Raw genomic sequence first — 55,002 nt, 5'->3', positions numbered from 1 at the left:
CGCAGCGTGCGGGCGGCCAGGTTGGCCGTGGCGACGCCCGAGCCGACGTAGCCGCCGGCCCAGCCGAGGCCGGTGGAGCGGTCGAGGGTGACGGTGGCGCACCAGTCGCGGGGGACGCCGAGGACGCCGGACCAGGCGTGGGCGATGCCGGTGCCGGCGAGCTGGGGGAAGAAGCGGATGAGGATCTCGCGCAGGGCCTCGACGGTCGCGGGCTGGGTGCGTCCGTCGTTGTCGGTCCGGGAGCCGTAGCGGTAGGGGACGCCGCGGCCGCCGATGGCGATGCGGTCGTCGGCGGTGCGCTGGGCGTACATGTAGGCGTGGGCCATGTCGCCGAGTGTTTCGCGTCCCGCCCAGCCGATCTCGGACCAGACCTGCTCGGGCAGCGGGTCCGTGACGATCATCGAGGAGTTCATGGGGAGCCAGGTGCGGCGGTGTCCCTTGAGGGAGGCGGTGAAGCCCTCGGTGCAGCGCAGGACGTAGGGGGCGCGGACGGTGCCGTACGGGGTGACGGCGTGCTTGGGCCTGATCTCCGTGACGGGTGTCGACTCGTGGATGGTGACCCCGAGGGCTTCGACGGCGCCGGCGAGGCCCTTGGCGAGTTTGGCCGGGTGGAGGCGGGCGCCGTGCGGGGTCCAGCTGGAGGCGACGGCGCCGGTGACGCGGATGCGTTCGGCGGTCTCGCGGGCGCCGAGCAGGAGGCGGTCCTTCTCGCCGAAGGCGATGTCGACGGCGTGGAAGGCTTTGAGCCGGGCGAGTTGGGCGGGGGTGTGGGCGATCTCGAGGACGCCGCCCTTGTGGATGTCGGCGTCGATGCCTTCCTGGCCGGTGACGCGGATGACTTCGTCGACGGTGCCGTTCATGGCCTGCTGGAGGCGGACGGCGGCGTCGTGGCCGTGCAGGCGGGCGTAGCGGTCGCGTCCGGCGATGCCGTTGTAGAGCCAGCCTCCGTTGCGTCCGGAGGCGCCGTAGCCGCAGAACTTGGCTTCGAGGACGGTGATGTTGAGGAAGGGGACGGCCTTCTTGAGGTAGTAGGCGGTCCACAGGCCGGTGTATCCGCCGCCGACGATGCAGATGTCGGCGGTGGTGTCGCCGGGCAGGGGTTCGCGGGGGGCGGGGGTGCCGTCCTGTGCGTACCAGAACGATATGCCGCCGTTGACGGTGCTCATGTCGATTGCTGCTTCCCTGCCGGTGGACGCGTTCGTGTGGCGGGAATTTACTGCTCCGGGCGGGGTTTCGCGACGTGGGACCGCGGTGTGATCGACATTCCGGACGAGCTGGTCGCCTCGCTGCCGTCGTACGGATCCGCGGGAACGCGTGGACGGCGTGGACCAGGTGTTCATCGTTCGGATGTCGCTGGCACGGCAGGCGGCCGCCGGGGCAGGCTGTGCCCATGATTCGTACTGCTGTCCCCGACGACGTGCCCGTGATCCACCAGATGATCCGGGAGCTCGCGGAATACGAGAAGGCCCTGCACGAGGCGAGGGCGACCGAGGAGCAGTTGCGGGAGGCGCTGTTCGGGGAGCGTCCGGCCGCGTTCGCGCACATCGCGGAGACGGACGCGGGCGAGGTGGCCGGGTTCGCGCTGTGGTTCCTGAACTTCTCGACGTGGCGCGGGGTGCACGGGATCTATCTGGAGGACCTGTACGTGCGGCCGCAGTTGCGTGGCGGCGGTCATGGGAAGGCGTTGCTGACGGAGCTGGCGCGGATCTGTGTGGCGCGCGGCTACGAGCGCCTGGAGTGGTCGGTGCTGAACTGGAACGCCCCGTCCATCAGTTTCTACGAGTCGCTGGGTGCGAAGCCGCAGGACGAGTGGACGGTGTACCGGCTGACGGACGGGGCGCTCGCGAGTCTGGGGTCGTAGGGCGGGCCCGCCGGGTCACGGGACGAGGACGACCTTGCCGACGGTGCCGCGGGTTTCGAGGGCGCGGTGGGCGGCGGCGGCCTGGTCGAGGGGGAAGCGGGTGACGGCGGGCCGCAGCCGGCCGGCCGCGGCTTCGGCGAGGGCACGGGTCTCGAGTGCGCGCAGGCCGCCGGCCTTTTCGAGCATGGCGGGGCCGAGGACGCCCTCGGAGGTGATGCCGCGTGCGGCGAGTTCCTCGTCGGTGAAGAGGGGGGCGGCGTCGGCCGTGATGCCCTGGCTGGACCAGCCGAAGACGATGTGCCGTCCGCCCTTGCCGAGGAGGTCGGCCGCGGCGCGGGCGGTGTCCCCGCCGACGGAGTCGTAGAGGACGGTGGCGCGGCGGTCGCCGAGGTGGGCGCGGACGGTGTCGGGCCAGTCGGGGCGCAGGTAGTCGACGGCGAGGTCGGCACCGCTCGCGCGGACGCGTGCGGTCTTGTCGGGGCCGCCCGCGAGGCCGATGACGGTGGCGCCGGCGTTCTTGGCGTACTGGACGATCAGGGTGCCGATGCCGCCGGCAGCGGCGGGGACGACGACGGTGTCCGCGGGGCCGAGGTCGGTGAACTGGAGGATGCCGAGTGCGGTGCGGCCGGTGCCGATCATGGCGACGGCCTCGGCCTCGTCGAGGCCGTCGGGGATCTGGTGGAGGCGGTCGGCGTCGGTGACGGCGAGTTCGGCGTAGCCTCCGGGGTTCATGCCGAGGTGGGCGACGACGCGCTTGCCGAGCCAGGCGTCGTCGGTGCCGTCGCCGATTTGGTCGACGGTGCCGGCGACCTCGCGGCCGGGCACGGTGGGGAGCTCGATCGGGGCGGGGTAGGGGCCCTTCGCGCCCTGCCGCAGGGCCGCGTCGAGGAGGTGCACGCCGGCGGCCGCGACGGCGATCCGTACCTGGCCGGGGCCGGGTACGGGGTCGGCGACGGTTTCGTGGGTGAGGTTCTCGGCGGGGCCGAAGGCGTGGAGGCGTACGGCGTGCATGGTGGGCTCCCTCGTTGTCGGTTGCGGGACCCACTCTTCAACCTCAACTTTGCTTGAGGTCAAGGGGTGTCGGTGTCCCCGCGTACTTGCTGGCGCGCAGGGCGAGCGAAACCGCCTCGATCCCGCTGTTGAACGCCACTTCGCACAGGAGTCCGGGGGCGGCCACCTGGTCGCCGGCGAGGTAGACGCCGTCGCCGCGGTCGATGGCGGGCCGGTCGCGCCAGGTGGTGCCGGGCAGGTCCACGGCTCCGGTCCGGCCGTTGGCGAGCGCCTCGCGGCGCCACACGGTGCGCTCGCGCCAGCGGGGGAAGCCGAGGTCGAGGAGGGCTTCGGCGTGGGCGACGCCGTCGGCCCTGGAGTCCTCGGGGGCGATCGGGAGGTGGGCCTGGATGAGCGACTGCCCCTCGGGGGCGAGCGACGGGTCCTGGGCGGTGAAGCGTTCGAGCCAGCCGGGGGCGTCGAGGTCGGAGACGACGAACGGGTCGCCGCGCCGGGTGCGCAGCGCCAGGTCGACGAGGGTGGTGCGGCCACTGGTCCAGCGCAGGGTGTCGTCGCCGAGGAGCCGTCGCGCGGCGTCGAGGGAGGTGGCGACGATCACGGGGCCGTGGTTCTCGGGCAGGGCGTCGACGCGGGAGGTGGTCTCGATGCGTACGCCGAGGTCCCAGGCGCGCGCCGCCATGCGGTCGACGACCTGGCCCCAGCCGCCGCGCGGGTAGTGGGCCTCGGGCGGCAGGGCGGTGACGCGGCGGAGCCGTTCCTGGACGAAGGCGGCGGAGAGCGATCCCGGGTCGTGGTGGAAGAGGGCGACGCCCATGAAGTGGGCGGCGGCGCGGGCGCCGGCCTCGCCGGCGACGCCGGTGGCCCAGGTCGTGAAGTCGGTGTCCACCGGGGCGTCCTCGGAGGGGCGGCGGGCGATCCTGAGCAGGGCGAGCGGCGGGATCCTGCGGAGTGCGCCGTCGCGACGGAAACGGAAGCGGGCGCCTTCGAGGGGCGGGAGCGCGGCCATGGGGCCGAGCAGGCCGCGCTGCTTCAGCCAGGTCCAGTGGGGGCCCCGGTTGTAGAGGGCGTGCGGACCGTCGTTGGTGCGGTAGGGGCCCTCCGCGGTGCGGGCCCGGCCGCCGAGCGTGTGGTGCGCCTCGTACAGGGTCACGCGGGCACCGGACTCGGCGGCGGTGATGGCGGCGGTGAGGCCGGCGAATCCGCCGCCGACGACCGTGATCTCCTGCATTGCTGTCTCTCCCTGGGTGGCTCGGTCCGTTCTCACGGATGCGACGGATCCGGTGCCGCGATGTGTGACATCGCCGGGGCCCGAGGGCGTTGTCAGTGGCACACGTCACCATGGGGCCATGGCGAAGGCGCGTGGGACGAAGGTGGCGGCGGCTCGGGTGGCCGAGGTCCGGCTGCCGCCGCTGGAGAGGTTCGGGGGCGGTGCGCTGCAGCCGGACGGGGACTACGACGGGGTGGAGTTCGCCGGGCTGGATCTCGGCGGGCAGCGGGGTGCGGGGGCGCGGTTCATCGACTGTGCGCTGCGGCAGTGCGCGCTGGACGGCACGGAGCTTGCCGGGGCCCGTTTCGTGGACTGCGTGCTGGACGGCGTACGGGGCGTGGGGACGGAGCTGGCGGGGGCGTCGCTGCGGGATGTGGAAGTGAGGGACGCGCGGCTGGGAGGGGCGCAGCTGCACGGCGCGGTGCTGACGGGAGTGGTGGTGAGGGGAGGGAAGATCGACTTTTTGAATCTGCGGGAGGCGAAGCTGACGGACGTGGTGTTCGAGGGCTGTGTGCTGGTGGAGGCGGATTTCGCCGGGGCGCGGCTGGAGAGGGTGCAGTTCCGGGACTGCGCGCTGCGGCAGGCGGACTTCGGCGCGGTGATCATGAAGGACGTCGACCTGCGGGAGGCGGCGGAGCTGGACATCGCGCGGGGCGTGGAGCGGCTCGCGGGCGCGGTGATCAGCCCGGCGCAACTGCTGGAGCTGGCCCCGGCGTTTGCCGCGCAGGTCGGTGTGCGGGTGGCGTAGGCCGGGGTGGCGGCGCCGGGTCCGGAGGGGGGAAAGCGGTGGGCGCGGTCCGGGAGCGGCCCAGGGGGAAGCGGGCGGGAGCGGACAGGGGCTAGTGGGTGCGGGGGAAGCGGGACTGGAGGTCCCAGATCGCCGGGTTGTCGGCGAGGCCCTCGTGCATGTCCGTCAGGTCGGCGATCAGGTCGTGCAGGAAGTCGCGGGCCTCGCGGCGCAGTTCGGTGTGGCTGAAGGTGAGGGGCGGCTCGTCGCCGGGCATCCAGTCGGCCTCGACGTCGACCCAGCCGAAGCGCCGCTCGAAGAGCATGCGGTCGGTGGACTCGGTGAAGTCGAGCTCGGCGTGCTGGGGCCGTGCGGCGCGGCTGCCGAGCGGGTCGCGGTCGAGCTGCTCGACGATGTCGCACAGCGCCCACGCGAAGTCCAGCACGGGCACCCATCCCCAGGCTGTGGACACCTCCCGGTCCGTCTCGGTGTCGGCGAGGTAGACGTCGCCGCAGAACAGGTCGTGACGCAGCGCGTGGACGTCCGCGCGCCGGTAGTCGGTCTGCGGGGGGTCGGGGAAGCGGCGCGAGAGGGAGTAGCCGATGTCGAGCACGTAGGTGATGGTGTCATGCCCGCCGGCGGGCCCCGTCGGGGATCCGGCCCGACCCGACTGGCTCACGGCAGCAGCCGCTGCTCCTTCGCCACCGCCACCGCGCCCGCCCGCGTGTCGACGCCGAGTTTGGCGTAGATACGGCCCAGGTGGGTCTTCACCGTCGCCTCGCTGATGAACAGCGCGCGGGCGATCTCGCGGTTGCCGAGACCGCGGGCGAGCTGGCCGAGGATGTCCCGTTCCCGTTCCGTCAGGGTCGGTCCGGCCGCGCCCCGCATCCGGTCCATCACGCGGCCGGCGACCGGCGCCGACAGTGCGGTGCGGCCCTCGGCCGCCGCGCGGATCGCGGCGAACAGCTCCTCCGGCCGTTCCGCCTTGAGCAGATATCCGGTCGCCCCGGCTTCGATGGCGCGGGTGATGTCCGCGTCCGTGTCGTACGTCGTCAGCACCAGCACATGCACGTCGGGCGAGGCGATGCGCCGCGTCGCCTCCACGCCGTCGATGCCGGGGCCGAGCTGAAGATCCATCAGGACCACGTCCGGAGCCAGCTTGGCGGCCATCGCCACGGCCTCCTCGCCGCTGCCCGCCTCGCCGACGACCTCGATGTCGCCCTCGCTGCCGAGAAGGGCCAGCAGCCCCGCCCGTACGACGGCATGGTCGTCGCAGAGCAGGATCCGTACGGTCATGACACCTCCAGGGGAATCGCCGCCGAGAGCACCGTGCCCTCGCCCGGCGTGGACTCGACGGTCAGGGTGCCGCCGAGCTGCCGCACCCGTGCGCGTATCGCGGGCAGGCCGTGCCCTCGTACGCCGGAGGGCGCGTCGGCCGCGGCGCCGGACACGTCCCCCGGATCGAAGCCCCGGCCGTCGTCGGCGACGTCGAGGACGACCTGGTCGCCCAGGTACGTCAGCGTCACCGCGGCGGTGGAGGCGCCCGCGTGTTCGCGCACGTTCGCCAGCGCGCCCTGGGCGATGCGCACCAGCGCCGACTGGACCCGGTCCGGCAGCGCGACCGGTGCGCCGTCGACCCGGAAGCCGGCTGACTCGCGTGCCGCGACCGTGCGCAGCGCCTCCTCCAGGCTGCCGCCCTCGGCGAGGTCGGCGGGCGCCAGGTCGTGCACGAAGCGGCGGGCCTCGGCGAGATTGTGCTCGGCGATCGACGCCGCCGTACGGACATGGCGGCGCGCGGCCTGCGGGTCGGTGTCCCAGGTGCGGTCGGCGGCCTGGAGGAGCATCTGCTGGCTGGAGAGGCCCTGGGCGAGGGTGTCGTGGATCTCCATGGCCAGGCGCTGGCGTTCGGCGAGGGTGCCCTCGCGGCGTTCGGTGGCGGCCAGTTCGCGGCGGGTTCTGATCAGGTCGTCGATGAGGGCGCGCTGCCGGGTCACGAGCCGTTCGGCGTGAACGAAGACGGCGGTGGCGATCGCGGCGACGGCGGGCGGCGCGATGACCAGGTTGGGGTCGAACCCGCCGGACGAGAGCTGGACCTGTGCCGTGACGACGAAGACGGTGAGCAGCACCACGAGCACGAGCGCGGCCCGCATCGGCAGGATGCGCAGTCCCGTGTAGAACAGCGGCACCGCGCACCAGGCGAAGCTCGGCGCGAGCACCACGAGCACCATCCACACGGTGACGACCGTGAACAGCCACGGCCGCACGAAGCGGCGGGGTGTGGCGCGCGGCCCGAACACCGGCCCGAGGACGTACAGCAGCGTCAGCGCGGCCGACAGGCCGATGATCCAGGGGGAGCGGATCTCCCAGGGGTGGCGCAGCAGGTAGCGGGCGAGCGAGGCGCCGAGCAGCAGGAAGAACGCGGCGTGCATGACCCGCGCCAGCCACCGGGCGTCGGGGTCCTGCTCGTGCACGGCTTGCTCCTCGGGTCGCGCGCCGACCTGGTCGCGGCGCAGGTCGTAGGCATCCATCCTGACGCGGGCGGGCCAGGGCGGCATCAGCCGATCGGTCGACACGGCCGTCGTCCGTCACGGGTCACAGGGGCAGCCGGACCGTGGACCGTGCGGGGCCCGGGGCGGCCGGAGGATCGATGGCAGAGCGAAAACCCAGCCCCGTACCTTCCAAGGAGCCATCCCGTGAAGAAGATCCTCATCGGTGCCGCCACCGCCGCCGCCGTCGCCGCCGGTACGTTCGGCGCGGTCTCCGCCAGCGCGTCGGCGCCGGCCGCCGAGACCCGGGCCGCGGTCACGGCCGACGCCGCGGACCGCAACCTGCAGCAGTCCACGCACCTGACCGTCGAGGCCGCGACGAAGGCGGCGCAGGCGACGCTGCGGGCCGCGGAGAAGGAGAACCAGCGCGTCACGGTCGCCGTCGTCGACCGCAACGGCAACACGATCGTCACTCTGCGCGGCGACGGAGCGGGCCCGCAGTCGTACGAGTCCGCCGAGCGCAAGGCGTACACCGCGGTGTCGTGGAACGCGCCGACCTCCGAGCTGGCCAAGCGCCTGGAGCAGGCACCGAACCTGAAGGACATCCCGGGCACGCTCTTCCTCGCGGGCGGCGTCCCCGTCACGGCGGGCGGCGCCCCGGTCGCGGGCATCGGTGTGGCGGGTGCGCCGAGCGGCGCGCTGGACGAGAAGTTCGCGCAGGCGGGGGTGGCGGTGCTGGGGCGCTGACGCGCCGCCGCGGTGGGCTGGGTGTGGCCCCGGCGCTGGGAGCGCGCCGGGCCCGTCCGCGCGGTGTGGCTGTGCCTGTCCGGGCGGCGTCCTTGCCGGGGCGCTGCCCCGGGCCCCGCGCCTCGATCGACGGCGGGGCCGGGAATGCTCCCGTGCCCGCGCCTCGATCGCCGGCGGGGCTGGAAGTGCCCCAACCCGGCGGCGGGGCCGGGAACGTCCATGCCCCGCCTAGGATCAAGGTGTGGAACCGCGTGCTGCTGTCCGGACAGTCGTCGCCCTCGGTGTGCTCCTTCTCGCGGGCTGTACGGCCGGGTCCGCGGGGGTGCGAGGGGAGCCGGGGGCCGCGGGGGTGCGGGATCCGTACTTTCCGAGGCTCGGCAACGGCGGTTACGACGTCCAGCACTACGACCTGGCCCTCGACTACGACCCCGCCACCGGCCGCCTCGACGGCACCGCCGTGATCACCGCGCGGGCCACGCAGGACCTCAGCGCCTTCCACCTCGACCTGCACGGCCTGACCGTCGAGAGCGCCACCGTCGACGGGCGGCGCGCGGCGGCCAACCGGGCCGGGGACGAGCTGACCGTACGGCCGCCCCAGGACATCGACGACGGCTCCCGCTTCCGTACGGTCATCCGCTACTCCGGCGTCCCGCGGACCCTCACGGACTCCGACGACGCCCGCGAGGGCTGGCTCAGGTCACCGTCCGGGGCGCTCGCGGTCGGCGAGCCGTCCGGCTCGATGGCGTGGTTCCCCGGCAACCACCACCCGTCCGACAAGGCCGCCTACGACATCGCCGTCACCGTGCCCAAGGGCGTCCAGGCCGTCTCCAACGGAGAACGGGCCGGCGAACGCACCACCGGCAAACGCACCACCCACAGCTGGCACGCGGCCGAGCCGATGGCCAGTTACCTCGTGCTCCTCGCGGTCGGGGACCTGCGGGTGACGACGTCGCGCACCGCCTCCGGGCTGCCGGTCGTCACCGCCGTCGACCCGAAGGCCGCGAAGGCGAGCGCGGACCTGCTGGGTGAACTCCCCGACTACGTCGACTGGTGCGCCCGGCTCTTCGGCCCGTACCCCTTCGCGGCGGCCGGCGCGATCGTCGTGCCGAGCGAGCGGATCGGCTACGCGCTGGAGACACAGACCAGGCCCGTCTTCCCGCTGGACCAGTTCGACCGGACGACGCTCGTGCACGAGCTGGCGCATCAGTGGTTCGGCAACTCCGTCTCGCCCGAGTCCTGGCGGGACATCTGGCTCAACGAGAGCTTCGCCACGTACGCGGAGTGGATGTGGCGGGAGGACTTCGAGGACGTCCCGGTCGAGGACAGCTTCGAGGCGGCGTACGAGGACGACGAGAACTGGGCCTTCCCGCCCGCCGAACCGCCGGGCCCCGACGACCTGTTCGCGCCTGCGGTGTACGGCCGTGGCGCGATGGTCCTGCACCAGGTGCGCGAGGCGGTCGGTGACGAGGACTTCTTCCGGATCGTGCGCGGCTGGGCGGCGGAGCACCGCCACGGCAACGTCTCCACCGACGACTTCACCGCGTACGCCGAGGAGCGCTCGGGCAAGGACCTCACCGAGGTGTGGGACGTGTGGCTGTACGGGGACGGCCGGCCGGCCGGTCCGTGAGGCAGGTCCGTGAGGCCGGTCCGTAAAGCCGGTCCGTGGAAGGGCGTGGGCCCCGACCGCTCCGGTCGGGGCCCACGCCGGCCGGACGGCCGCGTCAGATGTTGACGCCGAAGTCGCGGGCGATGCCCTCGAGACCCGAGGCGTAACCCTGGCCGACCGCACGGAACTTCCACTCCGCGCCGTTGCGGTACAGCTCGCCGAAGACCATGGCGGTCTCGACGGCGGCGTCCTCGCTCAGGTCGTAGCGGGCGATCTCGGCGCCGCCGGCCTGGTTGACGATGCGGATGTAGGCGTTGCGCACCTGGCCGAAGTTCTGCGCGCGGGTGACCGCGTCGTAGATGGAGACCGGGAAGACGATCTTGTCGACGTCGGCCGGCAGGCCCGCCAGGTTGACGTTGATCTGCTCGTCGTCGCCGCCGCCCTCGCCGGTGCGGTTGTCACCGGTGTGGACGATGGTCTGGTCCGGCGTCGCCTTGTTGTTGAAGAAGACGAAGTGCGCGTCGGAGGCGACCTTCCCCGCGGCGTTGACCCCGATGGCGGAGGCGTCGAGGTCGAAGTCCGTGCCGGTGGTGGTGCGGACGTCCCAGCCGAGGCCGACCGTGACGGCGGTCAGGCCCGGCGCCTCCTTGGTGAGCGAGACGTTGCCGCCCTTGGACAGGCTTACTGCCATTGGGAAGTCCCCTTTGTTCGAGTGTGCGGGCTTCGGGTCCTTGCGAAGCTACCGTCATCCCTCATAACGCGGGCAGGGGACCGGCAGGTTCCGTCCGCCGGCGGAAATGCGGGGCAACGGCGGGAGCGGCGGGCAACGGCGGGAGCGGCGGGAACGCCGGGGAACGGCGAGGAACGCCGGGGAACGGCGAGGAACCCCGGGGAACGGCGAGGAACGCCGGCGAACAGCAGCAGGCGGGCGGGAAAAGCGGATGACGGGCTCCGCACGGCGCGGGACCATGGGTGTCATGTCCGGGCCCTACATCATCCGCGGTTCGGTCTCCCTCCCGGAGGCCGAGCTCCTGTGGCGTTTCTCGCGCTCCTCGGGGCCGGGCGGCCAGCACGTCAACACCAGTGACTCCCAGGTCGAGTTGCGTTTCGACCTGGCGGGCACACAGGCGCTTCCGCCGGTGTGGAAGGCGCGGGCGCTGGAGCGGCTCGCCGGCCGGCTGGTGGGCGGGGTGATCGCCGTGCGCGCTTCGGAGCACCGCTCCCAGTGGCGCAACCGGGAGGCGGCGGCCGTGCGGCTGGCGGCGCTCCTGGCGGAGGCGACGGCGCCGCCGCCGAGGCCGCGGCGGGCGACGAAGATCCCGCGGGGCATCAACGAGCGGCGGCTGCGGGAGAAGAAGCAGCGGGCGGAGACGAAGCGGGGGCGCTCGGGCCGCGACTGGTCGTGACCTGAGGCCGGGGGACGCCCGGTATCAGGCCAAGTGGCGGTAGCGGCCCTTGAAATACGTCAGCGGGCCGGTGCCCGGACCCTCCAGGCCCACCTTCAGGACGCGGCCGATCACCAGCGTGTGGTCGCCCGCCTCCACTCGCTGTTCCGTGCGGCATTCCAGCGTCGCGAGCGCTCCCGTGATCAGCGGCGCCCCGCACACCTCGCCCCGCTCATGGGCCAGGTCCTCGAACAGCAGCCGGTCGCTGACCCGGCCCTTCATCGCGAAGCGGCCCGCGACCTGGCGCTGGGTCTCGGCGAGCAGCGAGACGCCCCACAGGGGCTGTTCCGCCAGCAGGTCGTCCATGCGGGAGCCGGTGCGCAGGCTCACCATCACCAGGGGCGGGTCCAGGGAGACCGACAGGAACGCCGTCGCGGTCATGCCCACGTCCTCGCCGCGCGGGCCGTAGTCGGCGTCGTGGGCGGTGACCAGCACCACCCCGGCGGCCAGGCGGGACATGGCGGCGCGGAACTCCTCGTTGCTCACCCCCTCAGCATGGGGGATGGCGGCGGCAGCGGCGGAAGGGGTCGTCTGGAGCACACCCGGAACGCTAGTCTCGGCCCTCCCGTACCCGCATCGGGCCAGGGAACCAGCCGGGGCCTAGGACCATGGGCGCAGTCGCCGAGGCCGCCCCACAAATGGTTGTGCGTTCAAGAAAGCGAGGGTGTGCCCATGGCGGACCCGTCCGACCCTTCATCCTCTGATGTGACTTGAGTCACAGACACCGGTATTTGTTGACCCTCTGTACCGGCGGGGCAGCTCGCTGTGATTCAGTGGCTCGGATACCGCAACAAGTACGCCAATCAGAACCCTGGAGTTTTGCTGTCGAAGTCTCGGGGAGAGCGAGCGATGGAGACCGAGTCGGAGCCCTACGTCCGTCTTGCGACCCTGCGGCAGCTGCACCAGGTGGTCGCTGACCTCAACACGGCCCGCAGCCTGGCCGACACCCTGCAGACCGTCGCCGACGGCGTCGTGGCCGGACTCGGGTACGAGCTGGCGTGCGTCAATCTCGTACGCCCCGACGGCGATCTCGTCGTCGCCGCGTTCGCCGGCAGCGCCGCGGCCGAGGCCCTGATCACCGGCCGCGTCGGCTCCCGCGAGTCCTGGGAGCGGCGGCTGTCGATGGGCGAGGCGTGGGGCGAGCTCCGCTTCATCCCGCACACCGAGGGCTGGGTCCTGATCGAGGACGACGTCCCGCAGTGGCACACCGAGGGCCCCGAGCCCCGCTTCGAGGACGAGTGGCACCCCCAGGACCGGCTCTACGCGCCCATGTACGCGTCCGGCGGCGGGCGCGAGCTGCTCGGCGTGATCTCCGTGGATCGGCCCCGCAACGGGCGCAGGCCCGGCCCCTGGGGCCAGGAGGCCCTCCAGATGTACGCCTCACAGGCCGCGATCGCGATCAGCAACGCCCGGCTGCGCGCCAACATGCAGCGCGCCCTGGTCCGCCTGGAGCGCGAGCAGCAGGCACTGCGCGCCAGTGAGGAATCCTTCCGGCAGGCGTTCGAGTACGCGCCGAGCGGGATGGCCATCGCCGAGATGGGCGGCGACCAGCACGGGCGGCTGCTGCGGACCAACGACGCCCTGTGCCGGCTGCTGGGCCGGCCCGCCTCCGCGATGCGGCGCTACTCGTTCGCGGACCTCGTCCACCCCGAGGACGTCGGCACGCTGCTGCGGACCTCCGCCGAGGGCGGCCGCGCCGAGATCAGGCTGGGGCGCAGGGACGGCACGTATGTATGGGTGTCGCTGCGCAACTCGGTGGTCGCCGACACCGCCGACGGGCCGCGCTTCCTGCTCACCCACGTCGAGGACATCGAGGACCGCAAGCGCCACGAGCTCCAGCTCGCGCACCGGGCCTCGCACGACGCGCTCACCGGGCTGCCGAACAGCGCCGAGCTGCGGGCGCGCCTGAGCTCGCGGCTGTGCGAGCGGCCGTACGCGCCCTACGCGAGCGACATCCAGTCGCTGGACGCGGCGTACGAGGGCGACGGCGGCTTCGGCGCGGACGGCTTCGACTTCGGCGCGGTCGGCGGCCGGGCGTACGACCACCATGTGCACACCGTCGCCCCGGACGACGAGATCGACGACGGCACGAAGGGCCTGGCGGTGCTCTTCTGCGACCTGGACGGCTTCAAGTCGATCAACGACCGGTTCGGGCACCAGACCGGGGACGCGGTGCTGGTCGAGGTCGCGCGCCGGCTCACCACCGGCGTACGGGACGGGGACACGGTCGCGCGGCTCGGCGGTGACGAGTTCGTCGTGCTCGCCGACGGCCTCGGCGCGGCGGACGCCGCGGATCTGGCGGTACGGCTGCGGAACGCGATCATCCTGCCGATCAGGGTCGGCGGCCGCGGGGTGCGGGTCGGGGCCAGCTTCGGAATCGGCTGGGCGAGCTGCGGGATGTCCGTCGAGGAGGTCCTGCAGTCCGCAGACCAGCGGATGTACGTCGAGAAGCGGTCACGCGCCAAGGTGCACCGACGGGCCGGATGAGGCACAGGCCACCCCTTGGGGCCATGGCGACCGGGTAGGCTCGCCGCGTCGGCGATGTGCTGACGAGATGGTGAGGAGTGACCGGTATGACGGCCGCGAACAACGGCGCGAGCACGCCCGAGGACGACGACCCGTTCGGCTACCTGTACGAGGACGGGCAGGCCGCGGGCGCCACCCCGCCGGGGCAGGGCCGCGGCTACGGCTACCCCGGTCCAGCCCCGCAGCCCGGCGTCCCGCGGACCTCGTACAACCAGGTCCGTACGGTCGGCGAGCGTCGTCAGTACGCCCAGCCGCCCGCCCAGTCGTTCCCGCAGCAGAGCTACGGCCAGCAGCAGGGTTACGGCCAGCAGCCGACCGCCGCGTACGCCGCACCGGAGACGTACCCCGGGGGTGCGCAGACCCGGCAGACCCCGGTGCCGCCCCCGCAGGGCCGCGGCCGCGGTCCCAACACCCGGGGTCTGCTCATCGGCGCCGTCGCGGTGGTCGCGGTCGTCGTGATCGGTATCGGCGCGGCGCTGCTGACGAGCGGCGACGAGGAGAACAACGCGGGCGGCGACAGCGGCGCGAGCTCGGCTCCGACGGCGGCGGCCTCGGTCAAGCCGAGCGAGGGTCCGTCGGAAGAGCCCGAAGAGCCGGCCGAGCTGCCGAAGCAGGACGCGGCGACGCTGAAGCTGGGCGGGCCGGCGACCGCGGCGAACAGCGTGCCGGGTGCCAAGGGCACCGGCGGCGGCTATGTGATGTTCAACGGCACGGGCGGCTCGGCGAGCTGGTCCGTCGAGGTGCCCGAGGCGGGCGCTTACACCATGTACCTGACCTACAGCGTGCCGGGCAAGGACGCCAAGACCTCGCTCACGATCAATGGTCAGGCGCCCCGCGAGATCAACATGGCGAACTTCTCCAAGGCCGCCGAGGGCGACTGGGAGAAGGGGTGGACCAACACCTACGTCTTCGTGAACCTCGACAAGGGCAAGAACGACCTCAAGATCTCCTGCGAGCCGGGCAACCAGTGTGACGCGTACCTGGACCAGGTGTGGCTGGAGGCCGGGCAGAAGCAGGGCTGAGCCCCAGGTCCGTCACCGTCCCGGCCGTCGCCCCGCGATGTGCCGGGACGAGGTGTCTCACGGGCGCGGCTCAGGCCGTGGCGGGGTGTTCCGTGACCGTGATCTGCGGCAGGAGCTTCTCGTACGCCGCGGCGTCGTACTCGCCCGCCGCGGGGGCGAGCACCGTGGCCGCCGACAGGGCGACCGCGCGGGCCAGGCGGTCGGGCCACGGGAGCCCCTCGACCAGGCCCGACAGCAGGCCGGCCACGGCCGAGTCGCCCGCGCCGGTCGGATTGCCCCGGACCGCCGCGGGCGGGGACGCCTGCCAGATGCCCTCGGAGGTGGCCGCGACCAGGCCCTCGGGGCCGAGCGAGCCGACGACCGCGTGCGCGCCGCGGCGGCGGGCGTCGCGGGTGGCGCGCAGTGGTTCGCGGGAGCCGGTGAGCTGGGCCAGCTCGTCGGCGTTCGGCTTGATCAGGTCGGGGCGGGCGGCGATGCCGCGGCGCAGCGGTTCGCCGCTGGTGTCGAGGAGGACGGGCACGCCTGCGGCACGGGCGCGGCGGACCAGTTCGGCGTAGGCGCCGACATGGATTCCGGGGGGCAGGCTGCCGCAGAGTGCGACCGCGTCGGCCTCGGCGAGGAGGGTTTGGTACGCGGCGAGGAACGCTGACCATTCCTCGGGTGTGACGTTCGGGCCCGGCTCGTTGAGCTGCGTGGTGTCACCGCTCGCGTCGTCGACGACGGCGATGGTGCGGCGGGTGGTGCCCGTGACGGGGACGAACGCGTCGCGCGGGGCGAGCGGCGCGAGCATCTCGCGCAGCACGGCGCCGGTGTGGCCGCCGGCGAAGCCGGTGACGACGGTCTCGTGGCCGAGGGCGCTGAGCACGCGGGCGACGTTGACGCCCTTGCCGCCGGGACGTTCCCTCACCTCGCCGACGCGGTGTGTGGTGTGCGGGGTGAGTGCGGCGATCTTGTACGTGATGTCCAGGGCGGCGTTGAGTGTGACCGTAAGGATCACTCGTCTGCACCCCCGGATAGTGCGCCTGCCGTACTCGTACGGGTCCTGATCATGCCAAACGGAAGGCGGTTGGCCCAAGACCTGGTGACCAACCGCCTTGCCGGGGTTTGCGTAGAAATCACACCACTTGTGGTGCAATCACCCAATCGCCGCGGCGCATCACGCCCGTGAGCGCGAACTCCTCGTCGAGGACGACCAGGTCCGCGTACTTGCCGGGCTCCAGCGAGCCGACCTCGTCGTACACGCCGAGCAGCTTCGCCGGGTTGGCCGAGATGGCGGTCACGACGTCCGCCACCGGGATCCGGTCGACGGTGACGGCCCGCTTGAAGGCCGTGTCCAGAGTGAGCGTGGACCCGGCGATCGAGTCGCCCTCCACGAGCCGCGCGACGCCCTGCTTGACCTCGACCTCCAGCGGTCCGAGCTGGTAGCGGCCGTCGCCGAAGCCCGCCGCGTCCATCGCGTCGGTGATGAACGCGACCCGGTCGGCTCCCGCGCTGCGGAAGGCGAGCTCCAGGGCCGCCGGGTGCAGGTGGGTGCCGTCGTTGATGAGCTCGACGGTGACCCGCTCGTCCTCCAGCAGCGCGGCGATCGGCCCGGGCGCGCGGTGGCCGAGCGCGGGCATGGCGTTGAACAGGTGTGTGGCGACGGTGGCGCCCGCGGCGATCGCCGCACGGGTCTGCTCGTACGTGGCGTCCGTGTGCCCGATCGCCGCGATGACGCCGTGCTCGGCCAGCAGCCGTACGGAGTCGATGCCGCCCGGCAGTTCGGTGGCGAGCGTCATCATCCTGGCGGTGCCGCGCGCCGCGTCGATCAGCTTGCGGACCTCGGCCGGGTCGGGGTCGCGCAGCAGCTCCTCGCTGTGGGCGCCCTTGCGGCAGGGAGAGATGAACGGGCCCTCGAAGTGGATGCCCGCGAGGTCGCCCTGTTCGACGAGTTCGGACAGGAAACCGGCGCGGTGCGCGAGGAAGTCCATGTCGCCGGTGACGGTGGAGGCGACGAGGGTGGTCGTGCCGTGCTGCCGGTGGGTCCGCACGCCCCGCAGCACCTCGTCGACGGTGCCGGAGGTGAAGGAGGCTCCGCCGCCGCCGTGGTTGTGGAGGTCCACGAAGCCGGGGACGATCCAGTGCCCGGACAGGTCGAGCGCGACAGCGTCGCCGGGTGCGGACGCGGCGATCCTCGTGCCCTCGACGGCGATCCGGCCGTTCTCCACGGTCCCGGTCGGCAGCACCACACGGGCTCCGGCGAGAACGGTGCTCGTGGTGCTTCCGGTGCTGGCGGCCATCAGGCGGTTACCTCCGTGGCGAGTAGATCCCAGGCGAGCAGTCCTGCGCCCAGGCAACCGGCGGTGTCCCCGAGGGCCGCCGGGACGATGTCGGGCAGCCGCTGGAACGTGACGCGTTCCTCGACGGCCGCCCGCAGCGGTGTGAACAAGGTTTCCCCCGCCTCGGCGAGGCCGCCACCGATGATCAGCGTGCGGGGGTCCAGCAGGGTGAGCGCGGTGACGAGCCCGTCGGCCAGCGCGTCCACGGCGTCCTGCCAGACCCGCAGGGCGGCCGGGTCCCCGGACTCGACGGCCTTGGCGCAGTCGGCGGCGTCGGCGCCCGGATCGCCGGATGCGGCGGCCCAGGCGCGGGACACGGCGGAGGCGGAGGCGAGGGTCTCCAGACAGCCGCGCCGGCCGCAGCCGCACTCGGGGCCGCCGGGCCGTACGACGACATGGCCGATCTCGCCCGCGCAGCCGTGCGCGCCGGCCTCGATGGCCCCGTCGATGCCGATGGCGCCGGCGATGCCGGTGCCGAGCGGGACGAAGAGGAACCGGTCGGTGCCGCGGCCCGCGCCGATCCTGCCTTCGGCGAGGCCGCCGGTGCGCACGTCGTGGCCGAGGGCGACGGGCACGCCGCCGAGCCGCTCGGCGAGCAGGTCGCGGAGGGGCACGTCGCGCCAGCCCAGGTTGGCGGCGTAGACGGCGATGCCGCGTTCGGCGTCGACGATGCCGGGCACGGCGAGTCCGGCGGCCTCGGCCGGGCGGCCGAGACGCGCCTGTCCGTGGGCGCGGAGGTCGGCGGCGAAGTCGAGGACGGACGCGACGACGGCGTCCGCTCCCCGGGCGCGCCCGGTGGGGCGCCGCGCCTCGTGCAGCAGTGTCCCGTCCGCCCCGACCAGAGCGGCCTTCATGCCGGTGCCGCCCACATCGAGGGCGATGACGTGTCTCACGAAGACAGTGTGGCGCGTGGACCGGGAACAGGTCTAGTCCAGTAGGGGGGATTGTTGTCGCGCCATACAAAACCGCGTGGCGTGACGGGCCAGGTGCGGCGGGCGTTGCGAAAGCGAGACCGGCAGTGGTGTAGACCTCATGAACGGACGTGGAAGAATCGGTGCTCGTCTCGCAGGGCGTCATGGGGGACCTACCGGGGCGAAACGACAACTGACAGCAGAGGGTGGGGGAGTGCCGTGAAGCGGCCCTTCATAGGTCTGACCGCGGCAGTCGCCGCACTCGGCATGACGGTCGCGCTGAGCGGCTGCGGCAACGGATCCGACCACGTCACCCTCGAGCTGGTGGCCGCCGACTACGACCTCGCCGGCGGCCAGAGCAGCAAGACCTACTGGGCCGGCCTCACGGCCGCGTTCGAGGCCGAGAACCCCGGCATCGACGTCGAGGTCCGGATCGAGTCCTGGAACGACGTCGACCGCAAGGTCGCCGAGATGGTCGAGGCCGGAGAGGCCCCCGACATCGCGCAGATCGGCGCCTACGCCGACTACGCGGCCGCCGACAAGCTCTACTCCGCGGACCAGCTGCTCTCCATCCCCGTGCAGTCCAACTTCCTCGGCCCGCTCACCGAGGCGGGTGAACAGAAGCGCACCCAGTACGGACTGCCCTTCGTCGCCTCGACCCGGCTGCTCTTCTACAACAAGGAGCTGTTCGCCGAGGCCGGCGTCGAGGAGGAGCCGAAGACCTGGGCCGACCTGGAGGAGGCCGCCCGGAAGCTGAAGTCCGGCACCGACGCCGCCTACCCCTTCGCCCTGCCGCTCGGCCCCGAGGAGGCCCAGGCCGAGACGATGATGTGGCTGCTCAGCGGCGGCGACGGCTACACGGACCCGGTCGGCTCGTACGCGATCGACTCCCAGCGCAACATCGACACCTTCACATGGCTGAAGGAGCACCTCGTCGAGGAGGGCCTGACCGGTCCGGTCGCGCCCGGAAGGCTCAACCGCAAGGACGCCTTCGCGGCGTTCACGCGGGGAGAGGTCGGCATGCTCAACGGCCATCCCTCCCTCCTGCAGGCCGCCGAGAAGAAGGGCATCGAGGTCGGCACGGTCGCCCTGCCGGGCCGGGACGGTGAGGCCAAGGCATCGATGGGCGTCGCCGACTGGATCATGGGCTTCAAGGAGAACGGGCACCGCAAGGAGATCGGCACGTTCCTCGACTTCGTCTTCGCCGACGAGAACGTCCTGGAATTCGCCGACCAGAACGACCTGCTCCCCGTGACCGTGTCCGCCTCCGAGGCGATGGAGACCGACCCTGCGCACAAGGACCTGAAGGCGTTCCTCCAGGAGCTGCCCGGCTCGGTGCTCCCGCCCGTCGGCAAGACGTCGTGGGCCGCGGTCAGCGAGAGCATCAAGAAGAACATCGGCAAGGCCGTCGAGCCGGGCGGCAGCCCCGCGAGTGTCCTCGGCCGCATCGCCCGCGAGGCGGATGCGGCGGAAGCCGCGGAGTAGCGGGTCGTTCCGTGGGGCGAGTGCGGACGGATGTCCCCACGCGTCCCGTGGGGAAGCGGGGCCCGGTCCCCGCGCGTCCGGTGGGGGCCGAGTGGGGCCGGATGTCCCCGCGCGCCCGTCTGCGGCGATAGGTTGGATCGTATGACCGACGAGCCCACGCTGACCGAGCGTGAGTGCGCCGTCCTAGGGGTGGAGCGACGGTCCTGGGCCGGGCCCGGGGCCAAGGAGCGGGCGATCAGGGAGCAGCTGGGGATGTCCCCGGTGCGCTACTACCAGCTCCTCAACGCCCTCCTCGACGACCCGCGCGCCCTCGCCCACGACCCTGTCACCGTCAACCGGCTTCGCCGTGTGAGGGACGCCAGGAGAAGTCGCCGATAAGGTCGGGTGCATGGGCAGCTCCCCGTACGCACACTCCCTGCCGACGCCGTCGACCCCCGCAGGCCGCGACGGGCTCGCGGCACTGCTGGACCGTCCCGCCGGGGCCGTCGTGGGCCTCGACTTCGACGGCACCCTCGCCGAGATCGTGCCCGACCCCGAGCAGGCGCGTGCCCACCCCGCCGCCGTGCCGGCGCTGGCCGCCCTCGCCCCGAAGGTCGCGTCCGTCGCGGTGATCACGGGCCGGCCCGCCGGGGTCGCCGTGCGCTACGGAGGTTTCGCGGGTGTCGAGGGCCTCGACCACCTGGTGGTCCTCGGGCACTACGGCGCCGAGCGCTGGGACGCCGTCACCGGGACCGTGAACGCGCCCGCGCCGCACCCCGGTGTCGCCGCCGCGCGCGCGGAGCTGCCCGGCTTCCTCGACGGCCACGGCGCCTGGCAGGGCACGTGGATCGAGGAGAAGGGCCGGGCCGTCGCCGTGCACACGCGCCGCGCGCAGGATCCGCAGGGCGCCTACGAGGCCCTGCGCGAACCGCTCGCCGCGCTCGCCTCCCGCCACGGCCTGATCCTGGAGCCGGGCCGCATGGTCCTGGAACTGCGCCCGCCGGGCATGGACAAGGGCGTCGCGCTGGCGGAGTACGTGCGGGAGGTGGGCGCCACGGCCGTGCTCTACGCCGGGGACGACCTGGGCGACCTGCCCGCGTACGGCGCGGTCGAGAAGCTGCGGTCGGACGGGGTGCCGGGCCTGCTGGTGTGCAGCGGCACCGAGGTCCCGGAACTGGCGTCGCGCGCGGACCTGGTGGTGCCGGGGCCGGGCGCGGTGGCGTCGCTGCTGGCGGCGCTGTCGGAACGGGTCTAGCGGGGCGGGTCCGGTGGTGCCCTGCGGGGCTTCCCCTCCCCGCCCCTTCCCGTAACCGGGGGCTCTGCCCCCGGACCCCCGCGCCTCAAACGCCGACGAGGCTGATGTCGCGGAGCGAAATCCAGCCCGTCCGGCGTTTGAGGACACCGCGCGAAGCGCGGTACGGGGTCTGGGGCGAAGCCCCGGTTCGGGAAGGGGCGGGTAGGGGAAAGCCCCGCGCAGCGGCCACGCCCACCGGCGTCACGCGCCCCGCGCCCCCGGTTCTCAGCCTCGCAGCGCGTCCAGCTGGTCCAGGAACCAGCGCCGCGGCGGCAGCGACGTCGCCGCCGACGACAGGCGCTTCGTGCGCTCCGCCCGTTCGGCGTCCGGCATCGTCAGCGCCGCGTGCAGCGCCTCCGCCGTGCCGGTCACGTCGTACGGGTTGACCGTGATCGCGTCCTCGCCCAGGTCCCAGTACGCCCCCGCCTCCCGGGACAGCACCAGCGCGCACCCCGCGTCCGAGACGACCGGGACCTCCTTGGCGACCAGGTTCATGCCGTCCCGGATCGGGTTGACGAGGGCGACGTCGGCCAGCCGGTACGCGGCGAGCGAGCGGGCGAAGTCGTCCTTCACGTGGACGACGACCGGGGTCCAGCCCGCCGTGCCGTACCGCTCGTTGATCTCGGTGGCCAGCCGGGAGACCTCGGCCGTGTAGTCCCGGTAGACCGCGAGGTCCTGCCGCGACGGGTAGGCCAGCGCGATGTGGACGACCCGCTCGCGCCACTCGGGGCGGGTCTCCAGCAGTTCCTCGTACGCCAGCAGACCGCGCACGATGTTCTTGGACAGCTCGGTCCGGTCGACGCGCACGATCGTCCTGCGGCCCTCGCCCACCTGCTCGCGCAGCTGCGCCATCCGTTCCGCCACGTCCGGCCGGTGCGCCCGCTCGCGTAGGAAGTCCGCGTCGGCGCCGAGCCCGTGGACCCCGATCCGCGTCGTTCCGGTGCCGCCGGTGACCCGCTCGCAGCACGCGGTGAACGCGTCCGCCCACCGCCGCGTCAGGAAGCCCAGCCGGTCCGCGCCCAGCATCCCCCGCAGCAGCTCCTCGGCGACGTCGTCCGGCAGCAGCCCGAAGTAGTCGGCGGGCGCCCACGGCGTGTGCGAGAAGTGGCCGATCCGCAGGTCGGGACGCATCTGTCGCAGCATCCCCGGCACCAGCGCGAGGTGGTAGTCCTGCACGAGCACCGCCGCGCCCTCGGCCGCCTCGGCGGCCAGCGCCTCGGCGAAGGCGCGGTTGTAGACCCGGTAGGCGTCCCACTGCCGGCGGAACTCCCGGTCGAAGACCGGCTCCAGCGGCGTCTGGTAGAGCATGTGGTGCACGAACCACAGCACCGAGTTCGCGATGCCGTTGTACGCGTCGGAGTGGACGGCCGGATCGATGTCGAGCATCCTCACGCCCGGCTCGCTCACCCCGCGCCGCACGGCCTCGCGGTCGCCGTCGCCGAGGGCGGCGCACACCCACAGCGACCGCGCGTCGGAGCCGATCGCGGAGAGGCCGGAGACGAGACCGCCTCCGCCGCGGCGGGCCTCCAGCCCGCCCTTGCCGTCCGGTGAGTAGGAGACCGGGCCGCGGTTGGAGGCGACGAGGATCTGAGCAGCGTCGGTGACCATGTGGCGAACCTAGCCCGTCCCGTATTGCCTCAAACGTGCGTGCGGCCGCGGCGCGGGTCAGTGGTCACGTTTCCGGCCACGGGCGGCGGCGACGGCGACCACGCCCGCCGCGGTCAGGCTGAGCGCGACCCCGCCGAGCAGCCACAGCTGCTCGGCGGTCGTACCGGTGCCGGCCGGCTCACCGGTGTGCCGCGGCCCCTCGGCGGCCAGAGCCGGCGCCGTGCCCTGGATCCCGCGCATGACGTCCATGAGGTCGGTGAGGTCCATGAGGTTCATACATAGGAAAGTTAGACAGAACGGACAGAGGTTCCGGCTTATGCCGCGCGACGCGCCGCGTACTCACCGATCTCGCGCATAGGCGGCCGCTCCTCGGTGTCCACCGGGTGGTTCCGCGGCACGAATCCGCGCTCGCCGCGCTCGAACTGGGTGAGCTCGGGCCGCACCAAATGACCCCGGGCCAGCCGCAGTTGCGCCGTGCGGTAGATCGTCGCCGCCATCCGGCCAAGTGCCTGACCGTCCTGGTGGCGATGCCTGCGCGTGCCCACGTCGACCTGGGCGAGCGCGTCGAGCCCCACCAGGTTGAGGGCGTCCACCAGCAGCCCCAGCTCCACTCCGTAACCGACCGGGAACGGCAGTTGCTCCAGCAGGGAACGCCGGGCCGCGTACTCGCCGCCCAGCGGCTGGACGAAACCGGCCAGTTGCGGCCAGTGCAGATTCAACAGCGGCCGCGCCACGAGCTCGGTCACCCGGCCGCCCTGAGCGGGGGCGCCACCGAACGGGCGGTCGTACATCGCCTTGACGAACTGCACCTCGGGGTCGGTCAGCAGCGGCCCGACGATCCCGGCGACGAAGTCCGCGGAGAACTCGCGCAGGTCCGCGTCCACGAAGCACACGATGTCACCGCTGGTCACCAGCAGTGACCGCCACAGCACCTCGCCCTTGCCCGGCACCGCCGGTATGCGCGGCAGGACGGTGTCCCGGTGGACCACCCGCGCGCCCGCCGCGGCCGCCACCTCGGCCGTGCGGTCGCTCGACGCCGAGTCGATCACCACCAGCTCGTCCACCAGCGGAACGGGGCCCGACATCAGCCCGTCGCGTATCGCGGAGACGATCTCCCCGACCGTCTCCTCCTCGTTCAGGGCCGGCAGCACCACGCTGACCGTGGTGTTCTTCTTGGCGGCCAGCAGCCGGCCGAGCGGGCGGTCGGCCACCGACCAGGACCGCCGGGCGAGCCAGCGCTCCACCTCATCCAGCACGTGATCTCCATCTCGCGGATCGGACGACCATCTCAAGCGTCCAGGGGTTCGGTTACAGTCTTGAACAACGCGCAGGACGGCCGCATGTCGGGGTCGCCGCGCCGACAACCGAATACCGCTCATCCAGAGGGGCAGAGGGACACGGCCCGTTGAAGCCCCGGCAACCCTCCAGCCGATCTCTGCGCACATCGCGCGAGGCTCACGGCTAGGGAAGGTGCCAATTCCGTCTCGCGGCGAGATGCGCCGCGGGGAAGATGAGGAGAAAGGGCCTCGCCTCCATGGCTGTGCAGACTGTTGCCACCACCAACGACTCCGCCGGTTCCGCCGGATCCGTCGACCTGGGCCCCGCCTCCGGGCTCTCCTGCCGCGAGTGCGGCGAGCGGTTCGACCTCGGTCCGATCTTCGCGTGCGAGGTCTGTTTCGGGCCGCTCGAAGTCGCGTACGACGTGCCGAGCGGCGACCCCGAAGCCCTGCGCGAGCGCATCGAGTCCGGCCCGGAGAACATCTGGCGCTACGCGCCGCTGCTGCCCGTCCCGGCCGACGTCGCGGACAAGCCGAACCTGAACCCGGGCTGGACCAAGCTCGTCAAGGCCGACAACCTGGCCCGTGAGCTGGGCGTCGAGGCCGGCAAGCTGTTCGTCAAGGACGACTCCGGCAACCCGACGCACTCCTTCAAGGACCGCGTCGTCGCCCAGGCCCTGGAGGCGGCCCGCGCCTTCGGCTTCACCACCCTCTCCTGCTCCTCCACCGGCAACCTCGCGGGCGCGGTCGGCGCCGCCGCGGCCCGCGCCGGCTTCCGCTCCTGCGTGTTCATCCCGCACGACCTGGAGCAGGGCAAGGTCGTCATGGCCGCGGTCTACGGCGGTGAACTGGTCGGCATCGAGGGCAACTACGACGACGTCAACCGCTTCTGCTCCGAGCTCATCGGGGACCCGGCCGGCGAGGGCTGGGGCTTCGTCAACGTCAACCTCCGGCCGTACTACGCCGAGGGCTCCAAGACGCTCGCCTACGAGATCTGCGAGCAGCTCGGCTGGCGGCTGCCCGACCAGATCGTCATCCCGATCGCCTCCGGCTCCCAGCTCACCAAGATCGACAAGGGGCTGCAGGAGCTGATCAAGCTGGGTCTGGTCGAGGACAAGCCCTACAAGATCTTCGGCGCCCAGGCCGAGGGCTGCTCCCCGGTGTCCGTCGCCTTCAAGGCGGGCCACGACGTGGTCAAGCCGCAGAAGCCCGACACCATCGCCAAGTCCCTGGCGATCGGCAACCCGGCCGACGGCCCGTACGTGCTGGACATCTGCCGCCGCACCGGCGGTGCGGTCGAGGACGTCACCGACGAGCAGATCGTGGACGCGATCAAGCTGCTGGCCCGCACGGAGGGCATCTTCACGGAGACCGCCGGCGGCACGACCCTCGGCGTGGCGAAGAAGCTGATCGAGGCCGGCGTCATCGACCCGTCCCTCACCACGGTCGTCGTCAACACGGGTGACGGCCTCAAGACCCTCGACGCGGTGGCGCCCACGACGGGTATGACCGCTGTCATCCGACCCAACCTGGACTCTTTCCGAGAGGCTGGCCTCGCATGAGCGTCAACGTCCGTATCCCCACCATCCTCCGCACGTACACGGGCGGGCAGGCCGAGGTCCCCGCCGAGGGTGCGACCCTGGCCGAGGTCATCGCGGACCTGGAGAAGAACCACACGGGCATCGCGGCCCGCGTCCTGGACGACCAGGGCAAGCTGCGCCGCTTCGTCAACGTGTACGTGAACGACGACGACGTCCGCTTCGAGCAGGGCCTGGAGACGGCGACGCCGGACGGTGCGGGCGTCTCGATCATCCCCGCCGTCGCCGGCGGCTGATCTCCCACGCGTCATCCCGCGTTATCGGTATTGCCCCCTCCGCGAGAGAAGCGGAGGGGGCAATTCTGCATGGTTGAGCGCGGTAGAGTCTGGGAAGCCCCCTCCGCCGGCCGCTCGGCAATGCGTTCTCGTTCCACGAGAATGCGCCAAAGTGAGCGATCGAATTGCGCCGAAAGTGGCACTTTGCCGGGCCCGACTTGCCCCGGAATTCAATGAATTCGCATGGATCGGCCGATCGGTCCTGCGCAGATTTCTCGTCCGATTGACCTGTTGCAGAGGGCAGTTGGGCAGATACATTCAGCCGCGGTCGACGCGTTCCGGCGCACACCCCTCCTGCTGGGGTGAGGTCTGACCCGGGTCCGCGAAGTGCGGTCCTGTGCAAGGGCCAGTAATAGGGGAGTTAGGCATGGCTCAGGGCACCGTCAAGTGGTTCAACGCGGAGAAGGGGTACGGCTTCATCGCGGTCGACGGTGGTGCGGATGTTTTCGTCCACTACAGCGCGATCCAGATGGACGGATACCGCACCCTTGAAGAGGGTCAGCGAGTCGAGTTCGAGATCTCGCAGGGCCAGAAGGGTCCGCAGGCTGACATGGTCAAGCTCGCCGTCTGATCCGATTGATCCAGGCGCGTTCGGCCACCGACGCACTCACGCACGAGGGGCTCGCCTCCCGGTCACCGGGATGCGGGCCCCTCGTGCGTGCGCCGTGGCGGTCGCCGTGAGCGTCAGGCGCTTGCACTCTCAGGGGTCGAGTGCTAATCATTGGCGTTAGCACTCTCCGAGTGAGAGTGACAGAACTTGGATCGGGTCGGTGAGGTCCGCAGGCCGGGTGGGGCAAGGAACCACGCGGCACGCAGACCGTCCGTCGCGGGCGCCGGATGCGATCCGAAGGCAATCCACCCCAGTCCGGGAGGACCACTTCACATGGCCAAGATCATCGCGTTCGACGAGGAGGCACGGCGCGGTCTCGAGCGCGGGATGAACCAGCTCGCCGACGCCGTCAAGGTCACCCTTGGTCCCAAGGGTCGCAACGTCGTCCTCGAGAAGAAGTGGGGCGCCCCCACGATCACCAACGATGGTGTGTCCATCGCCAAGGAGATCGAGCTCGAGGACCCGTACGAGAAGATCGGCGCCGAGCTGGTCAAGGAAGTCGCCAAGAAGACGGACGACGTCGCCGGTGACGGTACGACCACCGCGACCGTTCTCGCCCAGGCGCTCGTCCGCGAGGGTCTGCGCAACGTGGCCGCCGGCGCCAACCCGATGGCCCTCAAGCGCGGCATCGAGAAGGCCGTCGAGGCCGTCTCCGGCGCCCTGCTGGAGCAGGCGAAGGATGTCGAGACCAAGGAGCAGATCGCTTCCACGGCCTCCATCTCCGCCGCCGACACCCAGATCGGTGAGCTCATCGCCGAGGCCATGGACAAGGTCGGCAAGGAAGGCGTCATCACCGTCGAGGAGTCCCAGACCTTCGGTCTGGAGCTGGAGCTCACCGAGGGCATGCGCTTCGACAAGGGCTACATCTCGGCGTACTTCGCCACCGACATGGAGCGTATGGAGGCGTCCCTCGACGACCCGTACATCCTGATCGTCAACTCCAAGGTCGGCAACGTGAAGGACCTCCTTCCGCTGCTGGAGAAGGTCATGCAGTCCGGCAAGCCGCTGCTGATCATCGCCGAGGACGTCGAGGGCGAGGCCCTGTCCACGCTCGTCGTGAACAAGATCCGCGGCACCTTCAAGTCCGTCGCCGTCAAGGCCCCGGGCTTCGGCGACCGCCGCAAGGCCATGCTGAACGACATCGCCATCCTCACGGGCGGCACGGTCATCTCCGAGGAGGTCGGCCTCAAGCTCGAGAACGCCGGCCTGGACCTGCTGGGCCGCGCCCGCAAGGTCGTCATCACCAAGGACGAGACCACGATCGTCGACGGTGCCGGTGACAGCGACCAGGTCGCCGGTCGCGTCAACCAGATCCGCGCCGAGATCGAGAACAGCGACTCGGACTACGACCGCGAGAAGCTCCAGGAGCGCCTCGCGAAGCTGGCCGGCGGCGTGGCCGTCATCAAGGCCGGCGCCGCGACCGAGGTCGAGCTCAAGGAGCGCAAGCACCGCATCGAGGACGCCGTCCGCAACGCGAAGGCGGCCGTCGAGGAGGGCATCGTCGCCGGTGGTGGCGTGGCGCTGCTCCAGGCTTCCTCGGTCTTCGAGAAGCTCGAGCTCCAGGGCGACGAGGCGACCGGCGCCAACGCCGTGAAGCTCGCGCTGGAGGCCCCGCTGAAGCAGATCGCCGTCAACGGTGGTCTCGAGGGCGGCGTCGTCGTCGAGAAGGTGCGCAACCTGGCCGTCGGCCACGGTCTGAACGCCGCGACCGGCGAGTACGTCGACATGATCGCCGAGGGCATCATCGACCCCGCGAAGGTCACCCGTTCCGCCCTGCAGAACGCGGCCTCCATCGCGGCGCTGTTCCTCACCACCGAGGCCGTCATCGCCGACAAGCCGGAGAAGGCCGCCGCGCCTGCCGGTGGCGGCATGCCGGGCGGTGACATGGACTTCTGATCCTTCACGGATCGGCAGTTCGCACGCTGTACGGACCGAGGGCGGCACCCCACTCCCAGGGGTGCCGCCCTCGGGCGTCTCCCGGGGCCGCCCGCGGCCGTCCGTCCTCAGCGCTCGTAGTGGTACCGGCAGGCGGCGACGCGGATCTCGTCCTCGACGACCTTCCGCAGACGGACTACGGGCAAGGTCATGTGTGTGTCGTCTCGGGTGGGCGGGACGCCGCCGCTCTCGCCTCGGCCGCCAGGGCGCGGACGCGGGAGGGTGGGAGCGGCGGAGGTGGGGCCGACCGCGTCCCTCGGCAGTGGGCGCACCTGCCGGACCGCAGGTCCCCCGCCCCGGCCGGACGCCCGCACTCGCCGCATTCCAGGATGCGTACGGGGAGGGGCTTCGGCGGCGGCGCGGGCGGGAGCTTGTCGACCAGCCGGCGGCGGGCGAGGGCGGCCGGGTGGTGGACCGGGGCAGGGAGTCCGGTCGTGAGCGCGTGCAGCACCTGCCGCTCGGTGGCCTCCCGCGCGAACCACTCCTCGACCAGCGGCGCGAGGGTCGTGCAGTCCGCGTGGGACAGCGACATCACCGGGTTCTCCCGCCCGAGGGCGGCGAGCAGGATGTACGCCCGTGAGCGAGTGGGCCGGGGCGGCCGTTCCTCCGGCACGTCGCCCCGCTGGTACGCCGCCCACCACGCGTCGTCCCGCGCGGCACGCGACCACCAGGTGCGCGTCACCCACTGGGAGCTGCCCGACGCCGACGTCACGCATTCCAGGCCGCGCCGCAGATGGCCGGCCGCGATGAGGGAGTTGAGCGCCTTGCCGACCGCCCACTGGCCGTACGGGGTGTACTTGGCCAGCGTCTTCACCGAGATGTCGCTGGTGTCCGGCAGCTTGTCGATGTACGCGGCGATGGCGGCTTCGCGGGGCCGCAGATGCGTGAAGTCGTCGGCGGTACAGGGAGGCTGGCCCGGGACCGTCCGTTTGCCGTAGCCGGGGTTGGCGAGGGGATGCGGGGCAGCACTAAAGTGGCCGTCAGCCATGGATCGAGTCCGTTTCGATCTGGTGGTGAGACCCCCGCAGGTGTTCCCGCACCGGGCGGGGGTCGTCGTTTATCGGAACGCTAGAGCGTGATGACGCTGCGTGGCAAGTCGGTCACCGTGCAGGGTGGGAGGGTGGGTTGAGGCCCATCCACCCATTCCTCTCAAGAGCGCTCGACTCTCGTAACTTGAGCTCCGGGAAACGGGGTTACGCCGTCTTGAGGTTCGTGACGAAGGCGGACCAGGCGGCGGCCGGGAAGACCAGGCGCGGGCCGTCCGGGTTCTTGGAGTCGCGGACGGGAACGATGCCGGGGTGGGCTGTGGCGACCTCCACGCAGTTGCCGCCGCTGCCGTCGCTGTAGCTCGACTTGAGCCAGACTGCCGTCGTCAGGTCGTACTCAGGGCTGCTGGTCTTCATGCGTGTAATCCTCCGCCACTGACTCGATCAGGGCCAAGGATGATTCCGGCGACAGTGCGCTGGCCCTGACGAGATCGTAGGCCAGCTGATGGCGGGTGACCGTGGCCGGACAATCCTCCAACTGGCCAGTGCCCGGGCCCTCCAGATAGGCGAGTGGGGGTGCGTCATGGAAGGTCATCAGCTTGAGAGCGCCGCCCATCGACGCGTGCGCTCCCGCGTCGAAGGTCAGTACCTGCACGATGATGCGATGGCGTCGTGCAAGCCCCGCAACATGTCGCAGGGCCTCTGCCGTCACCGCCTTGTCGCCCACCTGCCGACGTAACACCGCCTCGTCCAATACGGCCCATAACAACGGTCTTGTGGGATCGGTCAGCAGGCGCGCGCGGTCGAGCCTCGCCTCCACCAGATCATCGATGACATCCTCCGTCGCCGTCGGCTGGTATGCCCGGAACACCGCCCGTGCGTACGCCTCCGTCTGCAAGAGGCCAGGAATCAGCAGCGGCGCGTACTCCCTGATCGTCTCCGCCATCGCCTCCGCCTCCGCCGCCTCCGCGAAGTGGTCCGGGTAGCGCGACTTGCCGGACACCTCGCAGTTGCGTGCGAAGAAGTCGTCCGTGTCCAACAGTTCGTCCAGTTGGACCGCGTGCTCGCGGAGGATGCGGCGCGTGCCCGCCTCCATCTGGCCGATGTACGAGCTGCTCACGAACAGCGGGCGGCCCAACTCGTCCTGCGTGAGGCCGGCTTTCATGCGGGCGTGGCGCAGTTCCGCGCCGAGCAGCGCCCTGGGGGACGTGGACGGGTCGAGATCCTTGGGTCCGGGCATGGTGCAACTCCTGGCTCAGCAGGTCGCGTTGTTGGGTCACCGTCTCTTCCCAGGCTAGCGACGCTCGGACACGCTGGGTGAGGAAAGCGAACACTCAGTGGTGGAGGTGCCAGGCATGGGGCAGGTCGTGCGTTCGGGGGAGCGGCTGCGGGCCGCCGAGGAGGTGGTCGCACAGCTCCGGGACGGGCTCGGCGTGGTGTCGGTGACACTGCCGTCGCTGCGGGTCGACCCCGTCTCGCTGGCGAGCGACATGCCGTATCCGCTGGTGGACCTGGGGCGTTGCAACCTCGACACGGCACTGCGGCTGGCCGCCGTCCTGCAGGGGCTGGAGAAGTGACGGCCGACGTCCCGGAGCTCGGGGAGTACGCCGTCGACACGCGCGACGGGCGGGTGGGCGTGGTGATGGGGTGCGTCGGGACGTACGTGCAGCTGCGCCCGCCGGGTGGTGGCCGGGAGTGGGACTGCCCGCCCGGGGACGTACGGCCTGCCCTGCCCGGGGACGTCCTGCGCGCCCGGGTGCGGGAGCGCAACGCGTTGGGGCGGCTGCCGTAGTGGTCAGGAGTTGCGCCAGAGCTGTGCCGTGTCCGAGGGATCGCAGGAGGCCGACTCGAAGCCGATGGAGCTGGGCATCGCCAGGCAGATCTTGTCGGCGACGTTCTGCAGGGTGTGGCCGCTCGGCTTCGTCGCGGTGGTCTGCCATGCCTGGGCCTCGGAGCCGTTGCAGTCCACGATCGCGATCCCCGCGTGGCTCCGGGATTCGATGCAACGGCCGGTGCCCCGGCTGACCAGCCGGAACGTGGTGCCCGAGATTGGTTCGTACGTCCACCGGTAGTTCATGGTGGTCCCGTTGCCCGACGGCGCGCCGCACACCGAGTTGGAGACCGACGAGCCCGAGTAGGCGGAGTACGAGTCGGCCAGACACCTGCCCGTCGCGGCGCCCTTGAGCAGGTACGTCCCCGAGGGCGGGGACTGGACCGGGGGCTTGTCCCCGTCTGTGGTGCCGGAGTCGCCCGAGCCGCTCGAACCGCCGGAGCCGGAGCCGCCGGAGCCGGCCGAGCCTCCGGCGGCGCTTCCGGCGCCGGCGTCTCCCGTGCCGTCGTTCCCGCCACCGCCCGGGGCGCCCGGGGAAGCGGGCGACGAGCTCGATCCCGGCTGGGGGCCCGGAGGGCGGGACGACGGCGGGCTGGGCTTCGGGGATGGCCCGCCGGTCGCCGACCCGGAGGGCGAGACGACGGCCGTCGGGGTCGAGGCGCCGGGACCCGCGCCCTCGGACGAGCGGTCGAAGGGGCCGAGGGCGATGGTGAGGGTCGTGCCCACGACCACCACGACGGGCATCGCCAGGATCAGCACGCGGGTGCGGCGTTCGCGCGGCGTGCGGGGAGCGGTGGCGCTCGCCTCGGGCGCCGCGGGCCCGCTCGCAGGCTGGGCGGGCGCGGGAGCCGGCGAATCCGGCTCGGGCTCGACCGCCGGCGGCGGGTTCGCGGCGAAGGCGGCCCGCTCGGTGATCCGGTCCATGACGGCAGGAGGCCACAGGGAGGTCACCGCGGCCGGCACATGACCACGGGCGCGGTCGAACAGCTCGTCGGCCGTGGGCCGTTGGGAGGGGGCCTTCGCGAGGCACGACTCGACGAGGGCCGACAGCTCGGAGTCGGCCTCGGGCAGCCGGCCGAGGTCGGGGTCGGTGTGGACGATGCGGTAGAGCAGGCCGGGCCCGGACCCGTCGCCGAACGGCGGGCGTCCGTTCGCCGCGTACAGCAGCAGGCTGCCGAGCGCGAACACGTCCGCCGCGGGCGACAACCGGCGGTCCGCCACGGCCTGTTCCGGTGCCATGTACGCCGGTGTGCCGATGGCCACGCCCGTCCGCGTCAGCCTGCTCTGGTCGGCCGCCCGCGCCACGCCGAAGTCGATGAGGGTCAGGCCGTCGAGCGTCAGCATGACGTTGGAGGGCTTCAGGTCGCGGTGCACGATGTCGGCCGCGTGCACGGCGCGGAGGCCGTCCGCCGCGTCGCGCAGCAGCCGCCAGAGACTGTCCACCGGCAGCGGGCCGTCGTGCAGGCGCAGCGCCTCGCTCAGGGTGATCCCCGGGATGTACTCCGTGGCGAACCACGGCGGTTGGGCGACACGGTCGCCGGCGAGCAGCCGCGCGCTGACCCCGGCAGGCAGCCTCGCCAGGTTGTCCAGCTCATGCCCGAAGTGGCGCAGGAAGTTCTGGTCCTCGGCGAGGGCGGGCGGCATCCGCTTGACCGCGGCGTACTGCCCCGCCGCCGTACCGAGGTAGACCCGGCCCATGCCCCCCGAGCCCAGGACGCCGAGAAGGGCGAACGAGCCGATCCGCCGCGGATCCGACGGCTCAAGGGGCTTCGCCCCGCTGCCGCTCACATTGGAGTGATCACCTAATCCCCCGTGCATGGCCGACAGGCTAGCTCAGAGCGGACCGGTTGCCGCACCCTCCTCAGGAGACGGAACGGGCCGGCCCGCCCCGCCCCAGGGCGACGGCAACCGCCAGGTACGGCACGGCCAGCAGCGCGAAGACCACGCCGTGCGACACGCTCGAGGACAGGGCCGCGTAGGCGCCGTAGGCGGCCAGGGACGCGAGGCTCGTGCCCAGACCGGTCAGCGAGGTGACCGTCGCGCGGCTCGGGCCGGTGATCGCCGCCTGGAGGCGTACGTCGGCGAGAACGTCCGCCAACTGGAAGACGAGGAACGCGGCACCGACCAGTACGAAACCGGAGGGCGTGCCCGCGAGGGCCCCCGCCGCGAGGGCGCACGCCGCGGCGGCGACCAGCGCGCCGAGCGCACGCGCGGAGAGCCGTTCGCCCGCCGTCACCAGCAGCGAGCCGAGCGTCACGCCGACCCACACCACCAGCACGAGCAGCGGAACGGTCTCGGTCGCGACCCCCGTGGACGCGGCGAGCAGCGGCACGTACTCGTCGAGCGCTCCCCACAGCGAGGTGATCACGACGGCGAGCACCATCGCGTGCCGGACCGGCCGGCCGGCGCGCACCTCGGACAGGCCGGCCCGCAGCGTCGTCAGGTAACCGGGTCCCTTCGCCCCCTCGGGGCGGGTGCGGTCCCGGTGCTCGGGCAGTGTCGCGCCGACCGCCGCGCACAGCACGCAGGCGCCGATGCTCGCGCCCCACACCAGGGTGTGCCCGCCGACGGCGAGGGCGGGTGCGGCGGCCGCGGTGGCGGCGGCCGTCGCGGCCATGCTCACGGCGGCTGCCCTGCCCATGACCCGGCCGTACCGGTCCGCGGCGCCGAGCCGTTCGAGCTCGTCGTGCACCAGGGCCTCCGTCGCGCCCGAGCGCAGGGACCCGCCGACGGCCCAGAGCGCGAAGCCGGCGGCGTACGCGGCGTACGACGGTGTGACGGCCCACAGCGCGAAGCCGACGGCGGACAGCAGCGGGCCGGCGACCATCAGGGCCCGGCGCGAGACGGCGTCGGCCCAGACGCCGGACGGGACCTCCACCAGCACGCCGACGAGGCACCAGACGGCGAACAGGGACGAGATCTCGGCGGTGGTCAGGCCGTTCTCGGCGAACAGCAGCGCGTACAGCGGGTAGAGCAGGACGAAGTCCTCGAGTCCCGAGTAGGCGCAGAACCTGCGCGCGAGGGCGCGGACACGCGGGTCGGGGGAGCCGGAGTCGGAGGAGACCGGCGGGTCGGACGGGCACGGCGAAGCAGTGAGCATGGTGTGTGGTCCTTCTGTGGAACGGACGGGGACGCCGGGTGCTCACCCGCGCGGCGGCCCGCGACAGCCCGTTCCGGGACCTGCTGCCGTGGATCAATGTCGTCGTCGGCTCATACGGTCGAGGGTACGCCGGTGTGTGTCCGACGGCTCCTCGTTTTCGCGGCCCTGCGGCATCTGCCGTGATTCGGCGGGAAGTTGACTCTCCCCCGGGATCGAGCAGGATCGTCACCCGGTAGCACTCACCGCGGGGAGGAATCCGGCGTGACCTTCGGGGGACAGAATCCGTACGGCCCGACGTGGCAGCCGAACGGGGGCCGGCCGCCGTCCGCCGTGCCGCCGCACCCCTACGCGCCGCCGCCGTACGGGCCCCCTCCCTCGCCGTACGGCCCGCCCCCGTACCGGCCGCCCGCCACGCTGTGGCAGCGGTTCCGCGAGGACGAGTGGCCGCCGCTGCGGGAGGTGATGGGCCGGCTCCCGGTGCCCGGCTGTGCGTGGGCCCTGATCCTCTTCTGCGTCTGGCCGGTGCTCTTCCTGGTGGTCTGCTACCCGATCGCCCGCTCGGCGCGGCGCAGCGCCCGCTCGGTCTTCCCCGCGCACAGCCACCGCCGCATCCAGGACCCGGACGTCCTGCGGGTGCAGAAGGTCCGCGCCTGGATCGCGCTCGCCGCGTCCTTCACCATCCTGGTGGCCTACGGCACCGAGGCGGACTGGTCGCAGGCGCAGGACCAGGCGCTCTTCCGGCTCGCGGTCACGCCCTGGCTGCTGCTGCTCACGGCGCCCCTCGTGATCGCCGTCCTGTTCCGCCTCGCGCCCGCCCACGCGCGGGCGGCGATGCGCGCGCGGGTGCGCCCCGCCGTCCGCCTGGCGCTTCGGTACTTCGGCGCGTTCACGGCGGTGCCGATCCTGTTCGCCGGGGTCGTCTTCCTCAGCCGGGCCCTGCCCGACGGCGTGCTCAGCACGCTGCTCACCTTCGCGCTGCTCCTGCCGGTCCTGTGGGTGCTGTTCTTCGTCGTCTTCGCCTCGTCGACGGTCGTCCGGGGCGCGTTCGACACCGCCGAGATCCATGCCGCGCTCCCGGCCCTGCTGACGGGCGTACTGGTGTGGGAGCTCGCGGCGATCAACCTGGCGACGGCCGGAATGCCGCCCGGCCCGCCGCTCGTCCAGATCTGCGCGGTGATCGGCGGTCCGGCGTCGGTTTCGGCGGTGGCGTGGTGGGAGATCGGCCGGCTGCGCACCCGGTACGGAGTGACGCTGCGGGGGCGGGGCGCGTGAGCGCGATGATTTCCGGACGGCCTGGCAGTCTCTTCTTCCGTACCCACCGCAGTGATGAACAGGAGCGAGTCCCGTGCGCATAGTGACAGTTGAGTTCATGAGCCTGGACGGCGTCGTGCAGGCGCCGGGCGGTCAGGGTGAGGACACCGACGGCGGCTTCGCGCACGGGGGCTGGACGCACCCGTTCTTCGACCCGGAGGTGGTGGGCGGCACGTTCGACGACGCGCTGTCCAAGGCCGAGGCGCTGCTGTTCGGGCGCCGCACGTGGCGGGCGATGGCCGCCGCCTGGCCCGACCGCGCCGGTGACCCGTTCGCCGACCGGATGAACTCCCTTCCCAAGTACGTCGTCTCGCGCACGCTCGGCGACGACGAGCTGACGTGGGACAACACCACGCGCATCCCCGGCGACGAGGCCGTGGCCGAGATCCGGAAGCTGCGCGAGGCCGACGGCGGCGACCTGCTGGTGATGGGGAGTTCCGAACTGGTGCGCACCCTCCTGGGCGAGGGCCTGGTCGACGAGCTCCGGCTCATGATCATGCCGGTGCTCCTCGGCGGCGGAAAGAAGATCTTCCCCGACGACGGCGCGCTGCGGACGCTGGAGCTGGTCTCCACGGTCACCAGCGGTACGGGCGTGAACGTGTGCACGTACCGGCCGGTGACGGAGGCGTAGTCCGGGCGGGGCCGTTCGCGGGTGAAGGCCGCCGGGTCACTTGCCGGTTCTGCCGGTTCACTCGCGGGTGAAGGTGCCCAGGCCGTTCTGGTCGAGGCTTTCCACCTTCACCCGCGACGCCCGTCCGTCGTCGCCGACGGTGAACGTGACGCCCGTGCGGCCGAGCGCGTTCTCGCCCACCGTCTCGAAGCTGAACGTGTCACCGCTGTAGTGGGTGAGCACGAACCGCATCGGCTTCGGCCCCAGGTGCAGTGACAGCGCGCCGTTGTCGGCGGTGACGGTGAGCGGGCCGTAGTAGTCGTTGCGGTACGTCCCGGTGTACGCGCCGTCGGCTTTGGCGTCGGCGGCGCCGGGCGGCGGCTTGGTGTAGTCGGTCGGGGAGCGGTCGGCGTTCACCTCCTGCTCGTAGACCCGGGCGATCAGGGGGAGCCAGTCCCGCGTCGGCCTGCCCTGCTGTGCCGTGTCGAAGAAGTTCAGGGCGATGGAGTCGGCGAGACCCACCGGCTTGCCGTTGGTGAGCACGACGATGCCGAGCTGCTCGGCCGGCAGCATCGTCACGTTGGTGTTCGCGCCGAGCTCGAACCCGCCGGAGTGGCTCAGGCGCAGGCGGCCCTGGTCGTCGTAACTGACGTTCCAGCCGAGGCCGTAGAAGCCGGCCCGGTCCGTCGGGGAGGCGGGCGGCTGGGAGACGATCTCCGGAAGGTGGGTGCGCTGCAACTGCTCGGAGGGGACGATCTGTTCGCCCGCGAGCTTGCCGTTCGCGAGCTGCAGGCGCAGCCACCGGGCCATGTCACGCGCCGTGGAGCTGACTCCGCCCGCCGGCGACTGGGCGTCGGCGTCGCGGACGAACTTCGCCTCCCAGTCACCTTGCGCGTTCCGCACGTGGGTGACCGCCTTGTTCGCGGCCTTCTCGTAGTCGGCGAACGACGAGCTGGTCGACGCCATGCCGGCCGGCCGGTACAGCGAGTCCTCGGACAGCTTCTCCCACGTCGTGTCCTTCGCGTCGGCGACCGCCTCGGCCGCCGCGGTGAATCCGAAGTTGGTGTACGCGTAGCTCGCGCGGAATGGCGACAGGGGTTCGAACCGCAGGTGGCCGAGGATGTACTGCTGGTCATAGCCGAGGTCTTCGAGCAGGTCACCCGCGTGGTCGGGCAGCCCGCTGCGATGGGACAGCAGATCGGCGACCGTCACGTGCCGCGTCACCCACGGGTCCTTGAGCGCGAAGTCGGGCAGTTGCCGGGTCACGGGGCTGCCCCAGTCAATGGCCTTGTCGCCCACCGCGTCGGCGACGACGGTCGAGGCGATCGGCTTCGACACGCTGGCGAGCTGGAACACCGTGTCCGGGGACACGGCGCCCGCCCTGCCGACCTCGCGCTCGCCGAAGCCCTTCTGGTACACGACCTTGTCCTTGTGGACGACGGCCACGGCGACGCCCGGTACGCCGGTCCTCTCCATGCCCGCCCGGATCTGCCCGCTGAGCTTCGCGACGGCGTCGGCCACCTGCTTGTCCGTGAGCGCCGGGGCGGCGGCCGGGTGGGCGGCGGGGGACCGGGCCGGCGGTCCGGCCGTGGTCGCCGTGGCCGTCGTCATACACGTCGTCGCCAGCACAGAGGCCAGAACTGCCGCGCCGTACAAGCGGGATCTGCCCCTGCGGTGCCTTCCGTACCGTCGGACACCCATGCGTTCCATTCAACGCCAGGCGGCTGCTTCTGTCGCGCGGGGCGGTTCCGGGCCCGCCGTGAGGGGAGGGCGCGGAGCCGGGCGGCGGGCCCACAGCAGCGCTCCCGCGCACAGGACCGCGCCACCCGGGAGCCACGCGGGCGGGCCGGCCGGCAGGGCGCCCGCGACCACACCCGCCAGCGCGCCGACCGACTGGAGCGCGAGGGACCGCACGGACAGGGCTGTTGCGCGGACGGTGCTGTCGACGCGATGGTGCAGCAGGTCGTTCTCGTTGGGCCCCGCCGAGCCGAGGCCCAGGTAGACCAGGCCGTAGCCGAGGGCGGCGAGCGCCAGGGCCACCGGACCGTCCGACGCGGCGGTCGCACCGAGCAGGATCAGACCGGCGGCGCTCAGCCCGATGCTCGCGAGCACCGCGTGCTCGCCGCTGCCCGTCATCCGGGCCGCGAGCGGCGCGAAGTGGCTGCCGATCGCGGTGCAGACGAACCCCGCGCAGGCCAGGGCCGCGAACAGCACGGCACCGGACTCGGGTGCGCCCGTCAGGTGGGCGGCGCGGCCCGGGGTGAGCAGTTCGACCGTGGCCAGGCCGGCCCCGGCCGCGCCCGCTGTCAGCAGCAGCCGCCTGATCAGGGCGTCTCCCGCCCCCACGCGCAGTCCGCCGAGCACGGTGGCCGGTACGCCGCGCAGCACGGCGCGCAGCGTGGTGCGGGGCCGGGGCGGCTCGGGGAGGGCGAGCAGCACGAACACGACGTAACCGGCGCCGACGGCCGCGCCGAGCAGGGCCGGGGCGGAGAGCGGCAGCAGCAGGCCGCCGGTGGCCGGGCCGAGGCCGGGGCCGAGGAGGAGCGGCAGCCCGCCGCCGACGAGGGTCCCGGCGGCCAGCGCGGCGGCGGAGGCGGTGCCCGCGCGGGCGAGCCCGGTGCGCAGTTCGGCGCCCGGCCCCGAGTGGGCCTGGACCGTGTCGACGTACCACGCCTCCGCGGGGCCGCTGGACAGGGCGCGGCCCGAGCCCATCAGCAGCATGGCGACGGCGAGCGCCCAGACGGTGGTGCCGAGCGCGAGCACGGTGAGGGCGGCGGCGTTGAGCAGCCCGGCGGCGGCGAGGACGGGCCGGCGGCCGATGACGTCGGCGAGGCCGCCGGTGGGCAGCTCCATGACGGAGACGGTGAGCGAGTGGACGGCGAAGAGGGCGGCGACGACGGCGAGGCTCATGCCGCGCTCGGTCATGAGCAGCACCTGGGAGGGGATGTAGAGGCCGACCGGGAGCCAGAAGAGCCCGGTGGCGGCGACGAAGCGACGGCGGGCGGCACGGGGGTCGAGAGCCGTCACGGCTGCCCCTCCCCGGCGACGGGCAGCCCGGCGAGGAAGAGCACGACCTGCCCGGCCCGCGGGTCGTCCGCGTCGCGGGCGGCGAGCTCGGCCGCCGCGCGGTCGAACGTCGCCCGCAGTTCGGCCAGCGACTCCGGGGTCAGGCGCAGCACGAGGTCGGTGATGCCGGACGGCTCCAGCCACGCCTCGCCCAGGTGCCCGGAGCCGAGGTCCGCGCCGTGACGGGCGAGGGACCGCTCCAGGTGGTCGAGCTGTGCGCGGCGGGCCGCGTCGACGAAGGCCCGGCTCTCGTCGCTGTCCGCCATGGCGGCGTTGGACCAACTCGTGACGTCGTGCAGGGCCCGCCAGCGCCGTTCCCGGCCGTCACGGCTGCCGGCCTCTTCGATGAAGGCGTACTTGGCGAGGACGCGCAGGTGGTAGCTGGTGGACGCGGACGACTCGCCGGTGCGCAGGGCGAGTTCGCTGGCGGTGGCGGGGCCGTCCTGGCGCAGCATCCCGAGCAGCCGGATGCGCAGCGGATGCGTCAGCGCCTTGAGGGCGGCGGCGTCCCGCCGGGGGTCGAGGACGCGGCGGCGGAGGGGTATGTCGTCGGGCATGGGGCGAGGGTAGGGCGGGCCGCGCAGTTTCCCAAAGTATTTTTGCAGAATTTTCTTGGGGGATGTGCTGAACAAGGCCCGGACCAGACAGGGGACTTCATGGCACCTGCGGGTGTGGCCCGGTTGTCGGGGCTCTGCCCCGAGCCCCGCTCCTCAAGCGCCGGAGGGGCTGGATTTGGCCCGGTTGTCGGGGCTCTGACCCGGCCCCGCTCCTCAGCCACCAAAGGGGCTGGGTTCGGCCCGGTCGTCCGGCGGGCCGGGGTGTGGCCCTACTTCGGCGCGGACGCGGCGAGCGCCGCGCGCAGGTGGCCGTTCGAGCGGGTCAGGAGCGCGGACGCCGTACCCGCGTCGACTCCCCCCACAATCACCAGGATCGCGTCCTTCACCTCTCCTCCCGTCGCCTCGAGGGCCGCCTCGATCTCCTCGTCCGCCGCCCCTGTCGCCAGCGACACGATCCGCCGGGACCGCGCCCGCAGCTTGTCGTTCGACGCGCGCACGTCCACCATCAGGTTTCCGTAGGTCTTGCCGAGGCGGATCATCGTGATCGTCGAGATCATGTTGAGGACGAGCTTCTGCGCCGTGCCCGCCTTCAACCGCGTCGAGCCCGTGAGCAGTTCGGGACCGACCACGACCTCCACCGCGTGGTCCGCCGCCGCGCCCAGCGCGCTCGCCTCGTTGCAGGACAGGCCGATCGTCAGCGCGCCCAGCGACCGCGCGTGCTCCACCGCGCCGACCGCGTACGGCGTGCGGCCCGACGCGGAGACGCCGACCACCGTGTCGTCCTCGGTCACCTTCAGCGCGTCCAGGTCGGCTGCCGCCAGCTCCTTGCTGTCCTCCGCACCCTCGACGGCCGTGAACATCGCCGTCGGGCCGCCCGCGATCAGACCGGTGACCTCCGACGGGTCCGTGTTGAACGTCGGCGGGCACTCGCTGGCGTCCAGGACGCCGAGGCGGCCCGCCGTGCCCGCCCCCGCGTAGATCAGCCGGCCCCCACGGGACATGCGCTCGGCCGTGGCGTCGATCGCGGCGGCGATGACGGGCAGTCGGGCGGCGACCGCGGCGGGGACGGTCTCGTCCTCGCCGTTCATGATGCGCGCGATCTCCAGCGTCGGCAGCCGGTCGATGTCGGCGAGCTCCGGACGGAACGCCTCGGTGGTGAGCGTGTCGAGCTGGGCGCGGAGTTCACCGTAGGTGGAGGTCATGAGGAGCGGCTCTGCTTTCTCGGGACGTACGGCGTGTGGGGGGTCAGCGCGTGCGCGGGCTGTGGCGGTGCGCGAGGGCCTCGTACGAGGCGGCGAGCGCGGGTGCCGCCGACTCGTACGTGCGCTGCGCCACGCCGATGAACAGGCAGTCCACGACCAGCAGTTGACTGGTGCGGGAGGACATCGCGGCGGGGCGCAGTTCGCTCTCGCGCGCGGTGGACGTCGTGAGGATGTGGTCGGCGTACTGCGACACGGGACCGTCCGGACGGCCGGTGATCGCGATCGTCGTGGCGCCCCGGTCGAACGCCACCCTCAGCGGCTCGATCACGTCGCCCGTCGAGCCGGAGTGCGTGATGGCGACGGCCACGTCACCGGAGCGCAGCTGCACGGCGTTGGTCACCGCGAGGTGCGGATCGCTGTGCGCGTGCGCGATCAGGCCGATGCGCAGCAGCTTCTGGGCGAGGTCCATGCCGACGAGGGAGGAGGCGCCGACGCCGTAGATGTCGATGCGCCGGGCCGTGGACGCGGCGGCCACGGCCGCGCCGAGCTGCACGGTGTCGAGGCCGGCGGCGGTGTCGGCGAGCGTCTGCTGCTCGTCGTACGCGAGCTTGGCGACGACGTCCCCGATCGGGTCGTCGACGGCTATGTCGGTGGTGAGGGCGGGCGCGCGGCCCGACTCCTGGTGGGCGGCGAGACCGGCGAGCGCGAGGCGCAGGTCGCGGTAGCCGGGATAGCCGAGGAGGCGGGCGGTGCGGACGACGGTCGCCTCGCTGGTGCCCGTGAGCTCGGCGAGTCCGGTGACCGTGAGGGCTGCGCAGCCTGCCGGATCGTCGGCGACGGCTTCGGCGACCCGCTGCATGGAGCGGGTCATGGACGGCGAGAGCGTGCGCACCTTCGCCGCGAGGGCGGCGGGAGGAGGGACCTCCCGCAGGCCGGGCCCGGCCGGGGTGGGCGCCTCACCGCTGAAAATTTCCTTCACTGGATTGGTCACATCTGAAAGATATTTTCGTATTTCGGGTGCCGTCAAGACCCGGAGACAATGGGGACATGGATCGGACGAACCCACTGGAACAGGCACTGCACGCTGCCCGCGCGCTGGTGCTCGCCGACCTCGCCGCCCGCGACGTGGCCGACGCCGGTGTCGTGTCGTTGGTCGAGGAGGCGGTGTCGCACCGCCGGTGGTGGGCCGAGCAGTGGCCCGAGGGGATCGCGTACGTCGCGGGGCTCGTCGCCCAGGACGTCCAGGACGCGCTGCTGGAGCGGCACGGCCGCTGGCCGCTGTGCCCGGTCTGCGACGCGGGCGACCCGCACGCGCTGGAGATCGAGCCCGAACTCGGGCCGGACCCGCACTGGGTGTGCGGCAAGGCCGGCGTCGTGGTGGCGCGGGTGGGCGGGCTGCGGTGACGGTCTACATCGACCCGCCGAGCTGGCCGGGCCACGGCCGCATGTGGTCGCACATGGTCAGCGACGTGTCCTTCGACGAACTGCACACGTTCGCGGAGGCGATCGGCTGCCCGCGTCGCGCGTTCGAACGCGACCACTACGACGTGCCCTCCCATCGGTACGCGGACGCGGTGGCGGCGGGGGCGGTGGAGGTGTCGAGCCGCGAGGTGGTCAGGCTGCTGACGGCGGCGGGGCTACGGCGCCCCAAAGGCCGGCCGGCGTAGCCCCTCGGGTTTTCCCACCGGCCCGGTGTCTCACGATGCGGCCAGCAGCTCCAGCTCCACCGTGAGGTTGTGGCGGGCGGGCTCCTCCCACTCCCGCGCGCCGTACGGGGTGTGGAACAGGCGCGGCAGCCGCAGCAACTGGCGCAGCACCGCCGCCCGCCCGTCGCGGAACGCCTCCTCGGGGACGAACGCGTACTCCTCGCGCACCGCCGCCGCGTAGGCCGCGTACGCCTCCGGGGCGGCGGCCAGGATCGCCAGGTCGGCGTCGCACAGGACCTGGCCGTTGCGGTCGTCGTCGGCCGGGTCGTGCGTGACGGTGAGCCGGACGAGCCGGGCGACCTCGGCGGTGGCCCCGGCGCCGAGCCCGGCCTCGGCGAGGGCACGCTCGGCGAGCCGGGCGGAGCGCTCCTCGTTCTCGGAACGGTCCGGCAGGTACACCGCGTCGTGGAACCAGGCCGCGAGACGCACGAGGTCGGGGTCGGCGGCGTGCGGGGCCAGGGTGTCGACATGGTCCAGCACCGCGAGGAGATGCGCCGTGGTGTGGTAGTGCCGCTGCGGCTCGGCCCAGCGGCCGAGGAGGTTGTCGGCGTAGGGCAGGGGGTCGGGCCCGTCCGCCCCTCCCCGGGCGGCGAGGAGGGCCTTGGTCCAGCGGGCACGGAGATCGGCGGCGGCGTCGCTCATGTGCCGACTCTAGAGCGGCTCCCGTACCGAGCGGGACGGCCGGGGCCCGAACCCGGCTGGGGCACGGGCTCCATATGGTCGGCGCCGTGCCTGAGGCGGGGCCGGCAGCCCGCAGCCCGCCCGCTGCACCGGCGACGCGGCCACCCTGATCAGGCTGTGCGCAGGGAGGCCGCTCACCGGGACGCGGTACGGGCTGACGGGTGGGACGGAGCGGGAGTTCCTCGTCCTCGACTGAGCGGGACCGGCGTCACCCAGCCGCCTTGAAGCCGCGCAGGCGCAGCGAGTTGCCGACGACGAAGACGGAGGAGAAGGCCATCGCGGCTCCGGCGATCATCGGGTTGAGGAGGCCGGCGGCGGCGAGGGGGAGGGCGGCGACGTTGTAGGCGAAGGCCCAGAACAGGTTGGACCTGATGGTGCCGAGGGTCCTGCGGGAGAGGCGGATGGCGTCGGCGGCGGCGCGCAGGTCGCCGCGGACGAGGGTGAGGTCGCCGGCCTCGATGGCGGCGTCGGTGCCGGTGCCCATGGCGAGTCCGAGGTCGGCCTGGGCGAGGGCGGCGGCGTCGTTGACGCCGTCGCCGACCATGGCGACGCTGCGGCCCTCGGCCTGGAGGCGCTTGACGACGTCCACCTTGTCCTCGGGCATGACCTCGGCGACGACCTCGTCGATGCCGACCTCCTTCGCCACTGTCTCGGCGACCGCCTTGTTGTCGCCGGTGAGCAGGATCGGGGTGAGGCCGAGGGCGCGCAGCCGCCGGATCGCCTCGGGGCTGGTGTCCTTGACGGCGTCGGCGACCTCCAGGACCGCGCGTGCCTCGCCGTTCCAGGCGACCGCGATCGCGGTGCGGCCGGCGGCTTCGGCTTCGTCCCTGGCGGCCTTCAACGCGGGCGTCAGCTCCATCGCCCACTCGGCGAGCAGCTTCTCGCGGCCGACGAGGACGGCGTGGCCCTCGACGACGCCCTGGACGCCGAGTCCGGGGACGTTGGCGAAGTCCTCGGGCGTGGGAAGGGTGCCCACCTTCTCGGCGGCGCCGGTGGCGACGGCCTGGGCGATGGGGTGCTCCGAGGCGTGCTCCAGGGCGCCCGCGAGCCGCAGCACGTCACTCTCGTCGACACCCGTGGCGGTGTGCACCTTGACGAGAGTCATGCGGCCGGTGGTGACGGTGCCGGTCTTGTCGAGGACGATCGTGTCGACCTTGCGCGTGGTCTCCAGCACCTCCGGGCCCTTGATGAGGATGCCGAGCTGGGCGCCGCGGCCGGTGCCGACCATGAGCGCGGTCGGCGTGGCCAGGCCCAGGGCGCAGGGGCAGGCGATGATCAGGACGGCGACGGCGGCGGTGAACGCGGCGGTCCAGCCCGCGCCGTTGCCCAGCCAGAACCCCAGCGTCGCGAGGGCGAGGCCGATGACCACGGGGACGAAGACGGCGCTGATGCGGTCGGCGAGCCGCTGGGCGGCGGCCTTGCCGTTCTGCGCGTCCTCCACCAGCTTGGCCATGCGGGCGAGCTGGGTGTCGGCGCCGACGCGGGTGGCCTCGACGACCAGGCGGCCACCGGCGTTCAGGGTCGCGCCGGTGACGCCGTCGCCGACCGTGACCTCCACCGGTACGGACTCGCCGGTGAGCATCGAGGCGTCGACGGCGGAGCTGCCCTCGACGACGGTGCCGTCGGTGGCGATCTTCTCTCCGGGCCGCACCAGGAACCGGTCGCCGACCCGCAGGTCGCCGGTCGGGATGAGGGCTTCGCGCCCGCCGCGCAGGACCGTGACCTCCTTCGCGCCCAGCTCCAGCAGGGCCTTGAGGGCGGCCCCGGCCTTGCGCTTGGAGCGGGCCTCGAAGTACCGCCCGGCCAGGATGAACGCGGTCACACCGGCGGCGGCCTCCAGGTAGATGTTCCCCGCGCCGTCGCTGCGGCTGATCGTCAGCTCGAAGGGGTGCGTCATGCCGGGTGTGCCGGCGGTCCCGAGGAACAGGGCCCACAGCGACCACAGGAACGCCGCCGAGGTGCCGACCGAGATCAGGGTGTCCATGGTGGCCGCGCCGTGGCGGGCGTTGGTGAACGCGGCGCGGTGGAAGGGCCAGGCGGCGTAGGTGACCACGGGGGCGGCGAGGGTGAGGCTCAGCCACTGCCAGTACTCGATCTGCAGGGCCGGGATCATGGCCATCGCGATGACGGGGACGGAGAGCACCACGGCCGTGGTCAGCCGCTGCCGCAGCGGTCGCAACTCCTCGTCGGCCCTCTCCTCGTCGGAGGGGCCCTCCGTACCCGCTGTCTCCGCCTTCGCGGGCGCGGGCTCCTGGGCGGTGTAACCGGTCGCCTCGACGGTGGCGATCAGGTCCGCCACATCGATCCCGTCGGCGAAGGCGACCTTCGCCTTCTCGGTCGCGTAGTTCACGGTCGCCTCGACGCCGTCCATGCGGTTCAGCTTCTTCTCGATACGAGCCGCACAGGAGGCGCAGGTCATGCCGCCGATGGCGAGTTCGACCTCGCGTGCTGCGGTGGGGGCCGGGTGGGCGGCTGCGGTCGGCATTCCTGCTCCTCGTCGTCGGTTATACCCCCTAGGGGTATCTTCGGCTCGACTTCTGTATACCCCCTCCCCCTAAAAGGCGCAAGGGGTGTGGGTGGGCGCGGCCGGGGAACCCGGGGTGCCGGAGTGGGGTGTGCGGCTGCAGTGGGGGCACCAAGGGCATTAGGCTGGGATATTGGACTAGACCTCTCGGCCCGCAGGGGGCCGGGTACCGCCGCAGCCGCCTTCCTGGAGGAATGGGCCCATGAGCAACCGTGTACTCCTGGAGGTGATCGCCCTCGACGCGCAGGACGCGGTCGCGGCGCGCTCGGGAGGGGCCGACCGGCTGGAGCTGGTCACCGACATGGCGGCCGACGGCCTGACCCCGGCGAGAGAGACCTTCGCCCGCGTCCGGGCGGCCGTGGACATCCCGGTGCGCGTCATGCTCCGCCTGACGGACGGGTTCTCGGCGGGCGGACCGGAGGACGTCGACGCGCTGGTCCGGGCGGCGGAGGGGCTGCGGGCGGAGGGTGCGGACGAGTTCGTCCTCGGCTTCCTGGACGACCACGGCCACCCGGACCTCGTGACCGTCGAACGGCTGGTGGCGGTGCTGGGCGGCTGCCGCTGGACGTTCCACCGGGCGATCGACCGCGCGGTGGACCGCGACGCGCTGCGCAAGCAGCTGGCGGACGTGCCGGGCCTGGACACGTACCTGACGGCCGGGTCGCCGGAGGGCGTCGACGACGGGCTGCCGACGCTGCTCGCGGAGGCGGCGCGGCACGGGGAACCGGGCTACGAGCCGGAGCTCCTCGTGGGAGGCGGCCTGCGCCTCGCCCACGTCCCGGCGCTGCGGGCGGCGGGCGTCCGGGGGTTCCACATCGGCGGCGCGTCCCGCCCGGCCGGCTGGTCGTCACCGGTCGCCCCGTCCGCGGTCCGCGAGTGGCGCGAGGCGCTGGACGCGTAGGGGACGCGGGCCCGGGGGCGCGGCGCCCCCGGGCCCGCGCCGCGCCGACGCGCCCGTCAGCCCAGCTGCCGCGGCAACGGCTGTGCGTGCAGGACCGTCAGACCAACTGCCGTGGCAGAGGCGGTGCGTGCAGGACTGTCAGGCCAACTGTCGCGGCAGCGGCTGGGCGTGCACGACCGTCAGGCCCGAGACCGCCCTCGTCAGCGCCACGTACAGGCGGCGCAGGCCCGTGCGCTCGTCCGGTTCGGCCGCGACCACCGCGGCCGGCTCGTCCAGGACCACGTAGTCGTACTCCAGGCCCTTCGCCAGCGATGCCGGCACCAGGGTCAGGCGGGTGTCGGGGGTCGTCTCCTCGCCCGGGGAGAGGTACGACAGGCCGGCCGACGCCAGTGCCGCGGCCAGCGCCGGCACACGGGCGTCCGAGGCGATCAGGCCGATCGAGCCCTCCCGGGCCAGGGACTCCAGGCAGGCCGAGACGACCGCCGTGTCCAGGTCGGACACGGCGCGGACCGACAGCGAGCCCGGGTTCTCGCGCACCGACGACACCGGGGCCAGGCCCGGGGACATGTGCGGGAGGAGGCGGGAGGCGTACGCGATCACCTCGCGCGGCACGCGGAAGCCCGCGGTCAGCTCCTCGACCGCCGCCTCCGGCTTGCCGAGGTGGGACAGCGCCTCCGCCCACGACGCCGTCGCCCACGGCGTCGTCCCCTGGGCCAGGTCGCCCAGCACCGTCGCCGAGCCCGTCGAGCAGCGCCGGCCCACGGCCCGGTACTGCATCGGCGACAGGTCCTGCGCCTCGTCGAGCACCACGTGCCCGAGCGAGTGCGTGCGCTGCACCAGGTCCGTCGCCTCGTCGATCAGCACCGCGTCGGCGGCGGACCACTTCGCGGACTTCGCGCTGCGGGGAGCTTTCGGGAACAGGATCACGGCCTGCTCCTCGGCGGTGAGGATCCCGTCGGCGTGCGCGGCGAGGAACTCCGCGTCGGACAGCAGGCGCAGGACGAGCTTCGCCGGGTCCACCGGCGGCCAGATCGCCTTGACCGCCGCCTTCACCGCCGCGTTGCGTGCCACGGCGTCCTGGACCCGGTCGTCGGGGGCCTCGCCCGCCTGTTCCATGCGGACCAGCACCGCGTGCGCGATCCGCTGGGGCAGCGCGTCGCGCGCCGCGCCGTACCGCACGTCCCGGTCCAGCAACTCGCGGACGACCTCCTCCAGTTCGTACGCCGGGATCCGCCACCGCCGCGACCCGCGCACGACCATCAGCGGCTCGGTGGGCAGCGTGACGTGCGAGCGGACCGCGCGGCGCAGCACCTCGGCCATCCGCGCGTCGCCCTTCACGACCGCCGCCGCGGCCGTGTCCTCGCCGCGCACCTCCACATGGGCGACGAGGTCGTCGACGGTGGACTGCCTGACCTCCAACTCGCCCAGCGCCGGGAGCACCTGCTCGATGTAGTGGAGGAAGGAGCGGTTCGGCCCGATGACGAGGGTGCCGGTGCGGGCGAGCCGTTCCCGGTGGGCGTAGAGCAGGTACGCGACACGGTGCAGGCCCACGGCCGTCTTGCCGGTGCCGGGGCCGCCCTGGACGCACACCGTGCCGGACAGGCCGCCGCGGACGATCTCGTCCTGCTCGGGCTGGATCGTCGCCACGATGTCCCGCATCGGGCCGACGCGCGGCCGCTCGATCTCCGCCTGGAGGAGCTTGGAGGTCTGCGAGCCCCCGGCGGAGCCGGAAAATGTCACAGCCGAGGGGTCGGTGAGATGCTCGTCCTCGTACGCGGTGAGCTCGCCGCCCGTGTAACCGAAGCGCCGCCGCAGACCCACGTCCTGCGGGTCCTTGCGCGAGGCGCGGTAGAACGGCTGGGAGACGGGGGCGCGCCAGTCGATGACCATCGGATCGCCGGCGGCGTCGTGCACGTGCCGACGGCCGATGTAGAAGCGTTGCCCCTCCTGCGTGGTGCGCAGGTAGTCGAGGCGGCCGAAGAACAGCGGGGTGTGCGACAGGTCGGCCAGCGCCTTGATGCGCTCCTCGATCTGGGCTTCCAGGACGACCGCGTTGACCCAGTTCGCGGTGACGTCCTTGATGTCGAGCGACTCGACGTCCTCGCGCATCGCGCGCAACGCCGCGCGGGAGGCGGCCAGATGGGCCCGCTCGCGTCCGAGCGGATCGCCGTCGGCCGTGGGCGCCGCCGTGGCGGAGGTGACGTCGGGTACAGGGGCGTGCGCGGGCACGGGTTGCCTCCGGGCTGATGCTGCGTGGTCACGACATGGCAGACCGGCCGGTTTCCGTCCGGGCGGTGGCGCTCCTCGAGGGAGGCGGGAGGGGGCCCCGACCGCGTCGGGGGCAAGCCCGCGATTGTAGTGGGAGCCCTGGAGGGAGGCGAACGCTTTTTCCCGGAGGCGCTCCTCCCCGTAGGGGACGCTGTCTGTCCGGAGTCGTACGCGCACCGGTGCGCGGTTCAGCCCGCAGAGCGATGCTCCGCACGGGTGATGGGGACACCATGGAGACATGAGCACAGCGACTTTCGTCCCAGGCACCACGCCCCCCGGCGGCGCGACCGCCACGGGCGCCGTGCACCACTCACACCACCGCGTCGGCAACGCCCTGCGCGCGATCAAGGTCTTCGCCGGGGCCGTGTTCTCCGTGGCCGTACTCGGCGAGTACGCGGAGGAGGCAGGCGTCCGACGTCCTGCGCAGCCCGGCCCCGGCTGACCGGGGCGGGGGCCGTTGGTGGTTGCTGACCGGGGGTGGTTTCCTCGGGGTCGGCCGAGGCAGCCCGGCCCCGGCTGACCGGGGCGGGGGCCGTTGGTGGTTGCTGACCGGGGGTGGTTTCCTCGGGGTCGGCCGAGGCGCCGGCGGGCTCGGCCGAGGCCCCGGCAGGGTCGGCCGAGGTGCCGGCGGACGCCCCCTACCTCAGCGGACCGGGTCCGCAGGCCCCTCCGCCTCGCCCGCCAGGAGCTCGTCCGCGTCGACGATCCGGTACGCGTAGCCCTGCTCGGCCAGGAACCGCTGGCGGTGCGCCGCGAAGTCCTGGTCGATCGTGTCCCTCGCCACCACCGAGTAGAAGTGCGCCTTGTGGCCGTCCGCCTTCGGGCGCAGGACGCGGCCGAGGCGCTGGGCCTCCTCCTGGCGCGAACCGAACGTGCCGGACACCTGGATCGCGATCGTCGCCTCCGGGAGGTCGATCGAGAAGTTCGCGACCTTGGAGACGACCAGCACGCTGATCTCGCCGTTGCGGAAGGCGTCGAAGAGCTTCTCGCGCTGCGTGTTCGACGTCTCACCCTTGATCACCGGGGCGTCCAGGTGCTCTCCCAGCTCGTCGAGCTGGTCGATGTACTGGCCGATGACCAGGATCTGCTGCCCCGCGTGCTTGCGGACCAGCTGTTCCGTCACCCTCCGCTTCGTCGCCGTCGTAGCGCAGAAGCGGTACTTCTCCTCCGTCTCGGCGGTCGCGTACGCGAGCCGCTCCGATTCGGTGAGGTTGACCCGTACCTCCACGCAGTCGGCGGGCGCGATGTAGCCCTGCGCCTCGATCTCCTTCCAGGGCGCGTCGAACCGCTTCGGCCCGATCAGCGAGAAGACGTCCGACTCGCGGCCGTCCTCGCGCACCAGGGTCGCGGTCAGGCCCAGCCGGCGGCGTGCCTGGAGGTCGGCGGTGAACTTGAAGACCGGCGCGGGCAGCAGGTGCACCTCGTCGTAGAGGATCAGACCCCAGTCGCGGGAGTCGAACAGCTCCAGGTGCGGGTAGATGCCCTTCCGCTTGGTCGTCAGCACCTGGTACGTGGCGATGGTGACCGGGCGGATCTCCTTCTTCGTGCCGCTGTACTCGCCGATCTCGTCCTCGGTCAGCGACGTCCGCCGCACCAGCTCGTGCTTCCACTGCCGGGCGGAGACGGTGTTGGTGACCAGGATCAGCGTCGTGGCCTTGGCCTGCGCCATCGCGCCCGCCCCGACCAGCGTCTTGCCGGCGCCGCAGGGCAGGACGACGACACCCGAGCCGCCGTGCCAGAAGCCCTCGACGGCCTGCTTCTGGTAGGGGCGCAGCGCCCAGTCCGTCTCGTCGAGGTCGATGCGGTGCGCCTCGCCGTCGACGTAGCCCGCGAGGTCCTCCGCCGGCCAGCCCAGCTTCAGCAGCGTCTGCTTGATCTGCCCGCGCTCGGAGGGGTGCACGGCCACCGTGTCCGGGTCGATCCGGACGCCCACGAGCGGCTGGATCTTCTTCGACCGCAGGATCTCCTCCAGTACCGGCCGGTCGGTGGTCGTCAGGACGAGCCCGTGGGTGGGGTGCCGGGTGAGGGTGAGCCGGCCGTAGCGGGCCATCGTCTCGGCGACGTCGACGAGCAGGGCGTGCGGGACCGGGTACCGGGAGAACTCGACCAGCGCGTCCACGACCTGCTCGGCGTCGTGCCCGGCGGCACGCGCGTTCCACAGGCCGAGGGGGGTGACCCGGTAGGTGTGGATGTGCTCGGGCGCACGCTCCAGCTCCGCGAACGGCGCGATGGCGCGACGGCAGGCGTCCGCCAGCTCGTGGTCGACTTCGAGAAGGAGGGTCTTGTCGCTCTGGACGATGAGGGGACCGTTCACACCTGCGCCCTTTCGGTAAGGCTGGGGGCCGCTTGAGGCCGGTGAGGCCAAACCTCAAGTGTGCCGCATGGCGCCGCGGGCGGACTCAGACGTCGTCGGCCAGCTCCGCCACGCCCGTGATGCGGTGCAGCGGGTACGTGCGCACCTCGTCCGCCGTGTGGTCGTACGCCGTCACGAAGCCGCCCTCCACCCGGACCGGGGCGATCACGCGCTGGCTGGCCGCGCCGTCCGCGTTGACGTAGCCGATCCAGACCGCCGAGCCGGTCATCGCCGCCGCCTGCACGGTGGCCAGCGTCTCGGCGGGGGTGGTGCGGGGCATCTCGCCGTTGTGGACGGGCGCGGCGGCCTCGGCGACCGGCTTGCGTTCCACCGTGGCCGCGAGGTCGCCGGCCCGGATCGCCTTCACGGCCGCGCCCAGCAGCGTGGCGTCGGGCACCGGCGGCCCGTCCGGGACCGGGGCCGGTGCCGTGCGCGGCGGGGTACGGCGGGCGTGGGCGCGGGTGATCACCACGTCGCCCTCGGCCGACTCGGCGGCCGGCGCGTACCCCATCGCCCGCAGGCCGTCGAGCAGTGCCGCCGGGTCCGCCTGGGCGGCCAGGACCGTGGGCGCGAGGCGGCGCAGGCGCAGGCCCTGCGAGCGCTTGTCGGCCAGGATCTCGCCGAGCAGGGTGTCGTCGTCACAGCGCACGTACGCGGAGGCGGCGCCGACGCGCAGGTGGCCGTGGCGGCGGGCGACGTCGTCGATGAGGTAGGTCAGCGGCTGCGGCACGGGCGTACGGGAGTGCCTGGCCAGGAACGTGTGCAGGTCGGCGGCGGCCCGCCCGGCGTCGAGCGCGCGGCGCACGGAGGCGGGCGTGAAACGGTAGACGGTCGCGCCGCCCTTGGACTCGACGTCGGCGAGGACGGCGAGGGTCTCGGCCAGCGGCCGCTCCAGCGGGCCGGGGGCGACGGCCGTCAGGTCGGCCTGGAGGAGGACGTGGTTCAGCGGCTCGGGAAGCAGCGGGGCGAGGAGGGCGAGGGCACGGGCCCGGCGCTCGCCGGAGTCGCCGGCGCCGTCGGCCGCGGCGCGGTAGGCGACGGGCCCGGGGCGCGGCACGGCGGTCCCCGCCGTCCCGTCGCCGGCGCCGTCCGGGTCCGGCAGGCCGAGCAGTGCGCGGGTGTGGGAGGCGAGAGCGCCGCGGCCCGTCACGCCCAGCAGCTCCGCCTCCGCGAGCGTCCAGGTCGCGATGCGCGCCCGCAGGTCCTGGCCGCCGCTCACCGAGTCGCCCCGCTCGCCCCGCAGCGGCCGCTCCCAGCGCAGCCGGTCCAGCAGTGTCTCCGGGTCCGGGACGGCGCCCGCCGGGAGGGACGCCATCAGCTCCAGCACCCGCAGCCGGACCGCGGGCGCGGCCGAACGGTCCAGGTCGGGGCCGAGAGCGGAAAGCGTGCGGCCCTTGGAGTCCTGGCTGCCGACGAGCCCCGGCGCGCGGGTGGCCGACAGCCAGGCGACCGCGAGCTCGGCCCACCGCTGCGCCGGAGGCAGCTCCAGCCACTCGTCGTACGCGGGCGTCGGGGCGTACCGCTCGTCGGCCTCGCCGTCGGAGGCCAACAGGCCGGCCGTATAGGCCAGTTCCACCCAGAACGCGGCGAGCTGCTCGGTCGTGTCCAGCGCCGAGGCCGTCCGCTTGAGGTCGCGTACGGACAGGCCGCCCGCGCGCAGCACCGGCGGGCCGCCCTCGTGCCAGTCCTTCAGCAGGTCCTCGACCGTCGTCAGCGCCGTGAACGCCTGCCCGGCCGCCGCGCTGTCCACAACCTGTGGACGGCGCTCCGCCGCCTGCGTCACCGACGGCGGCACCGGCTCCGGCACCCGGTGGGCCCGGCCCGCCCGCAGATGCAGCGCCGCCTCCCTGGGCAGCACCACCGTCCGCGGCGACGCGGGCAGCAGCAGCCCGCGGTCCCGCAGCCACTGCACGGGCGGCGCGGGGGAGGACGTCACCTCCCCGTACGGCGGACCCCACACCAGCCGGTCCAGCACCGCCAGCGCCTGCGGCGGTGCCGTGTCCAGCAGCAGCGCCATCCGGCGCCGGTCCGTGAACAGCGCCGTCAGCGCCGTCACCGCGGACACCGGGTCGTGCGTCGGCGGCAGTCCGGCCGCCGCGAGGATCTCCTGCAGCCTGCCCGGCGACATGCCTGCGGTGGCCTCGGCGACGGTCGGGCCGAGACCGGTGGGGGAGGGGCGGGTCGGCGACGGCGCGAGCAGTTCGCGGGCCGTGCGCACCAGCCGCAGCCGGTCGTCACCGCCCCACACCAGGGCCTGCGCGCGCAGCACCCCCAGCGCGCCGGGCAGCGCCGCCTCGACCGCCGGGTCGCCCTCGTCACCGGCCATCAGCGCGAGCAGGGTCTCGTACGGGGCGGGGTCGGGCGCCACGGCCAGAGCCTCGGCGCTCTGCAGCGCGAACCGGTCGAGCCGCTCCAGGGCACGGACGACGGAGGCGCGGGTACCGGCGCGGGTGGCGAGCTGGGTGACGTCGGTCGGCACCGGGTTCAGCAGATCGGGCCGGGCACGCAGCAGCGCGGCCAGTTCCTCGTCGGTGCGGGCGCGCAGCGCTTCCGCCAGCGTGCGCGGGGCGGCGCCGCCGCTTGGTTCGGGCTTGGTCCCCATCCGCCCCACGGTAGCCCCTGGAGCGCTACCGTCGTGGACAGGGCGGGCCCGGGGAAGGGGCCGTGATTCGTGGGATACGCCGGGAGCGCAGGGGAACGTCCGTGGGGATCGAGAGCGATCAGCTGGTCTACGACTACCTGAGCCGGGTCGGCGACCTGGCCCAGCAGGCCCAGCTTCCGTCGGGCGCCCGGATGCGGCTCGTGTCGTCGCTGCGGGGCGAGATCGACAAGCAGAGGTCGCGGTTCGGCGGGGACAGCCCGGCCGCGGTGCGCCGGATCCTCGGGCGCCTCGGTGCGCCGGAGACGGTGGTGGCCGCGGCGGCGGAGGAGAAGGCCGTGCCCGCGCCGCCTTCGGACGCGCCCTCGTCCGTGTCTTCGGCTCCGTCCTCGGATTCGCCGTCGGCTCCGCCCTCGGCCCCGACCTCGCCTTCGGACACCGGTGGGCGGCGGCCGTCGATGCCGCGGCAGCGGGGATGGCGCCGCATCCCGCGCCCGCGCACGGATCCCGCGCCCCGGGAGGCGGCCGCGTCGCCGCCGCACCTGGCCGGGACGGACGAGCTCGGCCCCTCGGGCTCCGAGCCGGACTGGTGGCGGGTCGAACCGGGGCCGTTCGGGGCGGGGGAGCGGGTGGCCGGGTTCGTCGGCGGCGTGGAGGTCCCCGAGATACTGAGGCCGCCGCCGGAGGAGAAGGCCGATCCCGAGTCCGAGGGAGAGTCCGGCGGCGCGTCCGACGGCGCTGAGGCTCCCGGTGCGGAGGCGACGGACGAGGCCGTGCCGGTGCGGCGGTGGTGGCTGCCGCGAGGGGAGCGGGGCGGGCCCGCGGACCTGGTGCTGCTGCTGGCCGCGGCCCTGCTGGTCGTCGGCGCCGTCCTCGGCTCGCTGCCGGCCCTGGCGGGCGGCTGGCTCCTCGCGTACGGCTCGCGCCGCCTGTCCCTCACCCAGTCGAAACTGGCGGTCGCCGGCCTCCCGGGCGCGGCCGTGGCGGCCGGAGCCGTATGGCTGTGGGGCCGCGTCAACGGCCACTGGGGCCCGCCGATCCCGGACGACGGCATGCGGGAGGCGCTGACGGGGACGTGGCCGTGGGTGCTGCGGGGGGCGGCGGTGGCGTCGGCGCTGTACCTGCTGTGGCGGCGGAGGAGGGTGCGGATGTAGCGCCTGCGGCGGGCTGTTCCCCACCCCGCCCCATCCCGAGCCGGGGCTTCGCCCCAGACCCCGTACCGCGCTTCGCGCGGTGTACTCAAACGCCGGACGGGCTGGATTTCGCTCCGCGAAATCAGCCTCGCCGGCGTTTGAGGCGCGGGGGGCCGGGGGGCCGAG

52 protein-coding genes and 1 riboswitch (1 of these 53 only partly in view) are annotated in these 55,002 nt (G+C 72.9%); of the genes, 23 read left to right on the top strand and 29 right to left on the bottom strand.

Going from position 1 to position 55,002, the window contains the following annotated elements; genetic code table 11:
* Nucleotides 1-1,166, bottom strand: the 5' portion of a protein-coding gene (locus AB0K02_RS22280; RefSeq protein WP_365994236.1) for an FAD-dependent oxidoreductase. It extends 226 nt beyond the left edge of the window; the window shows 1,166 of its 1,392 coding nt (coding positions 1-1,166); it begins with the start codon at nucleotides 1,164-1,166; its stop codon lies beyond the left edge, outside the window.
* Between the two features lie 224 nt (nucleotides 1,167-1,390).
* On the opposite strand from AB0K02_RS22280, the gene AB0K02_RS22275 reads away from it, so the two are divergent.
* Nucleotides 1,391-1,861 carry a GNAT family N-acetyltransferase gene (locus AB0K02_RS22275; protein ID WP_365994235.1) on the top strand — a complete coding sequence of 157 codons (471 nt, stop codon included), beginning with the start codon at nucleotides 1,391-1,393 and terminating at the stop codon, nucleotides 1,859-1,861.
* Nucleotides 1,862-1,876: 15 nt separating this feature from the next.
* On the opposite strand, the gene AB0K02_RS22270 is transcribed toward AB0K02_RS22275, so the two are convergent.
* Both AB0K02_RS22270 and AB0K02_RS22265 read right to left on the bottom strand, forming a co-directional pair.
* Nucleotides 1,877-2,872 (bottom strand): zinc-binding dehydrogenase, encoded by a 996-nt coding sequence (locus AB0K02_RS22270; RefSeq protein WP_365994234.1) that lies wholly within the window; start codon nucleotides 2,870-2,872, stop codon nucleotides 1,877-1,879.
* Between the two features lie 43 nt (nucleotides 2,873-2,915).
* Nucleotides 2,916-4,100: an FAD-dependent oxidoreductase gene (locus tag AB0K02_RS22265; protein WP_365994233.1), complete on the bottom strand. Its 1,185-nt coding sequence runs from the start codon at nucleotides 4,098-4,100 to the stop codon at nucleotides 2,916-2,918.
* A 142-nt stretch (nucleotides 4,101-4,242) separates the two neighbouring features.
* Here AB0K02_RS22265 and AB0K02_RS22260 point away from each other — a divergent pair, with 142 nt between their 5' ends.
* Nucleotides 4,243-4,887, top strand: coding sequence for a pentapeptide repeat-containing protein (locus tag AB0K02_RS22260; RefSeq protein WP_365994323.1), 645 nt, complete (start codon nucleotides 4,243-4,245; stop codon nucleotides 4,885-4,887).
* A gap of 91 nt (nucleotides 4,888-4,978) precedes the next feature.
* Here the strand turns inward: AB0K02_RS22260 and AB0K02_RS22255 are convergent, their stop codons facing one another.
* The 3 genes from AB0K02_RS22255 to AB0K02_RS22245 form a co-directional block, all read right to left on the bottom strand.
* Entirely contained in the window at nucleotides 4,979-5,479 is a 501-nt protein-coding gene (locus AB0K02_RS22255; RefSeq protein WP_365994322.1) for a hypothetical protein, read from the bottom strand.
* 62 nt (nucleotides 5,480-5,541) lie between these two features.
* A complete protein-coding gene (locus tag AB0K02_RS22250; protein WP_365994232.1) occupies nucleotides 5,542-6,162 on the bottom strand; it encodes a response regulator transcription factor in 621 nt (206 codons plus the stop codon).
* On the bottom strand, nucleotides 6,159-7,295 hold the full coding sequence (locus AB0K02_RS22245; RefSeq protein WP_365994321.1) for a sensor histidine kinase: 1,137 nt from the start codon (nucleotides 7,293-7,295) through the stop codon (nucleotides 6,159-6,161). The genes AB0K02_RS22250 and AB0K02_RS22245 overlap by 4 nt, the downstream gene beginning before the upstream one ends.
* A 264-nt stretch (nucleotides 7,296-7,559) precedes the next feature.
* On the opposite strand from AB0K02_RS22245, the gene AB0K02_RS22240 reads away from it, so the two are divergent.
* Both AB0K02_RS22240 and AB0K02_RS22235 read left to right on the top strand, forming a co-directional pair.
* Nucleotides 7,560-8,099, top strand: coding sequence for a heme-binding protein (locus AB0K02_RS22240; protein ID WP_365994231.1), 540 nt, complete (start codon nucleotides 7,560-7,562; stop codon nucleotides 8,097-8,099).
* 241 nt (nucleotides 8,100-8,340) lie between these two features.
* Nucleotides 8,341-9,726, top strand: coding sequence for a M1 family metallopeptidase (locus AB0K02_RS22235; RefSeq protein ID WP_365994230.1), 1,386 nt, complete (start codon nucleotides 8,341-8,343; stop codon nucleotides 9,724-9,726).
* 94 nt (nucleotides 9,727-9,820) lie between these two features.
* On the opposite strand, the gene AB0K02_RS22230 is transcribed toward AB0K02_RS22235, so the two are convergent.
* Complete coding sequence (locus AB0K02_RS22230) at nucleotides 9,821-10,396, bottom strand: TerD family protein (protein WP_365994229.1); 576 nt, start codon at nucleotides 10,394-10,396, stop codon at nucleotides 9,821-9,823.
* Nucleotides 10,397-10,673: 277 nt separating this feature from the next.
* On the opposite strand from AB0K02_RS22230, the gene arfB reads away from it, so the two are divergent.
* Nucleotides 10,674-11,111, top strand: a complete 438-nt coding sequence (arfB, locus tag AB0K02_RS22225) for an alternative ribosome rescue aminoacyl-tRNA hydrolase ArfB (protein WP_365994320.1) — start codon at nucleotides 10,674-10,676, stop codon at nucleotides 11,109-11,111.
* Nucleotides 11,112-11,135: 24 nt separating this feature from the next.
* Here arfB and AB0K02_RS22220 read toward each other — a convergent pair whose 3' ends face one another.
* Nucleotides 11,136-11,636: a flavin reductase family protein gene (locus AB0K02_RS22220; RefSeq protein ID WP_365994319.1), complete on the bottom strand. Its 501-nt coding sequence runs from the start codon at nucleotides 11,634-11,636 to the stop codon at nucleotides 11,136-11,138.
* Nucleotides 11,637-11,999: 363 nt separating this feature from the next.
* Between AB0K02_RS22220 and cdgB the strand changes: the two genes are divergently transcribed.
* Nucleotides 12,000-13,637: a diguanylate cyclase CdgB gene (cdgB, locus tag AB0K02_RS22215; protein ID WP_365994228.1), complete on the top strand. Its 1,638-nt coding sequence runs from the start codon at nucleotides 12,000-12,002 to the stop codon at nucleotides 13,635-13,637.
* Nucleotides 13,638-13,723: 86 nt separating this feature from the next.
* Nucleotides 13,724-14,698 carry a CBM35 domain-containing protein gene (locus AB0K02_RS22210; RefSeq protein ID WP_365994227.1) on the top strand — a complete coding sequence of 325 codons (975 nt, stop codon included), beginning with the start codon at nucleotides 13,724-13,726 and terminating at the stop codon, nucleotides 14,696-14,698.
* A 70-nt stretch (nucleotides 14,699-14,768) separates the two neighbouring features.
* Here the strand turns inward: AB0K02_RS22210 and AB0K02_RS22205 are convergent, their stop codons facing one another.
* From AB0K02_RS22205 to AB0K02_RS22195, 3 genes are all read right to left on the bottom strand, one after another.
* Nucleotides 14,769-15,695: a 1-phosphofructokinase family hexose kinase gene (locus AB0K02_RS22205; RefSeq protein WP_365994226.1), complete on the bottom strand. Its 927-nt coding sequence runs from the start codon at nucleotides 15,693-15,695 to the stop codon at nucleotides 14,769-14,771.
* A 118-nt stretch (nucleotides 15,696-15,813) separates the two neighbouring features.
* The gene (nagA, locus tag AB0K02_RS22200) at nucleotides 15,814-16,977 is read right to left on the bottom strand and encodes an N-acetylglucosamine-6-phosphate deacetylase (protein ID WP_365994225.1); all 1,164 of its coding nucleotides are present in this window, start codon (nucleotides 16,975-16,977) and stop codon (nucleotides 15,814-15,816) included.
* A complete protein-coding gene (locus AB0K02_RS22195; RefSeq protein ID WP_365994224.1) occupies nucleotides 16,977-17,909 on the bottom strand; it encodes an ROK family protein in 933 nt (310 codons plus the stop codon). The genes nagA and AB0K02_RS22195 overlap by 1 nt, the downstream gene beginning before the upstream one ends.
* 285 nt (nucleotides 17,910-18,194) lie before the next feature.
* Between AB0K02_RS22195 and AB0K02_RS22190 the strand changes: the two genes are divergently transcribed.
* The 3 genes from AB0K02_RS22190 to otsB all read left to right on the top strand — a co-directional run bounded on the left by AB0K02_RS22190 (nucleotide 18,195) and on the right by otsB (nucleotide 20,646).
* Nucleotides 18,195-19,412 carry an extracellular solute-binding protein gene (locus AB0K02_RS22190; protein WP_365994318.1) on the top strand — a complete coding sequence of 406 codons (1,218 nt, stop codon included), beginning with the start codon at nucleotides 18,195-18,197 and terminating at the stop codon, nucleotides 19,410-19,412.
* A gap of 141 nt (nucleotides 19,413-19,553) precedes the next feature.
* Nucleotides 19,554-19,790 carry a DUF3263 domain-containing protein gene (locus AB0K02_RS22185; RefSeq protein ID WP_365994223.1) on the top strand — a complete coding sequence of 79 codons (237 nt, stop codon included), beginning with the start codon at nucleotides 19,554-19,556 and terminating at the stop codon, nucleotides 19,788-19,790.
* Between the two features lie 10 nt (nucleotides 19,791-19,800).
* On the top strand, nucleotides 19,801-20,646 hold the full coding sequence (gene otsB, locus AB0K02_RS22180; protein WP_365994222.1) for a trehalose-phosphatase: 846 nt from the start codon (nucleotides 19,801-19,803) through the stop codon (nucleotides 20,644-20,646).
* A gap of 264 nt (nucleotides 20,647-20,910) precedes the next feature.
* Here otsB and AB0K02_RS22175 read toward each other — a convergent pair whose 3' ends face one another.
* Genes AB0K02_RS22175 through AB0K02_RS22165 form a run of 3 tightly spaced genes read right to left on the bottom strand, consistent with a single transcriptional unit; the run spans nucleotide 20,911 to nucleotide 23,549 of the window.
* Nucleotides 20,911-22,293 (bottom strand): trehalose-6-phosphate synthase, encoded by a 1,383-nt coding sequence (locus AB0K02_RS22175; RefSeq protein WP_365994221.1) that lies wholly within the window; start codon nucleotides 22,291-22,293, stop codon nucleotides 20,911-20,913.
* A 57-nt stretch (nucleotides 22,294-22,350) separates the two neighbouring features.
* Nucleotides 22,351-22,569: a hypothetical protein gene (locus AB0K02_RS22170; protein ID WP_365994220.1), complete on the bottom strand. Its 219-nt coding sequence runs from the start codon at nucleotides 22,567-22,569 to the stop codon at nucleotides 22,351-22,353.
* 38 nt (nucleotides 22,570-22,607) lie between these two features.
* Nucleotides 22,608-23,549, bottom strand: a complete 942-nt coding sequence (locus AB0K02_RS22165; RefSeq protein WP_365994219.1) for a glucosyl-3-phosphoglycerate synthase — start codon at nucleotides 23,547-23,549, stop codon at nucleotides 22,608-22,610.
* Between the two features lie 116 nt (nucleotides 23,550-23,665).
* A riboswitch (SAM riboswitch) is annotated at nucleotides 23,666-23,810 on the top strand.
* Between the two features lie 17 nt (nucleotides 23,811-23,827).
* On the opposite strand from AB0K02_RS22165, the gene thrC reads away from it, so the two are divergent.
* The 4 genes from thrC to groL all read left to right on the top strand — a co-directional run bounded on the left by thrC (nucleotide 23,828) and on the right by groL (nucleotide 27,949).
* Nucleotides 23,828-25,132, top strand: coding sequence for a threonine synthase (gene thrC, locus AB0K02_RS22160; protein WP_365994218.1), 1,305 nt, complete (start codon nucleotides 23,828-23,830; stop codon nucleotides 25,130-25,132).
* Complete coding sequence (locus tag AB0K02_RS22155) at nucleotides 25,129-25,404, top strand: MoaD/ThiS family protein (RefSeq protein WP_018847107.1); 276 nt, start codon at nucleotides 25,129-25,131, stop codon at nucleotides 25,402-25,404. Before thrC ends, AB0K02_RS22155 begins: the two co-directional genes overlap by 4 nt.
* Before the next feature lie 406 nt (nucleotides 25,405-25,810).
* Nucleotides 25,811-26,014 carry a cold-shock protein gene (locus tag AB0K02_RS22150; RefSeq protein ID WP_005315736.1) on the top strand — a complete coding sequence of 68 codons (204 nt, stop codon included), beginning with the start codon at nucleotides 25,811-25,813 and terminating at the stop codon, nucleotides 26,012-26,014.
* A 312-nt stretch (nucleotides 26,015-26,326) separates the two neighbouring features.
* Nucleotides 26,327-27,949 (top strand): chaperonin GroEL, encoded by a 1,623-nt coding sequence (groL, locus tag AB0K02_RS22145; RefSeq protein ID WP_365994217.1) that lies wholly within the window; start codon nucleotides 26,327-26,329, stop codon nucleotides 27,947-27,949.
* 187 nt (nucleotides 27,950-28,136) lie between these two features.
* On the opposite strand, the gene AB0K02_RS22140 is transcribed toward groL, so the two are convergent.
* The 3 genes from AB0K02_RS22140 to AB0K02_RS22130 form a co-directional block, all read right to left on the bottom strand.
* Nucleotides 28,137-28,976: a hypothetical protein gene (locus AB0K02_RS22140; protein WP_365994216.1), complete on the bottom strand. Its 840-nt coding sequence runs from the start codon at nucleotides 28,974-28,976 to the stop codon at nucleotides 28,137-28,139.
* Nucleotides 28,977-29,181: 205 nt separating this feature from the next.
* Nucleotides 29,182-29,391: a DUF397 domain-containing protein gene (locus AB0K02_RS22135; protein WP_365994215.1), complete on the bottom strand. Its 210-nt coding sequence runs from the start codon at nucleotides 29,389-29,391 to the stop codon at nucleotides 29,182-29,184.
* Complete coding sequence (locus AB0K02_RS22130) at nucleotides 29,372-30,214, bottom strand: helix-turn-helix transcriptional regulator (protein ID WP_365994214.1); 843 nt, start codon at nucleotides 30,212-30,214, stop codon at nucleotides 29,372-29,374. The genes AB0K02_RS22135 and AB0K02_RS22130 overlap by 20 nt, the downstream gene beginning before the upstream one ends.
* Nucleotides 30,215-30,329: 115 nt before the next feature.
* Here AB0K02_RS22130 and AB0K02_RS22125 point away from each other — a divergent pair, with 115 nt between their 5' ends.
* Both AB0K02_RS22125 and AB0K02_RS22120 read left to right on the top strand, forming a co-directional pair.
* The gene (locus tag AB0K02_RS22125; protein ID WP_365994213.1) at nucleotides 30,330-30,551 is read left to right on the top strand and encodes a hypothetical protein; all 222 of its coding nucleotides are present in this window, start codon (nucleotides 30,330-30,332) and stop codon (nucleotides 30,549-30,551) included.
* The gene (locus tag AB0K02_RS22120) at nucleotides 30,548-30,766 is read left to right on the top strand and encodes a hypothetical protein (RefSeq protein ID WP_365994324.1); all 219 of its coding nucleotides are present in this window, start codon (nucleotides 30,548-30,550) and stop codon (nucleotides 30,764-30,766) included. Before AB0K02_RS22125 ends, AB0K02_RS22120 begins: the two co-directional genes overlap by 4 nt.
* A 3-nt stretch (nucleotides 30,767-30,769) precedes the next feature.
* Here AB0K02_RS22120 and AB0K02_RS22115 read toward each other — a convergent pair whose 3' ends face one another.
* Nucleotides 30,770-32,623: a protein kinase gene (locus tag AB0K02_RS22115; protein ID WP_365994212.1), complete on the bottom strand. Its 1,854-nt coding sequence runs from the start codon at nucleotides 32,621-32,623 to the stop codon at nucleotides 30,770-30,772.
* 43 nt (nucleotides 32,624-32,666) lie between these two features.
* Nucleotides 32,667-33,905: an MFS transporter gene (locus AB0K02_RS22110; protein WP_365994211.1), complete on the bottom strand. Its 1,239-nt coding sequence runs from the start codon at nucleotides 33,903-33,905 to the stop codon at nucleotides 32,667-32,669.
* A 261-nt stretch (nucleotides 33,906-34,166) separates the two neighbouring features.
* Between AB0K02_RS22110 and AB0K02_RS22105 the strand changes: the two genes are divergently transcribed.
* Nucleotides 34,167-35,177, top strand: a complete 1,011-nt coding sequence (locus AB0K02_RS22105; RefSeq protein WP_365994210.1) for a hypothetical protein — start codon at nucleotides 34,167-34,169, stop codon at nucleotides 35,175-35,177.
* A gap of 73 nt (nucleotides 35,178-35,250) precedes the next feature.
* Nucleotides 35,251-35,847: a dihydrofolate reductase family protein gene (locus tag AB0K02_RS22100; RefSeq protein ID WP_365994209.1), complete on the top strand. Its 597-nt coding sequence runs from the start codon at nucleotides 35,251-35,253 to the stop codon at nucleotides 35,845-35,847.
* Between the two features lie 57 nt (nucleotides 35,848-35,904).
* Here AB0K02_RS22100 and AB0K02_RS22095 read toward each other — a convergent pair whose 3' ends face one another.
* The 5 genes from AB0K02_RS22095 to AB0K02_RS22075 form a co-directional block, all read right to left on the bottom strand.
* Nucleotides 35,905-37,437 (bottom strand): serine hydrolase, encoded by a 1,533-nt coding sequence (locus AB0K02_RS22095; RefSeq protein ID WP_365994208.1) that lies wholly within the window; start codon nucleotides 37,435-37,437, stop codon nucleotides 35,905-35,907.
* Nucleotides 37,438-37,536: 99 nt separating this feature from the next.
* Entirely contained in the window at nucleotides 37,537-38,853 is a 1,317-nt protein-coding gene (locus AB0K02_RS22090) for an MFS transporter (RefSeq protein WP_365994207.1), read from the bottom strand.
* Complete coding sequence (locus tag AB0K02_RS22085) at nucleotides 38,850-39,449, bottom strand: helix-turn-helix domain-containing protein (protein ID WP_365994206.1); 600 nt, start codon at nucleotides 39,447-39,449, stop codon at nucleotides 38,850-38,852. The genes AB0K02_RS22090 and AB0K02_RS22085 overlap by 4 nt, the downstream gene beginning before the upstream one ends.
* Before the next feature lie 269 nt (nucleotides 39,450-39,718).
* Entirely contained in the window at nucleotides 39,719-40,651 is a 933-nt protein-coding gene (murQ, locus tag AB0K02_RS22080; protein WP_365994205.1) for an N-acetylmuramic acid 6-phosphate etherase, read from the bottom strand.
* Between the two features lie 43 nt (nucleotides 40,652-40,694).
* Complete coding sequence (locus AB0K02_RS22075; protein ID WP_365994203.1) at nucleotides 40,695-41,642, bottom strand: MurR/RpiR family transcriptional regulator; 948 nt, start codon at nucleotides 41,640-41,642, stop codon at nucleotides 40,695-40,697.
* A gap of 56 nt (nucleotides 41,643-41,698) precedes the next feature.
* Between AB0K02_RS22075 and AB0K02_RS22070 the strand changes: the two genes are divergently transcribed.
* Both AB0K02_RS22070 and AB0K02_RS22065 read left to right on the top strand, forming a co-directional pair.
* The gene (locus AB0K02_RS22070; RefSeq protein ID WP_365994201.1) at nucleotides 41,699-42,055 is read left to right on the top strand and encodes a hypothetical protein; all 357 of its coding nucleotides are present in this window, start codon (nucleotides 41,699-41,701) and stop codon (nucleotides 42,053-42,055) included.
* The gene (locus tag AB0K02_RS22065; protein ID WP_365994200.1) at nucleotides 42,052-42,318 is read left to right on the top strand and encodes a DUF4031 domain-containing protein; all 267 of its coding nucleotides are present in this window, start codon (nucleotides 42,052-42,054) and stop codon (nucleotides 42,316-42,318) included. Before AB0K02_RS22070 ends, AB0K02_RS22065 begins: the two co-directional genes overlap by 4 nt.
* A 30-nt stretch (nucleotides 42,319-42,348) precedes the next feature.
* On the opposite strand, the gene AB0K02_RS22060 is transcribed toward AB0K02_RS22065, so the two are convergent.
* Both AB0K02_RS22060 and AB0K02_RS22055 read right to left on the bottom strand, forming a co-directional pair.
* Complete coding sequence (locus AB0K02_RS22060) at nucleotides 42,349-42,999, bottom strand: hypothetical protein (RefSeq protein ID WP_365994199.1); 651 nt, start codon at nucleotides 42,997-42,999, stop codon at nucleotides 42,349-42,351.
* Between the two features lie 247 nt (nucleotides 43,000-43,246).
* Nucleotides 43,247-45,523 carry a heavy metal translocating P-type ATPase gene (locus AB0K02_RS22055; protein WP_365994198.1) on the bottom strand — a complete coding sequence of 759 codons (2,277 nt, stop codon included), beginning with the start codon at nucleotides 45,521-45,523 and terminating at the stop codon, nucleotides 43,247-43,249.
* 241 nt (nucleotides 45,524-45,764) lie between these two features.
* Here AB0K02_RS22055 and AB0K02_RS22050 point away from each other — a divergent pair, with 241 nt between their 5' ends.
* Nucleotides 45,765-46,463 carry a copper homeostasis protein CutC gene (locus tag AB0K02_RS22050; protein ID WP_365994197.1) on the top strand — a complete coding sequence of 233 codons (699 nt, stop codon included), beginning with the start codon at nucleotides 45,765-45,767 and terminating at the stop codon, nucleotides 46,461-46,463.
* A gap of 138 nt (nucleotides 46,464-46,601) precedes the next feature.
* On the opposite strand, the gene AB0K02_RS22045 is transcribed toward AB0K02_RS22050, so the two are convergent.
* Nucleotides 46,602-48,602 (bottom strand): ATP-binding domain-containing protein, encoded by a 2,001-nt coding sequence (locus tag AB0K02_RS22045; RefSeq protein ID WP_365994317.1) that lies wholly within the window; start codon nucleotides 48,600-48,602, stop codon nucleotides 46,602-46,604.
* A gap of 367 nt (nucleotides 48,603-48,969) precedes the next feature.
* On the opposite strand from AB0K02_RS22045, the gene AB0K02_RS22040 reads away from it, so the two are divergent.
* Nucleotides 48,970-49,173, top strand: a complete 204-nt coding sequence (locus AB0K02_RS22040) for a hypothetical protein (protein WP_365994196.1) — start codon at nucleotides 48,970-48,972, stop codon at nucleotides 49,171-49,173.
* A gap of 201 nt (nucleotides 49,174-49,374) precedes the next feature.
* Here the strand turns inward: AB0K02_RS22040 and AB0K02_RS22035 are convergent, their stop codons facing one another.
* Entirely contained in the window at nucleotides 49,375-51,045 is a 1,671-nt protein-coding gene (locus AB0K02_RS22035) for a DNA repair helicase XPB (RefSeq protein WP_365994195.1), read from the bottom strand.
* An 85-nt stretch (nucleotides 51,046-51,130) separates the two neighbouring features.
* Nucleotides 51,131-53,686: a helicase C-terminal domain-containing protein gene (locus AB0K02_RS22030; RefSeq protein WP_365994193.1), complete on the bottom strand. Its 2,556-nt coding sequence runs from the start codon at nucleotides 53,684-53,686 to the stop codon at nucleotides 51,131-51,133.
* A 101-nt stretch (nucleotides 53,687-53,787) separates the two neighbouring features.
* On the opposite strand from AB0K02_RS22030, the gene AB0K02_RS22025 reads away from it, so the two are divergent.
* Nucleotides 53,788-54,837, top strand: a complete 1,050-nt coding sequence (locus AB0K02_RS22025; protein ID WP_365994192.1) for a hypothetical protein — start codon at nucleotides 53,788-53,790, stop codon at nucleotides 54,835-54,837.
* Nucleotides 54,838-55,002 lie beyond the last annotated feature (165 nt).

The sequence above is a fragment of the Streptomyces sp. NPDC049597 genome (assembly GCF_040675505.1).
Lineage (GTDB): Bacteria > Actinomycetota > Actinomycetes > Streptomycetales > Streptomycetaceae > Streptomyces.
This window is presented reverse-complemented; position numbering and strand designations above follow the sequence as displayed.

Excerpts from the sequence above, each read along its gene's own strand:
- AB0K02_RS22275 (WP_365994235.1), top strand. The coding sequence starts at position 1,391 with ATGATTCGTACTGCTGTCCCCGACGACGTGCCCGTGATCCACCAGATG.
- AB0K02_RS22270 (WP_365994234.1), bottom strand. The coding sequence starts at position 2,872 with ATGCACGCCGTACGCCTCCACGCCTTCGGCCCCGCCGAGAACCTCACC.
- AB0K02_RS22265 (WP_365994233.1), bottom strand. The coding sequence starts at position 4,100 with ATGCAGGAGATCACGGTCGTCGGCGGCGGATTCGCCGGCCTCACCGCC.
- AB0K02_RS22250 (WP_365994232.1), bottom strand. The coding sequence starts at position 6,162 with ATGACCGTACGGATCCTGCTCTGCGACGACCATGCCGTCGTACGGGCG.
- AB0K02_RS22245 (WP_365994321.1), bottom strand. The coding sequence starts at position 7,295 with ATGCACGCCGCGTTCTTCCTGCTGCTCGGCGCCTCGCTCGCCCGCTAC.
- AB0K02_RS22230 (WP_365994229.1), bottom strand. The coding sequence starts at position 10,396 with ATGGCAGTAAGCCTGTCCAAGGGCGGCAACGTCTCGCTCACCAAGGAG.
- arfB (WP_365994320.1), top strand. The coding sequence starts at position 10,674 with ATGGGTGTCATGTCCGGGCCCTACATCATCCGCGGTTCGGTCTCCCTC.
- cdgB (WP_365994228.1), top strand. The coding sequence starts at position 12,000 with ATGGAGACCGAGTCGGAGCCCTACGTCCGTCTTGCGACCCTGCGGCAG.
- AB0K02_RS22210 (WP_365994227.1), top strand. The coding sequence starts at position 13,724 with ATGACGGCCGCGAACAACGGCGCGAGCACGCCCGAGGACGACGACCCG.
- nagA (WP_365994225.1), bottom strand. The coding sequence starts at position 16,977 with ATGGCCGCCAGCACCGGAAGCACCACGAGCACCGTTCTCGCCGGAGCC.
- AB0K02_RS22190 (WP_365994318.1), top strand. The coding sequence starts at position 18,195 with ATGACGGTCGCGCTGAGCGGCTGCGGCAACGGATCCGACCACGTCACC.
- AB0K02_RS22185 (WP_365994223.1), top strand. The coding sequence starts at position 19,554 with ATGACCGACGAGCCCACGCTGACCGAGCGTGAGTGCGCCGTCCTAGGG.
- otsB (WP_365994222.1), top strand. The coding sequence starts at position 19,801 with ATGGGCAGCTCCCCGTACGCACACTCCCTGCCGACGCCGTCGACCCCC.
- AB0K02_RS22175 (WP_365994221.1), bottom strand. The coding sequence starts at position 22,293 with ATGGTCACCGACGCTGCTCAGATCCTCGTCGCCTCCAACCGCGGCCCG.
- AB0K02_RS22170 (WP_365994220.1), bottom strand. The coding sequence starts at position 22,569 with ATGAACCTCATGGACCTCACCGACCTCATGGACGTCATGCGCGGGATC.
- thrC (WP_365994218.1), top strand. The coding sequence starts at position 23,828 with ATGGCTGTGCAGACTGTTGCCACCACCAACGACTCCGCCGGTTCCGCC.
- AB0K02_RS22155 (WP_018847107.1), top strand. The coding sequence starts at position 25,129 with ATGAGCGTCAACGTCCGTATCCCCACCATCCTCCGCACGTACACGGGC.
- AB0K02_RS22150 (WP_005315736.1), top strand. The coding sequence starts at position 25,811 with ATGGCTCAGGGCACCGTCAAGTGGTTCAACGCGGAGAAGGGGTACGGC.
- groL (WP_365994217.1), top strand. The coding sequence starts at position 26,327 with ATGGCCAAGATCATCGCGTTCGACGAGGAGGCACGGCGCGGTCTCGAG.
- AB0K02_RS22140 (WP_365994216.1), bottom strand. The coding sequence starts at position 28,976 with ATGGCTGACGGCCACTTTAGTGCTGCCCCGCATCCCCTCGCCAACCCC.
- AB0K02_RS22135 (WP_365994215.1), bottom strand. The coding sequence starts at position 29,391 with ATGAAGACCAGCAGCCCTGAGTACGACCTGACGACGGCAGTCTGGCTC.
- AB0K02_RS22130 (WP_365994214.1), bottom strand. The coding sequence starts at position 30,214 with ATGCCCGGACCCAAGGATCTCGACCCGTCCACGTCCCCCAGGGCGCTG.
- AB0K02_RS22125 (WP_365994213.1), top strand. The coding sequence starts at position 30,330 with ATGGGGCAGGTCGTGCGTTCGGGGGAGCGGCTGCGGGCCGCCGAGGAG.
- AB0K02_RS22115 (WP_365994212.1), bottom strand. The coding sequence starts at position 32,623 with ATGCACGGGGGATTAGGTGATCACTCCAATGTGAGCGGCAGCGGGGCG.
- AB0K02_RS22110 (WP_365994211.1), bottom strand. The coding sequence starts at position 33,905 with ATGCTCACTGCTTCGCCGTGCCCGTCCGACCCGCCGGTCTCCTCCGAC.
- AB0K02_RS22095 (WP_365994208.1), bottom strand. The coding sequence starts at position 37,437 with ATGACGACGGCCACGGCGACCACGGCCGGACCGCCGGCCCGGTCCCCC.
- AB0K02_RS22085 (WP_365994206.1), bottom strand. The coding sequence starts at position 39,449 with ATGCCCGACGACATACCCCTCCGCCGCCGCGTCCTCGACCCCCGGCGG.
- murQ (WP_365994205.1), bottom strand. The coding sequence starts at position 40,651 with ATGACCTCCACCTACGGTGAACTCCGCGCCCAGCTCGACACGCTCACC.
- AB0K02_RS22070 (WP_365994201.1), top strand. The coding sequence starts at position 41,699 with ATGGATCGGACGAACCCACTGGAACAGGCACTGCACGCTGCCCGCGCG.
- AB0K02_RS22060 (WP_365994199.1), bottom strand. The coding sequence starts at position 42,999 with ATGAGCGACGCCGCCGCCGATCTCCGTGCCCGCTGGACCAAGGCCCTC.
- AB0K02_RS22055 (WP_365994198.1), bottom strand. The coding sequence starts at position 45,523 with ATGCCGACCGCAGCCGCCCACCCGGCCCCCACCGCAGCACGCGAGGTC.
- AB0K02_RS22050 (WP_365994197.1), top strand. The coding sequence starts at position 45,765 with ATGAGCAACCGTGTACTCCTGGAGGTGATCGCCCTCGACGCGCAGGAC.
- AB0K02_RS22040 (WP_365994196.1), top strand. The coding sequence starts at position 48,970 with ATGAGCACAGCGACTTTCGTCCCAGGCACCACGCCCCCCGGCGGCGCG.
- AB0K02_RS22030 (WP_365994193.1), bottom strand. The coding sequence starts at position 53,686 with ATGGGGACCAAGCCCGAACCAAGCGGCGGCGCCGCCCCGCGCACGCTG.